This is a genomic window from Uliginosibacterium sp. TH139 (assembly GCF_002855595.1).
In the GTDB taxonomy this organism is placed as follows: Bacteria; Pseudomonadota; Gammaproteobacteria; order Burkholderiales; family Rhodocyclaceae; genus Uliginosibacterium; species Uliginosibacterium aquaticum.
Genome location: NZ_PKRR01000002.1, coordinates 1 through 56,769 on the forward strand (window position 1 = coordinate 1; position 56,769 = coordinate 56,769).

The window sequence follows — 56,769 nt, forward strand, 5'->3', positions numbered from 1 at the left end:
TCTTGAACTCTTCCGTGTACCGCTTGCTGCTCATAGACACCTCGACTTGGTCGCCAGTTTAAGGCTACGAAGTGTCTAGGAAGGCCGGGGCGATTCAAACATGTAGGCGACAACACCTTCAACCATCCGCTGGAAACTGAGGCAGGACGCGGATTTCGACGAGGCACGCGTGCCGGCTTTCACTTCCATCGTCATTCACGCGAACAAGCAGGTAGCGTCCAGGGGAAATTGTGTCCAACGGGAGTGTTTCAGACCGCCCAACGGGCTCCTTAGCGTGCAAAGAGCTTTCGGGCTTCCGGTCTAGTGTTGCCTGACGGGCAGGCTCACCCAGTGCAGTACAATCCAATCTGGCTCTTTTATCTGCAGCTCGCTCGGCTTCTTTCGTGCGCCTGCGTCGCTCACGCTGACATTCGGATTCTGAGCAATAGAGTTGTCCACGCGTTTGCGGGCAGGGTTTGAAGTATCGCCCGCAGGCCTTGCATTTCCGAGTATTCATACTGATTTCCGTGTGTGTAAGGACACGGAAATTCAGGACATACTTTGGCGCCAGGGGGGCTTTGTTGCACAAACCGCCTGCCCGACAGCGTGCAGCCGATAGACTTGCAGGATGAGCAAGCCGCGGAAGCCGATGTGCGCCGAGCATTCTTCGACGCGCGCATCCAGCGCGGTGAGCTGAGTGAGGACGCCCTAAATCATTTGGCGCAGGGATTCGGGCGCCAGGGAGCCATCCTCATCGGTGGAGAGCATCGTGCGCGCCCAATAGTAGGCGGTGCCGCAGGCTTACATGGCAATCCGAGTACCGGCGGGCAGGGTCTTGAGCAAGGCGAGCAACTCGACGCGATTGAAGACTGTTATCTTGCCGCCATGGTCATGTGCATCGCCTACACACACGGCAAACACTTGCTTTGCCAGATCAACAGAGACCGTCGTAGTATTCATATGGACTTCCCCTTTCGCCATTCAGATTGAGTTTCGCAACACCAATCTTGGCACTTTGATGCCGACGAGGCTTACGCCTCCGGCAACCGAGGGAAGTCCCTTTTTAGTCCGTCGAGAGGGACGTCCCAAAGCTGCGCTTTGGGTTACGGAACATCTGAGAAGTCAATTTAGTCCTCAATGAGAGGCCCAACCCATCATTCCACCGGACCTGTGCGGTTTTTTGCGCAGGTCCGGTGAATTCAAACTTTTGGCCTCAGAGCTATTGCGATGAACAATATCCGAGACTTGATAGCAACCGTTGGAGAGACCTATTTCAGGCTCCACATAAACCAGCGTCTTTACGTGAATTCGTTCGCGATTTTGGCGACCTATCTTTCCGCAAGGCCGCTGCTCGGATCGGAGAATGCAAAAGGACTCTTATTTATATTTCTCGCGTTCTGGGTCATAGCAATCACCCATGACCTTGTCTCGCTCTACAAGAAGGTCTACGAAACAGTACTGGGCAAAGCACTTTTAGTGATCCTCTTTAGCCTTTGCGCGAACTTTGCTATCGTCCTGTCGAGCCATGTCGTCAACGATATTATTGGTATCGACCCGTCGAAATTCCCTCACACAATCGCTTTTATTTCAATACTCACAATTCCGTTTTTTATCACAGCTGGGTTTGGCATTCTCAGCATATTATTGCTTGTCATCCTTCCGTTCTTCATGATGGTTCACTCGCTTCCCGACGAAAAGGCGAAGGCAGTGTTCTTTCCAGGGTTGGTTCCGAAGGAAACCATTCCCTACCCAAGAACTACGCGGCTTATTCAGTTGTTGAGCTTTGCTGTATTTTGTGGCGTGGTTTATTCCACATCACAAAAGAGTGTCAAGAGTTACGAAACCTTTCTTACCGAAACCGCTCGGTCCTTTATTTTTCAGTTCGAGATGTACCCCAAATCACCTTGCTCAGTTAGCAGCGGAAGTCGTATTGCATTTCTTGGCGATGGGAATATTCTCGTCGGTTCAATGAGCGGAGAGATCGTTATCTTTAGGGTTCAGGAGTGCAGCGGTGGCTCATAGATACTGCGGCCCACCCCTTCATTCTAGCGGACCTGTGCAAAAAACCGCGCAGGCTGCTCAATTCAAACTACAAAACTTCCCCTCCATTTCAAATAGTCCAATCGCATTTAAGAAAGGAGAATGGGGGGGGAGGGAAAAATGGATGGCAACCGAACGGCCATGGCTTGGGAGGTCGCGGACGAACAGGGTCTTCTGCTCATGGATGAAGGACTTGCGCGCAGAACCGCGGCCAGGGTACCAAAGCAACCGCCCAAGGGCATTCCGAGCATGAATAATTTTTGTTTTTGCGCTTTCGTTAGGCTGCGTCTACCGACACAGGCCACGACAATGCCGAAAGCATATCCCGTACTGGCATCCGCGTTGAATAACCAGTTAGGCAGCGCCTTTAGACCACGTTCTTAGGGATGCTTGGCTAGAGATTTGGCATACTCAAAGGTGAGTTGATGAAGTGTGTCAATCGAGCCCCCCGATAGAAACATAAGTACTCTGCCGCAAACATTGGTTCTAATGCTCGGGTGGCCATGTGCGGTAAGCACTGAAACGTTTAGCAGCGAGCAGAGAACCTTCATAGATGCAAGCTGCTGTGTTGTTGGGGACTTCGTAGATGCCCACTCGTCGTAGTGGCGGAAATTCGCTGCTGCGGCAGAGAAAATTTCTCCCAATGAATAGCCTCCGAAAGCCGGGAAAGTCTTGCGCCACTCATCTTCTGATGCATTGAGATCAAGCTTCAGCCCTACCAAAAGATTGTGTTGAATGACCGCAATTGCTCCTGCCAGCGTGGCTGAGACGAGCTGAGCCTCAACAATCGAATCGGTGGCTTCATGGTAATCAGTGGGATTTCTGCTTAGCGAAGGCCCTGATCCATTTTCTCTCGCAGAGGACAGGGTCTCCAGCGTTTATGAGGCTCGTTTCATTGGCCCAAACAGTTCATCAATGGCGGCCTCACTTTGACGCCAACGCTCGATGAATCTGAACATTCCGTTTGTGCGCGAATTGCCAAGCTGTAGATCACCGTCGCGGGTGATCGCGATGTCGCCTCCTTTGGTGACCTGTAATTCCAGCCCAGATTTCAGACTTTCGAGCCCGAAGCGTGTGAGTGTTTGATCGTAGTCTTGTGGAGGCATGTTGACTTTCGAACTTGCCGACGCAGTTGGTGACGCCTAACGCCGAGTTCAGCGGCAGTTTTTAAGTTGTGGTTTTATGGAATATTTTGCGCAGCAAAACCATAAAACCGCGACTTAAAAACTGTCCAATGAGAGCCGCGACTGGTGCTACAACGACTTATTATGTTCACATAATTCAAAAGCATCTTGAAACATAACGTGGAAGTAAGGGGCGGCCGGAGCGGAGCGCGGTAAACCACAAGCGAAGCGTGTGATTTACCGCCCGACTGTAGTGTTAGGCGTTTGCATTGCGATGCTGCCCGTTGATAACACTTAGTTTGACACCGTCTAGGTGCATTATCCTTTTGGAAAATTGTCGTGCCACACAGTTGAACTCAATATTTCCGCTTAGAGAAACCGAATTTTCTTCACGGAACTTCCATATTTGATTTGCTTGTCCATCTTGAATAGCGCCAGAGAAAAATAGGTTTGTACTTGCTCCGGAAGCTATTCGCTCTTTGTTGAGAATCGCACCCTCCAGTTGCACACCACCACATGAGAGCTGAAATCTTGCACGATCTAGCTCAAGCTCGAATGGGGAAAGGTTAATTGCTTGAAGGCAGAACTGGAATGTGGCCACCTCAGCAAGGTCAACACGAGCAGATTCATGGCGAGGAAAAAGATCGACGTAAACAAGTGATGCGAGACGTTCGCGTGTGAAGTACCCGCGTGCCAAGAAGCCAACAGCGCTTGGAATTTTGCGAAGCAACGGCCACAAACCTTGAATTGCAATGTGCTCAATGGGCATGCGGTACTTTCGAAATGCCTAACGTTCGAGTTCAGGGGACTGGCGCGGCTTTATGCGCCAGTCCCCTGCGACAAAGGGTTCGGCCTCATAGCAGACAAACCTGAATTCCAAGAAGCGGGGGCGGGCTGCATGTTGTGTTCAAAACTGTGAAATCTGGCTTTGTGCCTCCCACGACTACATTCCCAGCCCCAGACCATTATCTTTGGAGAGCGTTCTCTTGTTGCGACAGCGCCATTGCTCGGCACAGGAGCCAGGTTTGCCACCACCGTTGATACAACCTTCAAATCCTTTTGCATCGTCTTCATTGTCGAAGTCGTAGGCGACTCCACCATATTCAACGGTCTTCCCATTTCTTTTGGGATTCGTGTTTGTCATGCTTTTTCTCCGCTCAGAAAGTATAAAAACAACTGGCGCGTTCATAGCGCGAAATTTATGAGGCCAAACGTTTGAATTCACCGGCCTGCGCGGGTTTTTGCGCAGGTCCGGTGGAATGATGGGTTAGCCATCATTTTGAAAACCAGCGGTCTAAAAATTTCTTCTCGCTACCCTTAAACCACAGGTATGCGGCAGACCAGATGGAGCCATAAAACAGCGACCACGACAAGAACTCGGCCCAAGCGGAAAGCGATTTCTCCTTCGTGAGATCGTTGAATTCTTTGATCAGGGTGTGGAAGGGGGTGTTTAGTCCAACAACCAAGAAGTACATAATGGCCGCTGAACATCCTAGGCCCACAAAATAGTAGAAAAGCCTGATCCAATGCTTGATACCGGGCCGGGCTTTCGGGGGCATAGGTGCAGTCCGCTTAAACTCGCAATACGAAACTCTATCGGGTTCTCGGTCTTGAAAAAACCAAGGGCTAGCCTCGTACTTGGCTCGATCCCAATCGTGTTTTAATAACAGCGCAACGCGATCAACGAACTCGGCAATCTGGGATTCCGTGGTCTCTGCTGCGGCTAACCTGCTAGCGGCCTCCACTATGCCCTTATCTTCGGAGTCAAACGGGTTGAGATTCAGTGAAAGTTGGGCGCATAAGAGCTTCAACTTTTCGTTATCTTTGACTCTCCCCGCCTTGAGTATCTCATCGGCAAACTCTCGGATCGCCTGTCGCCACTTGGCTCGTTCCTGTGTGACGTTGGTAATTTGAATGTTGCGCTCATTTGTTCGAAGCGATACCAGAGCAGCGACAAGGCCAGCTACGACTGTTGATGATAAGAATGTGGTCAGGCCCAAAGCGGCTCCTAAAGACTGCTAACGTGTAAGTTAGCGGCCTGCGCGGTTTTTCGCGCAGGTCCGCTCGACTGAAAGGTTATGCGTCACCGAACGACTCCCATTCCGGGAAGTAGAGTGCGCCATGAACCAGAACTTCAGGAAACGGATTGTCAGTCATTTCACCGACCCAATACCTCTCGGCGAACTGAGCCCACTGCGCTGGGTGGGCATTCAGCCACGCGGTGTCGGCCTTGTGAGTGACTGCACCCACTAACAACCGGCATTCGCGCACAACCTTCCGTTCATTTTGGAACCACTCGCGAAGTGCTCGTTCGACAAGTGCGTAGTCATCGAAAACGTACAGACTCTTTAGCCGCGGTGGACATGTGGGGTACCTAGCGCTTCGTATTTCCTCAAACATCCGTTCCTTTGGGTCGCTGAGCCTAGAATAGGCGTATGGGGTCTGCGCATTTTCAAGATGAGGCTCCGCCTCAATACAGGCAGAGACAGAAAGTAGAGCACCCTTTCCAATACGAACATTGTGATTGAAGAGCGATGACGCGCCGATGAGATGCCAATGGGGCGCCTCATCAATCGCACGAGGGCCCCAGCAGGTTTCAACGATAGAGGTCACAGCGCGACTCCGGACGCATAACGAATGAAAGGGACTTCCCCGTCCCGAGGCTGCGGCGGAAGCCGCAGGCAGCGCGAGCTGCCTATGATGGAGTTTCCACACTTCGTCATTCACTCAGTCAAAAAGGGGAAGTCCATGAGCATTATTACCGTCGGGATCGATCTCGCCAAGAACGTATTTGCCGTGCATGGCGTGGGTGAGACTGAATCGCCCCTGATAGTGTAGAGACCGCGCAGCAAGCTCCGCCTCTACTCAGAACCTGGAGAGCCAAGCCCCAGAAGACCCACCTGAGAGAAAACAGCTGCATCCATCTCGGCAAGGGTCACTGGATTGGGGGGCTTTCGTAGAAGACCTTTGAGGTCCGTGACCGAGTTGGTGACTGCCAGCAGCTCATAGCAGCCTGATCCCACGCGAACAAACATCACGCGGTCACCCGGGCCGAGGCCAAGTGACTGACGAACAGAAAGGGGAATGGTTACTCGACCTCCCTCCAATACCGTCGTGCTTGCCATACAGCCTCCGATTCTCGATTTTTGCATCATGAATCAACGTAGCAGATTTGGTGTGACGGCGAGACCTATAAACGGATGGCGCATTCTGTTTTCGAAAATTTTGCCCTCATGAGAATGCTAGCACCCCAGGCATTCATCTCCGGTACAGCCTTGTTTCATGAGGCAGTTCTGTACTACTTGAGCTCACTCACAACGGCGCCGAGCGAATGCTTCTATGTGGCTTTTTAGTCGGTGAACTATCCTTGGAACAAGCCTGCAGCGCACATAGTTTTTGATTACCTCACTTCGAGATCAAATTTAATTACCACTCAGTTTTAAGTCAGAGGCCAAGAGACCTCAGATTTTGTTTTCAAAGCTTTTTTTGATGAAAAAAAATTAGGTTTAAAACCAGGTAGATTTTTCGTAGAAAACCTCAGGTTTCAATTACGAATTTCCAACGGAATGCCGGCCTGATCACCCACCGCCAGCGCCACCAGCACACCGCGCCCGGCAGCGTCGGGCAGCGCCCGTTCAAAGCGGCTGCGGATCTGCTCGCGCCAGCGATCTACCCGGGCCATCAGGCCGCCTCCGCTGTCCTCGAGGCGCTGATTGCCCGGCCCGCTGCGCACATAACCGGTCGCGCCAATGCCTTGCTCGAACAGCCAGCCCTCGTAATCAAAGCCATGCGGGTTGAGACTGGCGTGGGGCTGGCGCAAGCGCAGCGCGAGCTGCCAGGTTTCGCCTGTATGCACTGCTGGTGGCATCTGTCGCAGCTCACCCCTTCCCTGCGCATACCAGCTCAGCATCAAGGTGGCAGGGACTCCAGCAGGAGCCTGCTGGGTTTCCAGGCGAAAACGCAGACCACGCTCAAAGACCTGAGGCAAGCCCGCGATACGCCCGCGCAGCAGCAGGTCCTGTCCCTCCAGATGTTCGGCGAGTCTATCCGCCAGACGCAACTCGGCACGCCAGTTAGCGTACGCAAACCCGAACAAGGCCATCGCCAGCCACAGGGTCGCCACGCGCAGGGGCTTGCGCGGCAGGATCATTGCCACACCCACCAGTGCGGCGGCGCAACCCATGCAGAACGGCCAGGGCTGCAGGTTTGCCTGCAACTGGCAGGATGCGATTCCTAGGGCGAAGAACACGATCAAAAGACGCATGCGGGGATTATTACCAGCCCCCGCCGGGCCTCCGGCTGAACTTACCCGCATTGCCAGCGGTCAATCCCCCCATCGGCTCCGCCATAATGACTCCATGCGCAAATTCATCCGCCATCGCCTGCCCCATCCCGACAGCCTGCGCGAACATCGCATCTTCGGCCTGCTCGGCAATACCCTGCTCCATCCCCGTCTGTGGCACCTGAACCGCCGCTCTGCGGCCGGCGGGATTGCCGTAGGCCTCTTCTGCGGAATGATTCCCGGCCCGCTGCAAATGCTAGGCGCTGGCATCCTGTGCATGTTTTTCCGGGTGAACCTGCCGCTGGCGCTGGTCGGTACTTTTTTCTCCAATCCACTCACCATCGTGCCGCTGTATCTCGCGGCTTTCATGATCGGCCGCTTCGTGACCGGCAGTCATGCCCATTTCACGCATCCGCCGGAGGTGGACTGGAATAGCCTCGCGGAGATGATGTCTGCCTGGGCGCAATGGATCATGAAACTGGGCGAGCCCCTGCTCGTCGGCCTGCCCTTGCTCGCCCTGTTGCTAGCGGCAGCAGGCTACTTCTCGGTGAAATACGGCTGGGAAATCTGGCTGCGCCACAGCTGGCATAAACGCTGCAAGACGCGCCGCTGCAGCACCAAAGCGCAATTGGGTGCTGATTGACAAAAATTAATACCAACTTTCATCCGATGACTATCCTGATGACATCCCCCATCCTCACGGAGATGCCATCTTGCACCGCCCTCTCTGCCGCCTTGCCCTTCTGCTGCTCGCCCTGAGCAGCCTCCAGGCCCATGCCGGGCGCCCCCTGGGCACCGACGATGCCGCGACCGTTGGGGACAAGCAATGCCAGCTCGAAGCCTGGTACGAGAGAACGCAAGACACCCGCGCCTGGGTCGCTTCACCGGCTTGCGGGCTAGGCGAATTCGAGCTGGGGCTGGAGGCCTCGGAAACAAAACTGCCCGAGGCCCAGAAAGAGAGTGCGCAAAGCCTGGCTCTGAAGTGGGCGCCGGAGGTGCTGAAGTTCGGTCCAGTCGGCTTCGGGGCCAAGCTGTGGACTGGCCGCGCCCGCGTTTATCCGGCCGCCGAAGAAGCCTGGGAAGGCTATCGCCCGGTCGAAAATGGCGCCCTGCTGCTGGCAAGCTGGGAGATCACGAACGGCCTCAACCTGCATGCCAATCTGGGCAACGCGCGGGATCGCGTCGAACAGCAGAATGCCCGCCTGGCCAATCTCGCGCTGGCGTGGGACGCGCATGAACGCGTGATGCTGTTTGCCGAAGCCCAGTACCAGCAACGCGCCGGCACCACACAGGCTACTGGCCTGCGCCTGTGGGCCATCCCAGAAAAATTTGGCATCGACCTCACCGCAGCCCGTGTGGCTGGCGTGAGGGATTCCACCACCTTCAGCATCGGCTTTGGCTGGTACGGCCTGTTCGGCAACTGAGCGACACACAGCGAATAATCTGATTGGTAATCGGCTTGAGAAAGAGCTAGAAACAATTCTCATTCCCTGACTTTGGGCACGAGAAGAATGTATGGAGACGCTGCCCGAAGATTGCGCGTGAGGTCAGTGCAATCCCTTGGCTCTACCCGCTTTTGTGCCAGGGCAGTCGCGCCTGTCGCCCTGAAGCTCCGGCACAGCCCTAGCATTTCACGGCAGATAGCCCGGCCTTGGCGGCCTCTTCCATCAGGGAAGTAATGATGAACGATGCCGCCCTCCCCCTTCCCGGTGACGAGTCTTTCCGGCGGGCCGTCGAGTGGGCGCCCACCGCCATGGTCATGGTGAATGAAGAAGGCCGGATCGTGCTGGCCAACGCCCAGGCCGAGCGGGTATTCAGCTACAGCCGCGACGAACTACTGGGCCAGCCCATCGAAATGCTGGTGCCGGCGCGCTTTGCGGGCCAGCACCCGGGCTTTCGCCAGGCCTTCTCCAGCAATCCCCATCCACGCCCAATGGGCAGCGGCCGCGAGCTTTTCGCACGGCGCCACGATGGCAGCGAATTCCCGGTCGAGATCGGCCTTACTCCGATAGACGCCGGCAACGGTTTCATGGTGCTGGCGGCGATCGTCGACATCACCGAACGCAAACGCCTGGAAGAGCGCTTTCGCCGCGTCGTGGAATATGCGCCCAGCGCCATGGTGATGGTGGATCGCAAGGGTTGCATCGTTCTGGTGAATGCCCAGACCGAGCAGCTCTTCGGTTTTCCACGCAGCGCAGTGATCGGCCAGCCGATCGAGATGCTGGTCCCCGAGCGCCTGCATGGCGAGCACGTGGGTTACCGCAACGGTTTTCTCAAGGAATCCCAGCCCCGTCCGATGGGTGTCGGCCGCGACCTCTTCGCGCGGCGGGCCGACGGCACGGAGTTTCCAGTTGAGATCGGCCTCAACCCGATCGAAACCGAAGAAGGGCGGATGGTTCTGGCTTCCATCGTGGATATCACCGAACGCCGCCGGGTACAGCAAACCCTGGAAAAGGCGCTGGAAGAAAAAACCGTGCTGCTCAACGAGGTACACCACCGCGTCAAGAACAACCTGCAAGTCATCGCCAGCCTGCTCAACCTGCAGGCCACCCACACCCAGGAACCACGCCTGCGCGCCATTCTCAGCGAGAGCCAAAGCCGCGTACGGGCGATGGCGCTGACCCATCAGCTGCTCTATGAACGCAAGGATTACTCGCGCGTGGATCTGGGCGAATACCTTGAACGCCTCGCCCAATTGTTGCTCAGCAGCTACCGCGAAGAGAGTGCACACATCAGCCTGCGCCGGGCCCTGCCCTCGGGGCCGCAATTTCTCGACCTCGACCGCGCCATTCCCTGCGGCCTGATCGTCAACGAACTGGTGACCAACGCCTTCAAACATGCCTTTCCGGAGGGGCGTTCCGGCGAAATCGGCCTCGAACTGCATCTGAACGCCAAGGAGCTGGAACTGATTGTGACCGACAACGGTGTCGGTTTTCCGCCCGACTTTGATCTGAACGGCATCCAGTCACTGGGGCTGCAACTGGTGCCCCTGCTGGTCGAGCAGCTCAAGGGCCGCTGCAGCTTCGGGACCGGACCGGGGGCACGCTTCAGCCTACGCTTCCCTCTCGATCCGCTCGATTCCGTCATGGAGACTTCGCCATGAACAGCCAAACACCCATCAACCTGATGCTGGTCGAGGATGAGCGCATCGTCGCCTTCGACCTCAAGAACCAGCTCCAGTCCTTCGGCTACCGGGTCGGTGCCATGGTCGGCAGCGGCGAGCAGGCTCTGGCCTGCATCGCCAAGGTCGCCCCCGATCTGGTGTTGATGGATATCCACCTTGAAGGCGCCATGGACGGCGTAATGGCCGCTACCGAAATCCAGCAGCGCCATCAGATCCCGGTCATCTACCTGACTGCCTTTGCCGAGGACGACACGCTGCAGCGCGCACTGGCCAGCCGGCCCTTCGGCTACCTCGTCAAGCCCTGGGATGTGCGCGAGCTGCACGCCTCCATCCAGATGGCGCTGGCCAGGCGCGAAATCGAGCTGGCGGTGGAGAACAGCGAACTGCGCCTCAAGCTGGCGCTGGACGCAGCCTCGCTAGCCGTCTTCGAATGGCTGCCGCAGAGCAACCGTCTTCACGGTGACGGCCATCTGAGCGCGCTCTTCGGCGATACCCGGATGCCGCTCGACGAATCCTGGGAAGCCTTCATCGCCCGGGTGCACGACGACGATCGAGCGCGGGTCACAGAAGCCCTGGGCCAGGCCCGCTGCTGCGGCGAAACTGTGCACATCGAATTCCGTACCCTGCGCACCAACGGTGGTCCGCATGTCCTGGAGGCCAACGTCAGGGCCTACTCCGGCCCCTGCAGCGAAGGCCGGGTAGTGGGCATCCTGCAGGATGTCACCCAGCGCCGCCAGTCGGAAGACAGTCTGCGTCGTTCCAGCGTCGTCTTTCATACCGCCGCCGAAGCCATCGTCATCGCCAGTGCCGAGCGCCAAGTGGTCGCGGTCAACGCGGCCTTCACGCGCATCACCGGCTACAGCGAGGCCGAAGCGCTGGGTTTCGACACCGACTTGCTGCTCGGCGTGCAACGCGGCGGGCACGACAGTGCGGCCTTCTTCGCCACCCTGGCTGCCGGCCCGGACAGCTACTGGCAGGGTGAGGTGCTGTGTCAGCGGCGCAGCGGCGAGCGCTTCCCTGCCTGGCAAAGCCTGAGCGTGGTGCGCGACCCGCTCAATCAGGTCAGCAACTTCGTCATCGCCTTCTCCGACGTCAGCGAAATACATGTCGTCGAGGAGCGTCTCAATCATCTCGCTCACCATGACCCTCTGACCGGCCTGCCCAATCGCCTACTCTTCGACGATCGCCTGGGTCAGGCCATCGAACTGGCCCGCCGTCAGAAACACTCCTGCCTGCTGCTGTTCCTGGATCTGGACAGCTTCAAGGTCGTCAACGACACCCTGGGCCACAGCGTCGGTGACGAATTGCTGCGTGTCATCGCCGGACGGTTGCGCGACACCCTGCGCGGCACCGACACCGTGGCCCGCCTCGGAGGCGACGAATTTGTGATTCTGGCCAGCGGTGCCAGTGAAAAATACGCGGCAGAGCTGGCCCGCAAGATCCTCAACACGGTGCGCCTGCCGGTCAGCCTGAGCTGCCAGAAAATCACCGTCTCCGCCAGCATCGGTATCGCTGTATACCCCGCGAACGGCAACAACCAGCACCTGCTCATGCGCGCGGCCGACATCGCGATGTACTCGGCCAAATCGGCAGGGCGCAACCGCTACTGTTTCTACTCACAGGAGATGGCGGCACACACCAACGAGCGCCTGCTACTGGAACAGGGTCTGCGCTACGCCATCGAGGAAAAGCAGCTCAGCGTGCTTTACCAGCCCCAGGTCAAGCTGGCCAGCGGGCAGATTTTCGGCGTTGAGGCCTTGTTGCGCTGGCAGCACCCGGAACTAGGCATGGTGCCGCCGGATCGCTTCATTCCCATCGCGGAGGAAAGCGGCGTGATCGACAGCCTCGGGCGCTGGGTCCTGGAGCGCGCCTGTCGTGATATCGCGGGGCTCAGGAATGCAACGGGCGAGCAGTTACGCCTGGCGGTCAACGTATCGGCGCGCGAGTTTCGCCGCGAAGACTTCATCCACACCCTGAGCGAGACCCTGGCCCAGACGGGTTTCCCCGCCGAGGCGCTGGAGATCGAGATCACCGAGAGTACGCTGCAGGTCATCGAGCGCAGCATCGAGATTCTCGGCGCGCTCAAACGCCTGGGTATTGCCGTCAGCATTGATGACTTCGGCACCGGCTACTCGTCGCTGAGCATCCTGCGCGACCTGCCGATTGACCGCATCAAGATCGACCGCTCCTTCATCACCCACCTGCCGGAAAAGAAGGATGGCGTTGCCATCGTCAAGGCCATGGTGGCACTCGCCGGCTCGCTGCATATGGCAATCATTGCCGAAGGCATCGAAAGCCCTGAGCAGGCCGCCATTCTCCGGCAACTCGGCTGCGACGGCGGCCAGGGCTATCTGTTCAGTCGCCCGGTGGCACATCCGGCACTGACTCTGCTGCTCGCCGACGCCCCCGACCTACATTGAGCCGGGCACGCGCCATCAGCCCTCCAGCACTCCGTCACGCAGGTTCAATACCCTGCCGGCACGCCTGGCCAGCTCCGGATCGTGGGTCACGATCACCAGGGCGGTGCCCAAACGTTCGTTCAGGTCCAGCATCAGGTCGAAGACCGTCGCGGCGGTCTGGCGATCCAGGTTGCCGGTCGGCTCGTCGGCCAGCAGCACGCGCGGCTCGGTTACCAGCGCGCGCGCAATCGCAGCCCGTTGACGTTCACCACCGGAGAGCTCGCCCGGCGTATGCGTCAGGCGATGGCCGAGGCCGACAGACTCCAGCATCTTCGCCGCGCGCCCATGCGCCTCCGGCGTGGGCAGGCCACGGATCACCAGTGGCATAGCCACGTTTTCCAGCGCCGTGAATTCCGGCAGCAGATGGTGAAACTGGTAGACGAAGCCCATCGCCTGATTGCGCATGCGGCCACGCTCGGCCTCGTTCATCGAGGTCAGCGGACGGCCCAGCAGCTCCACCGAGCCGGCGCTGGGGGTATCCAGCCCGCCCAAGAGATGCAGCAAGGTGCTCTTGCCGGAGCCCGAGGCTCCGATGATGGACAGCGTCTCCCCCTTGCCCACGGTGAGGCTCACGCCACTCAGCACATGCACGGCCGCATCACCGCTGCCATAAGCCTTGGACAGGCCACGGGCCTGTAACACACATTCGTTCATCGCAACTTCACTCATAGCGCAGCGCCTCCGCCGGATTGATGCGCGAAGCTCGCCAGCTCGGATAGAGCGTGGCCACCACGGTCAGCACAAAGGCCACCCCGAGCACGCCGAGCACGTCACCCCACAGCAATTGCGAGGGCAGATCCGAGATGTAGTAGACGTCCTTGGCAAGGAACTGCATGTGGAAGGTGCGTTCGATCCACGGCACGATGGTGCTGATGTTCTTGGCCAGCAGCACACCGCCGAGGGTGCCGACCCCCAGACCGATCAGGCCCATGGTGGCCCCCTGGATCACGAAGATCGTCATCACCTCGGCCGGGCTGGCGCCCAGGGTGCGCAAAATCGCAATATCGGCCTTCTTGTCCTGCACTGCCATGACCAGCGCGGAGACGATGTTGAAAGCGGCCACCGCCACGATCAGCGACAGGATGATGAACATCACCGTTTTTTCCATCTGCACGGCACGGAAGAAATTCGCATGACTCTGGGTCCAGTCGCTCACGAAGGCATCCTGCGGCAGTTGCCCGCCCAGCTCGCTCGCCACCTGACGCGCCTTGAACAGATCGGCCAGGCGCAGACGTACGCCGCTCACCGCGTCCCCCATCTGGTACAGCGTCTGTGCATCCTTCATGTGGATCAGGGCCAGACCCGAGTCGTACTCATACATGCCCGCCTCGAACACGCCCACCACGCGGAACTGCTTCACGCGCGGCAGCACAGCGGCCGGCGTCACCAGCCCCTGCGGGGCAATCAGGGTCACCTTGTCGCCCTGCCGCACACCCAGCGCGAGCGACAGCTCACGCCCCAGAATCACGCCGAACTCGCCTGGCTTCAGGTCGCCCAGCTCGCCCGAGCGCATGAAGCGGGCGAAGTCGGCCACGGTATCCTCCAGTGCCGGATCGATGCCACGAATCACGCTACCGCGCACGGCCTGATCCATCGAGAACATCGCCTGCTGCTGCACAAAGGGCGCTGCCGCGAGTACATCCTTGCGCTCGAGCGCCTTGGCGCTGTAGGTGCGCCAGTTCTGCAGACTGCCATCGAAGGACAGGATCTGCGCATGCGCCGCCACGCCGAGGATGCGGTTGCGCAGCTCTTCCTGAAAGCCGTTCATGACCGATAGCACCACGATCAGGGCCATCACGCCCAGCGCAATACCTGCCATCGAGGCAAAGGAAATGAAGGAAATGAAGCCGCCGCCCGAGGCATTGCGACGCTTGGCGCGCACATAGCGCAGCCCGACAAGGAGAGGAAATTTCATGGCGCGGCAATGCTACACTGCCCTGGCCTCTGGCGCACCCCGCGCCCTTTTTAGCGCCCTTCTTTAGCGCCCTATTCGGCCTTGAAAATCCTGTGAGTTTTCATCCCAGCATGGGCACCCGCCCCAAGCACAGCGAGCCCGCCCGCGCCACGCTTGTTCTGCCCGGCCTCGTCTGGCCCGGCAGCGGCATCACGGCCTCCCTTCAACAACTTGATCTGCCGGCGCTGGCCACCCTGCTCGGGCGCGGCGACACCCGCGAGCAGGCGGCGGAACCCTGGTCACAGTGGCTCCCTGCTCAGTTCGGCGCCAGCGAACTGCCCTGGGCGGCGCTGCGTTTGGCCGGCGAAGACACGCACCCCACGACCGCCGCAACGCACGTACTCTGCGCCGATCCGGTCTCGCTCAGCTTCGCCTCCGACGCCCTGCTTCTGCGCGGTCCGCGCGAACTGGCCCTGCAGCCCTTAGAGGTCAGCGCGCTGATCGATACGCTGAACACCGAATTCGCCGATCTGGGCCACTGGCATGCCGCCAGCCCGGAGCGCTTCTACCTGCTCGCCAAGGCGCCGGTCGGCGCCCGCTTCCATCCGCTAGCCGAAGTGCTCGGCCGCCCGGTTGCCTTCTTCCCATCCGAAGGCGAGGACGCGAGACGCTGGAACCGGCTCGCCAACGAGATACAGGTCTGCCTGCACAATCACCCCGTGAGTCAGGCCCGTAGTGAGCGCGGCCAGCTCGCACCGAATGCCCTGTGGTTCTGGGGCCAGGCCGACACCGCCCTGCCCGCCCTGCAGGCGCCCACCACGCATCTGTGTAGCTCGGACCCGCTGCTGCGCGGCCTTGCCCGCCGGGCCGCCTGCCAGTTCATCGACAGCCCCGCGCGCATCTGCGCCGGACTGCCCGGCCAGAGCTGGCTGCACGACGGCCGTTTGCAGGAGGCCGCGCAGATGGGCGACTTCAATGCCTGGCTGGGTGGCTTGCAGGAAATCGAACGCCGGCTTCTGCAGCCCCTTCTCGCGGCCTGGCAAAGCGGGCGGATTCAGGAACTCCGTCTGCAGGCCCCGTCCGACAAATGTCTGCTCAGCGTCCGGCTGCCACGCCTCGCACGCTGGGCTTTCTGGCGCAAGCCACTCGCCGGCAGCGGACTAAGCGCGTGGCTGCAGGCCCCTACGGAGAACCGCCCCGCATGACCCGCCTGATCCAGCGCCAAGCCGATTCGCGCACCGCCCGCCAGTTGCAGGACGCCGGCCTGCACCCTCTGCTGGCTCGCCTCTACGCTGCGCGCGGCATCCATTCCGCCAGCGAACTGAAGATGGACCTTGCAGGCCTCTTGCCGCCTGAGGGGCTCAAGGGCATTGCGGACGCCGCGCGCTTGCTGGCGGATGCCATCGAAGCCCAGGCACGCATGGTAATCGTGGCGGACTACGACTGCGACGGCGCCACCGCCTGTGCGGTCGGCATCCGGGCGCTACGCCTGCTCGGCGCGAAAGACGTGCACTACTTCGTGCCGGATCGCGTGGTGCACGGCTACGGCCTCTCGCCCTCGGTCGTCGCCGACGTGGCGCGTCTCGAAGCCGATATCCTGATCACCGTGGACAACGGCATCGCCAGCGTGGAAGGGGTCGCTGCAGCGCAGGCGCTGGGCATGACGGTGCTGGTCACCGACCACCACCTGCCCGGCGACACGCTGCCCACAGCCGAAGTGATCGTCAATCCGAACCAGCCCGGCTGCACATTCGAGAGCAAGAACCTCGCAGGCGTCGGCGTGATGTTCTATACCGCGCTGGCTCTGCGCGCCGAACTGCGCCAGCGTGGCATATTCACCGACGCAAATCCGGCACCCAACCTCGCCAGCCTGCTCGATCTGGTGGCGCTGGGTACGGTAGCCGACGTCGTCAAGCTCGATCCCAACAATCGCCTGCTGGTGCGCCAGGGCATCAATCGCATGCGTTCGGACCGCATGTGCGCCGGCATCCGTGCCCTCTTCGCCATGGCCGGGCGCAACCCAGCGCGCGCAACCCCTTTCGACATGGGCTTCGCGCTGGGCCCACGCCTGAATGCCGCCGGGCGCTTGTCCGACATGAGTCTGGGCATCGAATGCCTGATCACCGACGACTATGCCCGTGCCTTCACCATCGCTCAGGAGTTGCAGAACCTGAATGTGGAGCGGCGCGAGATCGAGGCCGAGATGCGCGACGCCGCGCTCGCCACGCTGGATGCCACCCGGATTGATGAAGGACCGGCCATCGCGCTATTCGAGCCGGAATGGCATCAGGGCGTGATCGGCATCGTGGCCGGCCGCATCAAGGATCAGGCGCACCGCCCAACCATTGCCTTCGCCCGCGCCAGCGAGCGCGAGGATGATGGCGGCGAGATCAAGGGTTCGGGCCGCAGCATTCCGGCACTCCACCTGCGCGACGCTCTGGACCTGATCACCAAACGCCATCCGGACCTGATCCTGAAATTCGGTGGCCACGCCATGGCCGCCGGCCTGACGATCCGCGAGCGAGATTTCACGCGCTTCCGCCAGATCTTTGCCGACACCGTAGCCGAACTGGTACCGCCCAATGATCTGCAGCGCACGCTGGAGACCGACGGCGCGCTGGAGACCGGCTACATGAGCCTCGAAACCGCTCGCCTCATCGACGACGAGATCTGGGGTCAGGGCTTCGCCGCGCCACTCTTCGAGGACGTGTTCGAAGTCAAACGCCAGCGCCTGATGAAGGAACGGCACCTCAAGCTGGAGCTGGCCAAGCCCGGCGCAGTCTTTGAAGCAGTGCGCTTCAACTGCGCCGAAAATGTGCCCGCCCGCATCCGCGCCGCCTACCGCCTCTCCAGCAATGAATGGCAGGGCGTGCAGAGCCTGCAGCTGATGCTGGAATATTTCGAGCCAGCGTGACCCCCAATCTGCTCGCAGGCTGCGTTATGACGATAAAGTAGTTGCCATTCACTTAAGCAGTCTCTCCGAAGCGTGATGATCAGCTACCGCCAGGCATCCATTGCAGACATTCCTTCAATTTGCGCACTGGGCAACGAGGTCAACGAGATCCACCACCGCGTCTGGCCACAGATCTTTGCCCCCGCAGGCGAAGCGGCGCGCGACCAGGCCTTCTGGGCAAAGGGGATCGGCGCGCCGGAGGCCGAGACATTCGTCGCAGAGCGCGATGACCAGGTCATCGGCTTTGTCTCTGTCAGCATGTTCCAGGAGTCCGGCTCACTCATGCAGCCCATGCGCTACGGACGCATCGGCTCGGTCAGCGTAGCCAGTGAACATCGTGGTAAGGGAGTTGGCCGCGCACTGATGGCACGAGCGGAAGAATGGGCAGCAAAGCATGGCGCCATCGATATGCGCCTGCACGCATGGGCCTTCAATGAGCGGGCGATCGCGCTGTACGAAGAACAGGGTTATGCAATACGCTCGCATTTCCTCGGAAAGCCGTTGTGATCCAGACTTTCATCCTCACCCTGAAACCTAACTCCCAATGAGCATCTACGCCCTCAAGCCTAAGTTCCAGAACCTGCTCCGCCCGCTGACCCGCGCGCTTTTCAATGCCGGCGTCACGGCCAATCAGGTCACGCTTGCCGCCTGCGTGATTTCGGTGGCTCTGGGCCTGTGGCTCTTCATCGACCCGCGCCCGGCGCTGTTCGGCCTGATCCCGCTGTGGATGTTCCTGCGCATGGCCTTCAATGCCATCGACGGCATGCTGGCGCGCGAGTTCGGGCAAAAGTCGAAACTCGGCGCCTACCTCAACGAGCTCACCGACGTGATCTCGGACGCCTGCCTCTACCTGCCCTTCGCCGCCCTGCTGCACTTCCCGGCGCTGTGGGTCGGGGTGTTCATTGCGCTGTCGATCGTGGTCGAGATGAGCGGCGTGATCGGCCTCATGGTGGACGCCTCACGCCGTTATGACGGCCCCTTCGGCAAGAGCGACCGCGCCTTCGTGATCGGGGCGCTGGCGCTGGCCATCTGGCTGGGGTTGCCGGTGCAGGGCTGGCAGGCGCTGGTCTTTCCGCTCATGAGCCTGCTCTGCGCACTGACCATCGTGCAGCGCGTACGCAAGGGGCTGGCTGAAGCTGCTGCAGAGTGAAAAACGGCCCGACAGTGTCGGGCCGTTCGCTTGCAGCCTGCTCCCTCAGAACTTGAAGCTCGCGCCGAAGGCCGGCCCGCTGAAGCTCAGGTTCTGCACCAGCTTGTCGGAAGGCTGGTCGTAAGCGATGTGACGATAGGCGAAGTTGGCGCTCCCCCACTTGAAGCGGTAACCCAGCCCCAGCATGGCCTGCCAGGATTGCGCATCCGGCCCCACGCCGAAATCCAGGTAATACGGCACATGCCAGTTGCCGGCACCAAGCTGGATATCACCGCGCACGCCAGCAATGGCGTTCCACAGATCGACGCGCTCGGAAATGCTGCCATTGGCCGGGAAGCTGCTCGTGCCTGCCGGGCCGCTGACCGAAGCATTCAGCGCCCAATCTGCCGTTGCCTTGAGGCCAAAGTAGCGCACACCCCCTAGCACTTCGAAAGTATCGGCCCTGTTACGCGCCACCACCTTGCTACCGGCCAGTGTCCATTCGAGCCCCTTGAATGTCGTATTGCTGCCGGCATCCAGGCTGCTGGAATAGCGGTTGTGGGCACCATCGGCATTGAAATCGATACTCTTCACATGGCTCTTTTCGCCGGCAAAGCTCAGATAGACCACGTCTGAAATGATGGACCAATCACCCTTGCGAGCTTCGCCATTGAGCATCACGAGCATCTGCAGATTGCTGAGCCAGTCGTTCGGGCCGACCTCGCTCTCCGGCGCACTGCCGCCGGCAGGCGCCGAAAAACGGAAGGTGGTATTGATGGTTGGCAGCCACAGGTAAGGCTGCACGGAATACTGCCAATCCTCTGCCTGGGCTGCACCACACATGCCGCCGGCAAGACAAAGAACTGAAACAGCGGTCAGACGCTGCAAGACCGATGTACACATGTCGTCATCCTTTTAACGAAAAAACCAGCTCGATCATCGGGCGAGCTCCGGCGCTGCGCAAGCCGGCATTGCGGGCACACAAGCCCCTGGATTACGCCCCCTGCACCGACGAGAAAATGGTGAGACAGAAAATCCACTCAAGACGAGTGGGTATTGCGGAAAACCACTAGAAATTTATTCCGCATAGAATGACTCTCAGCCCTATCAGGTTTTCTCACTCCCTACGGAGCACACATGAGTCGTCAGGTCATTGAAAGCAGCTTCACCACCAGCGACGGATCCTCGCTCTTTTATCGTCACTGGCCCGCACAAAGCGCCACGCCACGCGGCGTGATCGTGCTGTTCCACCGCGGGCATGAGCATTCGGGCCGCATGGCCCATGTCGTGGATGAACTGCAGCTGCCGGACTTTGCCTTCTATGCCTGGGATGCCCGCGGCCATGGCCGCAACGCAGGCCCGCGCGGCTTTTCGCCGAGTTTCGGCCGTTCGGTTCGTGATGTGGATGAGTTCGTGCGCTTTGCCGCGGCACAGCACGGCCTGCCGCTTTCGGATGTCGGCGTCATTGCGCAGAGTGTGGGCGCCGTCACGGTCAGCGCCTGGGTGCATGATCACGCGCCGCAGATCCGCTGCATGTCGCTCGCCTCACCGGCATTCAAGGTCAAGCTTTACGTCCCCTTCGCGCGTGCTGGCCTCACGCTGATGCACAAGCTGTTCGGCAACTTCTACGTCAATTCCTACGTCAAGGCGCATTACCTGACGCACGATCCGGCGCGCATCAGCTCCTTCAACGCGGACCCGCTGATCACCCGGCCGATCTCGGTCAACATCCTGCTCGCGCTCTACGAAGCGGCCGAGCGCGTGGTACAGGATGCCGGCGCGATTCAGGTGCCGACCCAGCTGCTGATCTCCGGCGCAGACTGGGTGGTGCATCACGCCCCCCAGCACGAATTCTTCGAGCGTCTGGGCAGCGCTGTGAAAGAAAAACACGTCCTTGAGGGCTTCTATCACGACACGCTCGGCGAAGTGGATCGCCACCTTGCCATTGCCAAGCTACGCAGCTTCCTGCTTGAGCGCTTCGAGGCCGAAGCACTCAAGCCGCAACTGCTCGACGCCCACCAGCGCGGCTACAGCTTTGACGAATACACCCAACTCGCGCGGCCACTGCCCCTGCTGAGTCCGAAGCGCTGGGCCTTTGCGCTCTCTCGCCTGTCCATGAGCAGCATCGGCCGACTCTCCTCGGGCGTGCGCCTGGGTTTTGCCACCGGCTTCGATTCGGGCAGCACGCTGGACTACGTTTATCGCAATGAAGCACGCGGCCAGGGCCTGGTTGGGCGCCTGATCGACCGCAACTATCTGGACGCAATCGGCTGGCGCGGCATCCGCCAGCGCAAACTGCACGTCGAGCAACTGCTGCAGCTAGCCATCTCGAAGCTGCGCGCGGAAGGCCGCCCGGTACAGGTGCTGGACATCGCTGCCGGCCACGGGCGCTACATCCTCGAAGGCATCGAAAAGCTGGACCAGAAGCCGGATGGCATTCTGCTGCGCGACTTTTCCGAGTTGAACGTCGAGAAGGGCAACAAGCTCATCGTCGAGAAGGGCTTGCAGGGCATTGCACGCTTCGTGCAGGGCGATGCCTTCAACCGCGCTTCGCTCACCACCGTATCGCCCCGCCCCACGATCGGCGTGGTCTCGGGCCTCTACGAACTCTTTCCGGACAACGCACTGCTGCGCGAATCACTCGCCGGTATGGCGGATGCCGTAGAGCCCGGCGGCTACCTGATCTACACCGGTCAGCCCTGGCACCCGCAGCTGGAGTTCATTGCACGCGTGCTGTCCAGCCATCGCGATGGCAAGCCCTGGGTGATGCGCCGCCGCGTGCAGGCCGAAATGGACCAGCTCGTCGAAGCCGCCGGCTTCACCAAGCTGCACACGCTGGCCGATGAGTGGGGCATCTTCACGGTGTCGATTGCGCGGCGCAATCTGGCCTAGGTTAGGCTTCAGCCGCACACCCAACCCGCAGGGCCGGCAGAAGTCGGCCCTGCGGTTCATCCTGACGCCCCCTGCGCAAAACCCAAAATGTCTGAAAACCTCGTCATGAAACCCAGACGCCCCTGGACTCAGGCCCTTGCCTGGGGCGCCTTTCTCGGCGTGCTGTTCTTTGGCAGCTACAGCGCAGCCAATCACTTCACCGCCCAGCGCAGCGACGTAGGCGTCTACGTATTCGGCTGGGAGCAACACATCCCCTTTGTTGCCTGGACCATCCTGCCCTACTGGAGCATCGATTTTCTGTACGGCATTGCGTTGTTTGCCGCACGCAGCCGCGACGAACTTTTCCGTCTGGCCAAACGCCTGCTGGCTGCGCAAGTCCTCTGCATTACCGGCTTCCTGATATGGCCGCTGCATTTCTCGTTCAGCCGCCCCGAAACTCATGGTTGGGCCGGCGCAATGTTCGATGCACTCACAGGCTTCGACCTGCCCTACAACCAGGCGCCTTCACTGCATATCTGCCTGCTCGTCGTGCTGTGGCGCTTCTATGCCGACCTCGCAGGACATCGCTCGATCCGCTGGCTGCTCCACGTCTGGTTCGCGCTGATTGGCGTGTCGGTTCTTACCACCTGGCAGCACCATTTCATCGATGTATTGACCGGCTTCTGGGCCGGTGCGCTGTGCCTGCTGCTGGTGCCGGATGGCGACACACCATGGCGTTGGCGCGGGCTGGAAGCACAACGCTCACGCCTTGCGCTGTACTACGGGGCCGGTGCGCTGACAGCCGCCGGCCTGGGCGCCCTGCTCTTCCCCGCCGCCCTCGCCTGGCTGCTGTACTGGACGGCTGCGGCCCTTGCCGGTGTCGCCGCGCTTTATCTGTTTGGCGAAGGCGCCCACTTCGGCAAGCAGGGCACGCGCATGCCCTGGCGCAGCTGGATGTTCTTCACCCCTTACTTGCTGGGTGCGCGGCTCAACGTATGGCTATGGACACGCAAACTTCCAGCCGGCGCTGAAGTCATCGATGGCGTTTTCCTCGGCCGTCAGCCGGACGCCGCCACACTCATCCACTACAACATCGATCAGGTCATCGACCTCGCCGCCGAACTGCCACTGCCCGTGCCGGGATCGGCTGCATACAGCCTCCCGCTGCTCGACCTCCTGCCCCCCAACGGCAAGCAGCTGGCCTCGGCAGCGGACGCCATAGAACATGCTCGCCATCAAGGGCAGCGCGTGTGGGTCTGCTGTGCGCTGGGTTTCTCGCGCAGTGCCGCCAGCGTGGCCGCCTGGCTGGTGCGCCATCGCGCGCACACGCCGGAAGAGGCTGTGATGGCAATCCGGCGCGCACGACCCCATGTGCGCCTGCAGGCGCAGAGCATTGCGGCAGGCCTCTCGTCTGCAAAACATCCTTGATTACAAAACAGGGCCCGACACGCATGACCCCGGACCGCACACTCGCCACCCTCAGCGCCGCCTTTCTGCGCAGTACCCAGCCGCTGCAAGTCTTCGGCGGCATCCTGTGTGCAGTCGCGGCTGGCGGCCTGCTGCTCGCAACGCGGCAGGCGGCAGCACCTGCACTGTGGCTGTTCGGCACGGCCCTGTTGCTGGGTCTGGCACTGGCCTGGTACGCCTTGCGCATCCGTTTCGACGTAGCCGCCTTCGAGCTGATCGCCGCACATGAGCAGGAGGCCAGGGCCCTGCCGGATTTCGACGCCGCGCTGAGCCAGCTGGGCTTACGCCAGGGCACGGATGTACGCGATCTGGCCCAGCGCGCAGCAGCCACGCGGAAGCTGGTCGTACGACTGGCTGCGGTAGTATGCGCACAACTATTTCTCGTGCTGGCCGCCAGCGGCTTCCTGTATGTGGCTTGATCGTTTCGCCGGACTTTTCCTGATTGCGCTGGCCCGCCTGCTCACCGGTGCCTATGCCAACTGGCTGGGCTGTAAACCCGAAGCGCAGCAGCGTCTGTACTTCGCCAACCACTCCAGCCATCTCGATTTCCTGCTGCTGTGGGCCATGCTGCCACCCTCGATCCGTTACCGCACCCGGCCGGTAGCGGGTGCGGACTACTGGGACGCCTCGCCGCTGCGGCGATACCTGATCCATCGCGTGTTCCGCGGCGTGCTGGTCGAACGCAAACCGAAGCCCGGCATCAGTCCGCTCGCGCCGCTGCAAGCCGCACTCGACGCCGGCGACTCGCTGATTTTCTTCCCCGAAGGCACGCGCTCACTCGATGGTGAGATGCAGGCCTTCAAGGGTGGCCTCTACCATCTGGCACGGGACAACCCCCACGTGGAGCTGGTGCCGGTGCGCATGGAAAACCTCAATCGCGTGATGCCCAAGGGCAATCTGCTGCCGGTGCCACTGGTCTGCGTGCTGAGTTTCGGTACGCCGCTGGCACTGGGTGCGGAAGAGGCCAAGGCGGATTTTCTCGTGCGAGCGCGCGAAGCCGTGCTGGCGATGATGCCGAAACATTGATCCGGGGGCAGGAGTGGCCGGAGGCCGCTCCTGCATGAACCTTCACGGCCGATGGCCGCTCTCACCGAAAACAACCATGAGCCTGACCACTTCCCTGCAAAGCATTCCTAACCAGGTCCCCGAAGCCGCACGCGAAGCCACTTTTCATCTCTTCCTCGGCATCGGCGCGGTGCTGCTCATTGCCAGCCTCATTGGCTGGCTGCTGCGCTGGAAGCTGGGACGCGACAACGGCGTGGTTGCCAATCTGGTGGCGCGCACCAATGCCTGGTGGGTGATGGTGGCCGTGATCGGCATCGCGCTGCTCGGCGGGCATACCGGTGTGGTCCTACTCTTCGGGCTGATTTCCTTCTTCGCCCTGCGCGAATTCATCACCCTCACGAATACCCGGCGCGGTGACCACTACGCCCTGCTGGCCTGCTTCTTCGTGTTCCTGCCGCTCCAATATGTGTTCGTATGGCAGAACTGGTACGGCATGTTCTCGATCCTGATTCCGGTTTATGCCTTCCTGCTGATGCCTTGCCTGGCCTGCCTCGGGCAGGACACCACGAACTTCCTCGCACGCGCCACCCAGACGCAATGGGGCCTGATGATCTGCGTGTATGCCATCTCGCATGTGCCGGCCCTGCTGGCGCTGAACATCGCCGGTTACGAGGAACGCAACCTGTTGCTGGTGGTGTTCCTGATCATCGTCGTGCAGTCCTCCGACGTGCTGCAGTACGTGTGGGGCAAGCTCTTCGGCCGGCGCAAGATCGCCCCGAACCTCTCACCGTCCAAGACCGTCGCCGGCTTCCTCGGCGGGCTGGGTAGCGCTACCGCGCTGGGCGCTGCGCTGTTCTGGATCACGCCCTTCACGCCCTGGCAGGCGGCCGGCATGGCGCTAGCCATCACCCTGATGGGCTTCTTCGGCGGGCTGGTGATGAGCGCCATCAAGCGCGATCGCGGCGTGAAAGACTGGGGCCACATGATCGAAGGCCACGGCGGCATGCTAGATCGGCTGGACTCGGTGTGCTTCTCTGCGCCGGTCTTCTTCCACCTCGTGCGCTACTTTTTCACATAGTCACTCCTCAGGCCTGAAGACATTCCTGCCGTAAAGGCGGGAATGGAGCGCTTCGCAAGATTTTCCGCCGACACCCTGACCCTGGCCGAGCTGATGGCCGCGCTGAGCCATGCGCTGGACATCACCGAAGGTCAGCCACGCGGCCATTGCGTGCGCGTGTGCTGGATCGGCATGCACATCGGCCACGCCTTGGGGCTGGACAATGCCCAGCTGCGCTCGCTCTACTACACCCTGCTGCTCAAGGATCTGGGCTGTAGCAGCAACGCGGCACGGATCTGCGCCCTCTATCTCACCGACGATCTGGCCTTCAAACGCGACTTCAAGTTGGCGGGCACCCGCAGCGCCCAGATCATCGGCTTCGTGCTACGCCACACCGGCCTCCACGCCTCCCTCAGCGAGCGCTTCCGCTCCCTCTTTCATCTGTTTCAGAACGGCGAGGAAATCGGCCGCGAGCTGTTCGAAACCCGCTGTCAGCGTGGCGCCGAAATCGCCCGCAAGCTGCGCTTCGATGAAACCGTGGCCGACGGCATCCTGCACCTCGATGAGCACTGGAACGGCGGCGGCAAGCCGCTAGGCATCGCCGGTCCTGCGATCTCGCTGCTGGCTCGCATCGCCTTGCTGGCCCAGGTGGCTGACGTGTTCTTCACGGCCAACGGACCCGCGGCCGCGCAGCAGGAGGTGCGAACGCGCAGCGGTAGCTGGTTTGATCCGCAACTTGTGCGAGCTTTCGAGTCCGTCACCCAGTCAGTGGAGTTCTGGCAGACCCTCGCCTCGGACAACATCGACCGGGCCGTGTTCGCGCTGGAGCCGGCAAGGGATTCGGTCGTGCTGGATGACGACTATCTCGACGACATCGCCGCCGGCTTCGGTCAGGTGGTCGACTCGAAAAGCCCCTACACCGCCGGCCACAGCGAGCGTGTGGCGCTCTACACCGACATGCTCGCCGAAGAGCTGGGCCTCACGGCGGAGCGCCGCCGCTGGCTCAAACGCGCCGCCCTGCTGCACGATCTGGGCAAGCTGGGCGTTTCCAACAGCGTGCTCGATAAGCCCGGCAAGCTGGATGAGGCCGAATGGCGCGCAGTGCAGATGCATGCCGCCTACACCGAGCAGATCCTCAGCCGCATCGGTGCCTTCCGCGAGCTGGCCAGCGTGGCCGGCGCCCACCATGAGCGGCTCGATGGCAAGGGCTACCCGCAGGGCCTCACGGCAGAAAAGATTTCGCTGGAGACCCGCATCATCACCACGGCCGACATCTTCGATGCGATCACCGCCGAGCGACCCTATCGCGGCGCCATTCCGATCGACAAGGCACTCGACATGATGGCCGAAAGCGTCGGCAGCGCAATCGACGCAGACTGCTTCGCGGCGCTGCGCAAGGTGACCGCCCAATTCGCTCCAAGGGTTTAGTAGGAGTGGCCGCAATCAGCCCGCAAAGTGGCTGAAATACCAGCCATAGAAGCCCAGCCAGCCCGCCGCCCACAGCCCCATCCGCCCGCCTAGCGACAGGCCCGGCAAAGCCCGGCAGATCAGCCGCACCAATCCGGCGACGGCCAGAAAGCGCAACAGACGGGCCGGAATGCTGATCGCGAAGAAAAGCAGTGGATTGAGCGCCAGTGCGCCAGCCATCGCTGCATAGATTTTGTAAGGCGTGCCGGTGAGCGGGCCGATGCAAAGCGCGAGGAGCCCATCCTCGCGCAACTGCCGCGTCACAGCTTCGCACATCGCCAGATCAATCGCCGGAATCTCGCGCAGCACGCCCAGCACCGTGATCGGTGAAAACCGGCCCCAAAAATACATCAACACCCCACCGAGCAAGGCGCCAGCCAACGCCCACAGGCACGCATGCACCACCCGACGCATCGACTGCTTGAGGGCCAGGCCGGAGAGCAACACATCCGGCACAATGAAAAACAGCGTGGCCTCCGCCAATCCCCAGGCAAAGGCCTCCAAGCCGACCCGCTCAGGCAACAAGCGCACGCCGGCCTCCCAGATTGATCACCGCGACCGCACCCAGAATCAGCAATACGGCCAACGCTTCAGCCCAGCCGGGTTGCTCACCGAGAAACAGCGCGCCGGAAGTCACACCCACCAGCGGCGTCAGCAACGAGGAAAGCGAGGACACCGCCACTGGCACCATCAACACCAATCGATTCCAGGCCCAGTAACACAGCATGAAAGTCACCAGCGCGCTGAAAGCCAGCGCAGCCAGTGCCCCCGCACCGGGTAGCTGTGGCGGAATGCCATCCACCCAGACCGCTGCCGGCAGCATCGGCAGGCTGCCCAGCAGCAGTTGCCAGCCGGTCAGCGACATGGTTTCGAGCGGCAAGGCCCAACGCTTCATCAGCACCATGCCGCACGCCCAGCACAGCGCTGCACTCACCATCAGGATCGCCCCCAGCGGCGCCCGCATCAGCTCCAGCACATCCTGCCCCATCAACACCGCCACGCCGGCCCCGCCCAGCAGCAAGGCCACGCAGCGCCGAGGATCGAGGCGATCGTTCAGCAGCCAGACAGAGAGCGGTACGCACCACAGCGGCATAGTGTAGGCCAGCAGCGCCGCCCGGCCCGAGGGCAGGTAGAGCACGCCATAGGTAGACAACACGTTCCAGCTCAGCACGTTGAAAAAGGCCAGCATGCCCAGCTTGGGCCAATGCGCACGCGCCACCGCCACCGAAGCACCACTGGCGCGGACCAGCAGCAAGGTCAGCATGCCGGCCGCGAAAGCTGATACGCCACGAAAAGACAAGGGCGGGATTTCGGCCAGGGCGTACTTGATCACGGTCCAGGAAAAACCCCAGCCGAAGATGCAAATCAGCAGCATCAGCCAGGCGTTGCGGGAAAGCCGGACAGGCGAAGACATGCGGGAGCGGGAAGCGGAAAGCAGCACCAGGCGGCGGGAAGCCGACCATACCGGAATTCCGGCATGCCGGGCAGGCGGCCTCTGTATAATCCGCGCCTTGTCTGAAAGCCGCATGCCATGACCGAACTCAAGCAAGAACTCGCCCGCCGCCGCACTTTTGCGATCATTTCCCACCCTGACGCGGGTAAAACCACGCTGACCGAAAAACTCCTGTGGTTCGGCGGCGCCATTCAGGTGGCCGGTGAAGTGCGCGCCCGCAAGGCCGCCCGCCATGCCACCTCCGACTGGATGGAGCTCGAAAAGCAGCGCGGCATCTCGGTCACCTCCTCGGTGATGCAGTTCCCCTACCGCGACGCGATCATCAACCTGCTCGACACCCCGGGCCACGAAGACTTCTCGGAAGACACCTACCGCACGCTCACCGCCGTGGACTCGGCCGTGATGGTGATCGACTCGGTGAACGGCGTGGAATCGCAGACCATCAAGCTGCTCAACGTGTGCCGCCTGCGCGACACCCCGATCCTCACCTTCATCAACAAGCTCGACCGCGAAGGCCGCGAGCCGATCGAGCTGCTCGACGAAATCGAATCCGTGCTGGGCATGCAGTGCGCGCCGATGACCTGGCCGATCGGCATGGGCAAGCGCTTCCGCGGCGTGTATCACCTCTATAACGACAGCATCGCCTTCTTCGACCCGCATGCCGAAAAAGGCACTTCCGAAATCATCCAGGGCCTGGACAACCCGCGTCTGGACGAAGTGATTGGCGATCAGGCCGACGAGTTGCGAATTGAAGTGGAACTGGTGCGTGGCGCCTCCCACACTTTCGATCGCGAAGCCTACCTGGCCGGCAAACAGACGCCGGTCTTCTTCGGCTCCGGCGTCAACAACTTCGGCGTTCAATCGGTGCTGGACGCCATTGTCGATCTTTCGCCGCGCCCGCTCGCCCGTGCCACCGAACACCGCGTCGTGGCACCGGACGAAGCCAAGTTCTCGGGCTTCGTGTTCAAGATCCAGGCCAACATGGATCCCAAGCACCGCGACCGCATCGCCTTCCTGCGCGTGTGCTCGGGCAAGTTCGAGCGCGGCATGAAGATCAAGCAGGTCTCGCAAGGCAAGAGCATGGCGATCAACAACGCCATCACCTTCATGGCGCAGGATCGCAACACCACCGACGTGGCCTATTCGGGTGACATCATCGGCATCCCCAACCACGGCACGATCCGCCTCGGCGACACCTTCACCGAGGGGGAAGACCTCAAATTCACCGGCATTCCCTCCTTCGCGCCGGATCTCTTCCGCCGCGCCCAGATCAAGAACCCGCTCAAGATGAAGCAGTTGCAGAAAGGCCTGCAGCAACTCGCAGAAGAAGGCCAGACCCAGCTCTTCAAGCCGCTCGCTTCCAACGACCTGATCCTCGGCGCGGTCGGCATGCTGCAGTTCGAGGTCGTGGCGCACCGTCTGGAACACGAATACGGCGTGGAGTGCGTGTTCGAAGGCTGTAACTGGGCCACCGCCCGCTGGCTGCGTGGCAAGGACGACGACATCAAGGCCCTGCTCGACAAGGCGCCGGCCAACATGGCCCTCGATGGAGCGGGCGACTATGTGTATCTGGCGCCGAACCGCGTCAACCTGCAGATGGCACAGGAACGGCACCCGAATGTGAAGTTCCTGGAAACCCGCGAAATCTACTGACCTCTGCAGGAGCGATCGCTGGCCGCTCCTGCAAAACACGGCATTGGCGCAGCCCCCTGAGTCCGGCTGCGTCCGTCAAATACTTCAAGGAAGCGCTCATGACAAACCGACTGGGAATCGCCTCCGATCACGCAGGTCTGGAGTTGAAAAAAGTCCTCGTGGCAGAGCTCGAGAAACGCAGCCTGTCCGTCCGCGAGTTTGGCACCACCACAAACGATTCCTGTGACTATCCCGACTTCGCCCACGCGGTAGGGAGAGCCATTGAAAACGACGAGATCGACCAGGCCATCCTGATCTGCGGTACGGGCGTCGGGATGTCTATCGCGGCCAACCGCCACCCGGCCGTCCGCGCGGTGGTGTGCAGTGAGCCCCTGAGTGCGCGCATGTCACGCCAGCACAACGACGCCAACACCCTGTGTCTCGGCGCACGAGTCATCGGTGCAGGCACAGCGATTGATATCCTTGAAGCATTTCTCGAAGCCGACTTCGAAGGCGGGCGGCACGCAAGCCGTGTTGCAAAAATCAACCTTGCCTGACCGTGCAACGTGGAAGCGGCCGAGCCGATCCATCCGGGCGATCTGAACGCCCGTTTTCTGCGCGATGTGCTGAGCAATCGCCACAACCGCGCAATTCTCGACCGATGGAATGCGCTGGCCCTGCCCGATGCCTGGCTCGTAGCCGGCTGTCTTTTCCAGACAGTGTGGAATCTGCAGGCCGGACACGTGCCGGAGTCCAACATCAAGGACTACGACCTTTTCTACTTCGACCCATCAGATCTCAGCGAAACAGGCGAACTTAGGGTTCAGGCCCATGCGGACGAAGTGCTGGGCGTGCTGGGTATCACGATCGAAGTTGCCAACCAGGCACGCGTCCACCTCTGGTACGAATCCCACTTCGGCCAGCCCTATGCCCCGTTGCGGAGCTCGCGCGAAGGCATCGATCGCTTTCTGATGCCCTCCACCTGCGTCGGCATCCGGCCCGGGGAAGTCTACGCGCCCAACGGCCTGCAACGCCTCTACGATGGCATTCTCAGTCCCAACCCGCTAACCCCCTACCCGGAGCTCTTCGAGCGTAAAGCAGCCTCCTATCGCTCACGCTGGCCAGGGCTTCGCATCCGCCCTCATCCAGCGCCCTGCTAAACAAACCTTGGATCTCAAATCATCATGCCCTGGTTCATCCTGATCATTGCCGGCCTCATGGAAGTGGGTTGGGCTGTCGGCCTCAAGTACACTGAGGGCTTCAGCCGCCTGTGGCCTTCGGTCGGCACTGTCGCCGCCATGATCGGCAGCGTGGTGCTGCTGGGCGTGGCCATGCGCTCGCTTCCACTGGGCACGGCCTACGCGGTATGGACCGGCATCGGCGCCATCGGCACTGCGCTCTTCGGCATCTTCGTGCTCGGAGAGTCGGCGGCCACGCTGCGTCTGGTGAGCCTTGCGCTGATCTTTGCCGGCATCGTCGGGCTCAAGCTCGCCCACTGATTCTCGCCCTGAAGTCTGCCCGTCATCTTCGCCTCACACGGGCTGACTACCCTTGGCCAACCCACAGTCAGGCAGGAACATGAGAGATGAGCCACACCACAGACGACGCCGTTGAGTTGCTGAAGCACAGCCATGCCGGTCGCGATCCCGAGCGGCTGGCACTCAAGTACGCGCTGCTGCGCCGCGACCCGTTTGCCTTCCTGCGCGGCACAAGCGCCCTCTTCCATGCCCGCATGCCCAACGACAAGCTGCTCTACAAGGCTCCACTGGCCTGGACTTGCGGCGATCTGCATCTGGAGAACTTCGGCAGTTACAAGGGCGACAACCGGCTGGTGTATTTCGACCTCAACGATTTCGACGAGGCCACCCTCGCGCCTGCCAGCTGGGCACTGACGCGCTTCGTGAGCAGCGTGCTGGTGGCAGCGCCGGCACTGGATTTCGACCGCGACGAAGCCCTGGCCCACGCCGGCGCCTTTATCGAAGCGTACGCCAGCGCCCTCAGCGCTGGCCGTGCACGCTGGCTGGAACGCGATACTGCCGATGGCCTGATCCGCGATCATCTGGAAGCGCTGCGCTGCCGCAGCCGCAAGGATCTGCTCGATCGCCGCTGCAGCCGCCGTGGCAAGCGCCGCAGCCTGAAGATCGATGGCAAGAAAGCCCTCCCTGCGAGCGACAAACAACAGCACAAAGTGCGCGAACTGATGACCCACTTTGCCAGCGAACAAGCCGAGCCGGAATTCTTCGAGGTGCTGGATGTGGCCCGCCGGGTGAGCGGCAACGCCAGTCTCGGGCTGGAGCGCTACGTGATCCTGGTCCGCGGCGAGGGCGGGCCAGACAATCACGCTCTGCTGGACCTGAAAGAAGCCCCCATCTCCACGCTCACGCCCCATTTACGCACGCCCGAACCGCGCTGGGCCTCGGAAGCGCACCGGGTGATCGGTGTGCAGCAGATGATGCAGGCCATCCCGGTGGCTTTCCTGCATCCGCTGGAGTTGGGTCGGCGCAGCGCGGTGCTGCGCGAACTGCAGCCCGCCGAGGATCGCATCGATCTGCGCGAAGCGGCCGGCAAGAACCGCAGCTTCCGCGAGATGCTGGGGCAGATGGGCGAGCTTGTGGCCTGGGCGCAGCTACGCAGCAGCGGCCGCAAAGGCTCGGCAATAGCCGACGAGCTGATCGAGTTCGGCAGCAAGCACAAATGGCGCAGCCGCCTGCTGGCACTGGCCGAACACTGCGCCGAGCAGGTCGAAGCGGATTGGCAGCGTTACTGCGTGGCGTATGACGACGACGCTTTCAAGCCCTGATCTAGACGGATCAACGAAAAACCCGCTGCAACATCACCACCAGCCCGACCGGCAGGATGGCCAGTAAGGTCAAACCAAACACCTGCTGGCTCGCCTGCAACATGGGCGTGCCTGCGGCCTGATCGACGAACACGCCAGCCAGCATTTCCAACAAACCGGAAGGCTCTGGTGAATGCTCCAGCCGGTGCAGCAGCAGAGTGGTGAGCGCGATGCTCGATGACAGGCCCAGCTGGCGCACGATGTTTTTTACCTGATAGCCATGCGAGAACACCTTCGCCTCCAGCCCGGAGAAGGTGCCGAAAGCCACTGGCCCGAGGAACCAGGGAATAGCCAGATAAATGGCCAGGGTGGCCGGCAATAGCTCGACCCAGCCTCGCGGCAGCTCCATCATCGCCAGCAGCAGGCAACCCGTGGCATACAACGCAAGGCCGCCGAGCATGTAGCAACGATGCCAGGGCCAGCGCCGCGCCAGGGCAACATGGGTCAGCGCCATGGCAACCGTGCCGGCCAGCCCGCAGCTGGAGATCAGCGCCGTGGCCAACAACGAGAGCCCCAGCACGCCGTGCAGCAGGATCGGCAGCATCAGCCCGGCCACTCCGATCAGGAAGTAACCGAAAAAATACATCGCCAGCCCGAACAGATAGCGCAGTTGAAAGAGCCCACGGTAGTTGATCAGCGGCCGATCCTTGCGCCACTGGCGCCAGGCAAACACGCTCAGCATCGCGATCGATACCAGCGCCGTCACCAGCACGCGGGTCAGCGGGCTGCCTGCGAGGCTCAGCGACTGGATCGCATATTGCAGGCAGAACACGCCCAGGCACAGCCACAACAACCAGCCCCAGTGCTCCTCCGAACGCAGCTCGGGCGGCGTCACCGTGCGCGCCAACTGCCCCCGTGCCAGCCAGGCCACGATAAGCACCTGCGGCAGTCCGAAGGCAAAGATCGCGCGCCAGCCGCCCAGCGCCATCAGGCTGGCCGAGAGCAAGGGGGCCAGCGCCGAGCCGCCGAGCAGGCTGGCGATGAAGACCAGCAAGCCGGCAAAGCGCGATTCGGCGGGCATCTCATTGATAGCCAGGCGCCCGGCAGTGAAGAAAGTCGCCCCACCGAGGCCTTGCAACAGTCGCCCGGCGGCAAACAGACTCAGGCCGGAGGCGCTGGCGCACAGCAGTGAGCCAGCGCCGAAGACGGCCAGTGACAACATCACGAAACGCGCATAGCCCAGCCGCTCGACCATCCACTGATGTTTGTAGAGCATGAAGATCGCCGCCATGCCATAGAGCGTGTAGGCGAAGGCAAAATCAGCCGCCGAAAGCTGCAGGCCGGCCATGATCTGGCTAGCCGAAAACATCACCATGCCGTTTTCGATAAATTCGACGCTGGTGACCGCCGCCAGTGCCAGAAGGCGTGGGCGCAGAGACGACGGACCGAATGCGGCAGGAGCTGGCATGAAGTGAAAATCCAGGTAAAAAACCAGTTTAAACATCACCACACAATCGTAGAAATCGATTGGTCTGATCTACAGTATCGACATGAACGATATTGACCACAGCCTCTTCAGGCGACTGGACCTCAACCTGCTCGTCGCTTTCGATGCATTGGTGAGCGAAGCCAGCGTCACGCGCGCCGCCGCCCGGCTGTGTATCGGCCAGCCCGCCATGAGTCATGCCCTGGCCCGTCTGCGTGAGCTTTTCAACGATGACATCCTCTACCGCGAAGGCAGCGCCATGCTGCCAACCAGCCGTGCCCGCAGCCTGGCGCCGGCGGTGCGCGAACTCCTGCTTTCGGCCCGCAGCCTGGCGCTGGGAGAGGCCAGCTTCGATCCAGCCCAGATCAACGAGCAGTTCCAGATCGCCCTCAACGATCCCCTCGAAGCCCTGTTGCTACCGGCGCTGATGGCACGGCTGCGCGCCCGAGCCCCTGGCCTGCAGCTCTCGGTGCGGCCGATTCCCGCCTCACATCAGCTCGAAGAACTCGATGCCGGCACCATCCGCCTGGCGGTCGGCCACTTTCCCCGCGTGCGCACCGTGCATGAGCAGACGGCGCTGTATGAAACCGGTTTCTGCTGCGTCTTCAACCCGGCCCTGATCACGCTGAAGGATCAGCCCAGCCTCGCCGATCTCACCGGCCTGCCCCACATCCACACCAGCTATACCGGCGACGGCCCCGGCATGATCGACCGTGCCCTGCACCGGCGCGGCCTGCGCCGCCAGGTCGTGGCGCATGCCGCCACCCCGCTTTCGATCCCGTTCGTGGTCAAGCAGAGCCCGCTGGTGGCGGTGCTTCCCGAGCTGGTCACACGCCTTCTCACGACCCATCGCGATCTGACTATCCTGCCACTGCATGAGGAAGACCTGCGCCTGCCGATCTCGGTGGTGATTCACCGCCGTGACACCTCTGACCCGCTGACCGGCTTCATGCGCGAGACCCTGCTGAAAATCGCTCACAGCGTCCTCACGCCAGCCAGCTGAGCGGCGCGCTCAACCGGCTCCAGCCCTTCCGGACAGAATGGAGCAACCAGCCCTGGCGGCTAAGCTCGCGGCATCGCCCGGGAGCCTTTCAATGCGCTATCTGCCCTGCCTGATGCTCAGTCTGCTACTGAGCCTTTTCTCGCTCCACACGCTTGCTGCGCCGGAAATTCTGCTGGCCGAGCTCTATCGGGACGGGATCGACCCTGGCGCTTATCTGGTCAGCGAAAAGCTCGATGGCGTTCGCGCCATCTGGGATGGCCAGCGCCTGAGCTTTCGCAGCGGCCATCCGGTGAATGCGCCGGACTGGTTCATCCAGGCGCTTCCCGCCACCCCGCTCGATGGCGAACTGTGGGCCGGCCGCGGCACATTCGAGCGCCTCTCGGGCATCGTGCGCAAGATGCAGCCGGTAGATGCCGAATGGCGCGAGCTGCGCTACATGATTTTTGAACTACCGGACGCACCGGGCGATTTCAGCGCCCGCGCCGACGCCATCCGGCGCCTGACTGCTGCGGCAGGCATCCCCTGGCTGCAAGCAGTCGAGCAATTCCGCGTGGCGGATGCCGCCGCACTCCGGCAACGCATGGCAGCCGTTCTCAAGGCGGGTGGCGAGGGCCTGATGCTGCACCGGGCCGACGCGCCCTATGTCACCGGGCGCAGTGATGTGCTACTGAAGCTCAAGCCCTGGCAAGACGCCGAAGCCAGAGTCGTCGGATATGTACCGGGCCGGGGCAAGCACCGCGGGCGTCTCGGCGCCCTGCTGGTGGAAGCGCCGGATGGCCGACGTTTCAGCCTCGGCAGCGGCTTCAGTGATGCCCAACGGGAGGCGCCCCCCGCGCCGGGCGCCCTGGTTACTTATCGCTATCAGAGCCTGACGGCTCAGGGCCAGCCCCGTCACCCAGTGTTCCTTCGTCAGCGCGCGGCTGCAGGGGAATCCGCAGAGTAAATAGCGAGCCTCGCCCTGGCTCGGACACCAGACTCACCCGGCCGCCCAACAGGCCGGCCAATTTGCGCACCAGCGACAGGCCCAGGCCGCTGCCTCCCTTGTCGCGCTGAACCTTGCTGCCTACCCCACCAAAACGATCAAAGATCGCCTCCTGATCCTCGGCCGCGATGCCGCAGCCGGTGTCCCGCACCTGAAAGACCAGGTCTGTACCTTCCGCCTCCAGTTGCACGCTGACCTGACCATGGTCGGTGTACTTGATGGCGTTGTTGATCAGGTTGTTGAGAATCTGGCGCAGGCGCAGCGCATCCGATTCGAGTACCGGCAGCGGCCCCTGGCGCGCCATATCAAGCAGGAGTTCGAGGCCCTTGCCTGCGGCATGGGCCCGATGGCCGCGCACCACGTCGGCCACGAAGGCCGGCAGATCGATCGGCTCGGCATGTACCGTCATCTTGCCCGATTCGATCTTGGCCAGATCAAGCAGATCATTCACTACGCCCAGCAGATGCTTGCCGGAGTTGCGGATGGTGAGCGCCTGGTCGCGCTGCTCCACATCTTTCAGATCCATCGCCAGCAAATCAGCAAAGCCAAGGATGCCATTGAGCGGAGTGCGCAACTCGTGCGACACGCTGGCGAGAAAATCACTCTTCATCCGGCTGGCGTCTTCCGCACGCTGGCGCGCCTCCTCCGAGCGCAGGAAGGAATCATCCACCGTCTCGGCCATGCTGTTGAGGGCACGGGCCAGATCCCCCATCTCATCTCGCGAGCGCACATCGAAGCGCTGCTTGCGATCACCCGAAGCAAAGCGGCGGATGCCTTCCACCAACGCACCGATGTGGCCGGCCAGAAAACTCGCCATCCAGAAGGCGATCCCGATCACCAACAGCACCATCACGAAGGTGGAGCTGGCCAGCTCCACCGTCATGCGCTGCATGCTGTTTTCCACCATCTGCAGCATGTCTTGCCGCTCCTTGCGGAAGGCCTCGTTCTTCTGCTCGATGGTGAGGCCGATCTGGCGCGCCGAATCGGTCGCGGCGCGGTGGAAGTCGTCCACATTGGCGCCGATGGTGATGAAGCCGAAACCGCGCGGCGAATCGGCGTACTGACCGGTGTAATAGGGAATCGCCGCCGCCGTGGTGAGCTTCTGCAAGCCGGTGAAGAAGATCTCAAAGGAGCCCGAGCCGCCCTGCTCGGTAAGCTGGTTCCAGCCCGCACATTGCGGCGAGAAGTTCAGATAGCGACAGTCCAGGCCCAGCATTCCCGCAGTGAGCATGGCCGCTGCCGGCCTGCGCTTGAGGCTCTGATCACGGAAGGGTTTGATGCCGGCCGAAAACTCCGCCCAAGGCTGGCCCGAGGCCTTCCACTCCCCGTACAGCTCTTCGTCCAGCCAGGGTGGCACCTGCTCACCGCTGGCCGGATCGTAGCCAACGATCATGTAGTCGCGCGGGTGAGCAATGGCGCGGCTCTTGTGATCCCACATGAAGGCGTAGTTGCCACCGATGGCATCGATGATCGGGGTATAGCGCGCCTCGGTCGGCAGGATGCGTTCGGTGAACTGGCGCAGGTGATCGTGATCGAGCGCCAGGCTCACATAGCCCGTGATGCGGCCACTGCGCACGACCGGCATGGCCCAGCGCACGATGCCGCGAAAACGCTGGCCAAGCGGGTTCTCGGTTCCGGCATAGGCCGATTTCTGCGGCTCGAAGGCGATCCCGGCCTTCTCTGCGGCCTGCGGCGTGTAGGGCCCGATCACATGGCTGCCCACATAGGCGCCGATCACTTCGGAAACATAGATCTCGCCCGGACGCAGGCGGCGCAGCTCGGGCCAGAAAGTTTCGGCACGCACGAAGGTGTTTTCACGCCGGCTCACATTGCGCAAGCCCGGCCGCATCACCTCACCATCCACGATGCGCAGCTTCTCCTGCCCGTCCAGGCCAATGAAGCTCATCTCCAGGTAGAGCGGCCGTTCACTGCGCTCGCCGCGGTATTCCGGCGGACGCGCGTGGAAGGACTTGGCATTGTCCGGCAGGGCCTCGCCGGCACGGGCGATGCTGGCCGGATCCGGCGAATGCGGCACAGCCGGCTCCCAGCCACTGCCATCGGCTTTCAGCTTCCACTCGCCATGGCGGTAATAGTCGCGCGTGCGATGCCTGAGGAAATTCCGGTAGCCGGCCTCATTCGGCTCCAGCAGGGCAGCAGCCTGCAGATCCCGATCGCGCTCGTGCAGGAAGGCGGCCACGGCCAGGGCCGTGTCAGTGGTGAGGCGCTCGATTGCCTCACGTGAGCGGTCGTCCAGCGCCACGATGGCGTCCTGGGTAGCTTTATCGCCCACTTCGCGGATCGAGCCGGCCATGTTGTCGGCCATCACGGCGGCGCGCTGCCCCAGCGCGTGCCCCAGGCGATGCGCCGCCGACCAGGCCAGTGCAGCCAGCAGTACCAGCGGCAACACCTTGATCGCCACAAAGATCAGCACCAGCTTGGCGCGCAGGCGCAGGGCAGGAATCTTGATCATTTCCAGAGGCCTCCGGCCGCCCATACGGACGTGGGGCCCAGCATAGCGCGAGCGGCCGGGCAAACGCAGGCAAAGGGGTATAATCCGCGCCCTTAACGAATGCAATTGTCACGGAAAGCCAACAATGGAAGCAGAACGCCTCAACGCCGTCGCCAACAAGATGTCCGAGCTCAAGAGCCGGGCAGATGAGCTGCGGAGGTATCTTTGACTACGACAACAAGTCGGAAAAACTGATCGAAGTCAGCAAGCAGCTCGAAGATCCGGCGATCTGGAATGATCCCAAGCGCGCCCAGGACCTTGGCCGCGAGAAAAAAGAACTCGAAGGCGTGGTGATGGTGCTCGACGGCGTGGCCGCGAGCCTCGTCGACTGTGCCGATCTGTATGAACTAGCCGTGGGCGAGGACGACGAAGACACCTTCGTGGCCGTTGAAGCTGACGTGGCCGACGTGGAAAAACGCGTCTCTGGCCTCGAATTCCGCCGCATGTTCAACAACCCGATGGACCCGAACCCGGCCTTCATCGAAATACAGTCTGGCGCCGGTGGTACCGAGTCGCAGGACTGGGCCCAGATGCTCGAGCGCATGTACCTGCGCTATTGCGAGCGCAAGGGTTTCAATGTCGAGCTGATGGAAGAATCCGAAGGCGAAGTGGCCGGCATCAAGAGCGCGACGATCAAGATCACCGGCGAATACGCCTACGGCCTGCTGCGCACCGAAACCGGCGTGCATCGCCTGGTGCGCAAGAGCCCGTTTGACTCGAACGCGCGCCGCCATACGAGCTTCGTGTCGGTCTTCGTGTACCCGGAAGTGGATGATTCGATCGAGATCGAGATCAACCCTGCCGACGTGCGTACCGACACCTACCGCGCCTCGGGCGCCGGTGGTCAGCACATCAACAAGACCGACTCCGCCGTGCGTCTGACCCACGTGCCGACCAACACCGTGGTGCAGTGCCAGAACGACCGTTCGCAGCACAAGAACAAGGACGAAGCCTGGAAGATGCTGCGCGCCCGCCTGTATGAGCTGGAGCTGCGCAAGCGTCAGGCTGAGCAGCAGAAACTGGAAGACACCAAGAGCGACATCGGCTGGGGCCACCAGATCCGCTCCTATGTGCTGGACCAGAGCCGTATCAAGGATCTGCGCACCAACTACGAAGTTGGCAACACCCAGGGCGTGCTCGATGGCGACCTGGATGGCTTCATCGAGGCCAGCCTCAAGCAGGGCGTGTAAGACCTGCTGCGCTCAACCCCGGAAGCCGGCCTGCCGGCTTCCGTCTCCCCGGCCCACGCATGATCGAACAGTCCGCCCCGATTTCAGACTTCGACCTCGCCGGCTTCCTCACGCCCGGCGTCGAGCCCGACGACGTCCCGGCGCTGTGGTCGCTGGTGCGCTCGCGCGAGCTGATCAACACCTTCATCACCCTGTTCCGTGGTGGCGAGGAAGAGGTGTTCATCCGCCTGCACGTGCTGCGCGAGATCAGCGCCCGAGCTGATCACCCGCGCTGGGAGCCGGACGAGCTGCGCCGCCACTTCGCCTACATCGATCCGATCAAGCTCGAAACCGTGCTCGGCCGCCTGCGTGGCAACGGTCTGTTGGTGTATGGCGAAGACGGCAGCTACCAGTTTTCCGACAGTGGCCGTAACGCCGTGGCCGCGATGGCCATGCTGCTCAGATTCGGCGACAACGAAGATTCCGAGCTGGGCTTCCTCACCACCCAGCTCGCCGGTATGCAGGCCACCGGCACGATCACACCGGAAGTGCTGCAGCACCTCCTGGCCAAGCTCAATGCGCTGACCGCTTCCTTTGAAGACGCCATCGCCTCAGGCTCCGAATTCCGCATTCTGGACGCCCGCTCGCGCCTCACTGGCAATGTGCGCTGGCTGGAAAAAGGCACCACCATCCTGCGTGGTCTGCTCTCCGAGGACGAAATCAGCCCCGAGACCAGCCGTGTCGCGCATGCCATCGGTCTGGCCCAAAGCCGCCTGGCCAGGGTCGATGCGGCCTTCCAGCGGGCCCTCAACAAGATCGAATCACAGCGCGTCACGCTCGGCGCCTCCGGCGTGTCGTCCTCGGATGCAGCCGCCTGGCTGCGCAGCCTGGATGTGCGCCGCATCGCCGCGCTGGCCGATGGCGCGCTCGGCGCCGGCCCGCAGATGCAGTTCATCGCCGGCGGCCATGAGCTGCTCGACCGCGCCGAAAGCTCGCTCTCCGAAGAAGTCCGCCAGATGGAGGCCGACGCCACTTTGCCGCCGGCCGAAGATGCACCGCAGGACGAAGTCGCCCCGTCCGAAGACTTGGGCCTTCTGATCAAGCTCTCCGACAAGCTCGCCGGCATCCCGGCAGCAGCACCGGCCAGCAAGCTCATTCTCGGCGGTGGCTTCGGCCCGGCCAGCTATCGCCTCTCGCTGCTCTCGCTGCTGGGCAACGAGGAGGCCGGCGCCTCCGGTCCGGTGGCCGATCTCACACAGATGCCCTACGACCTGCAGCTTGAAGACTGGCTGGTCGAAGTCATGGAAGACGAAATTTCGCACATGTCCGCCGGCAATGTCGTGCGGCGTGATGCCACAGTCGTGGAACCCAAGCCATGAACATCGAAATCACCGAACTCACCGCCCGCCTGCTGGCCCACCGCTGGCTACCGCGCGCCGATACCCAGGTGCGCCGCGCCCTCGTCGATGAAGCCTTCCGCCTCGAGCTGGAAACCAACCTCGCGGCAGTGGGCTTGCAACTGCTCGACAACCCCTTCGCCGAACATGTTGCCGTAGGTCTCAAGGATGAAGTCATGGACGCCGTATTTGGCGGCCGCGATTATCAAGCCAGCACCATGGGCCTTACCCGCGACGAGATCGCGCTGCTGATCGTGATCTGGGCGCTGATCATCCTCCCCAAGCGCGAGCGCCAACTCGGCCGCCGCCAACTCGGTGACGACGGTCAGAACGACATGTTTGGCCAGGAAAAACCCATCGAGCATGGCGACACCGTCTCCGGCGCGATCTCAGAAGCCTCACTACTGGCCGACTTTGGCGCCCAGCTCGGCGGCCGCACCAAGATCCGCAACTTCGCGCTGGGCAAGCTCGCCCGCCTGGGCTTCATCGTGCGCAGCAACGGCTATCTGCATGAAGGCCCGCTGCTCGACGTACTGCTGGACTACCGCGTGCTGGCCGACCGCATCATCAACGGCACCCTGGCCGACGTGCTGGCCGCCGCCGGCCGCGCGCTGCCGGCTGGAATGGGCGAAGACGAAGAAGAACTGTTCGACGACATCAACGCGATCGACGACGAAGTCGAAGCCCGCCGCTAACAACGGACCATAGATACGACATGTTCCACATCCGCGATATCGAACTCGTTCACTGGGATTTCTGGCGCCGCTTCACGCTGCCCCTGGATGCCCACATCATCACCATCGTCGGCCCCAACGGCTCGGGCAAAACCACCCTGCTGGACGCGATGCGCACACTCTTCGCGCTCAAGTGTTCGGGCAAGCGCGATTTCCGCCGCTATGTACGCCGCTCGAACCACGGCTTTGCGTGGATCCGCGCCACGGTCTCGAACCAGCCCGGCAACACCGGCAAGCGCCCTTTCTTCCCCTGCCTCAAGGACCAGGTCACGCTGGCCTGCCGCGTCAAGCGTGCTGGCGGTGACTGGAGCCGCGAGTACTGCATCGAAGACGGCAACGTCACCGTCGAGCAGCTCGAAGAAACCGCCCAATTCGTGGGCCTGCGCGATTACCAGTCGCGCCTGGCCTACGCCGGCCTGACACCGGCCATCGCCAAGGTGCTGTCGCTCGAGCAGGGCGACACCGACAAGCTCTGCGAATACTCGCCACGCGCCCTGCTCGATCTGGTGTTCGACGTGTTCGGCGACAAGGAAGTGCTGGACAACTATCAGGCCGCCCGCGAAGAGCAGAAAACCGCCCAGCGCGAGCTGGAAGCGCTGGCGCTGGACCTGGAAAAGCTCAAGGCCCAGGCCGAAGCCCGCCGCATCGAAGCGGATCGCTTCCTCGAAGGCCGTGAATTGCAAGCCGAGGCCACCGCACTGGAGGCTGAGGCCATTCCACGTCTGGAAATCGCCGAATTGCAGGGAGAGATCGCCAGCTGGCGCGAGAAGCTCAAACGCGCCCGCCATGAAGTGATTACCGCCATCGAAACCCGTGCTGCCTCGGAAGAACGCGTCGCCGCGCTAGCCGGAGAAAAGGCCCAGGCCGAAGCCTGGCTCACCGATGCCAGCAAGCGTCAGAAAGAGATCGACAGTCAGTGGCTCACCGCCCGTGATGCCCTGCGCGACGTGGAGAAGAAGCTCGCCGAACGCGATGCTTTGAGAGAGCGCGTGGCCAAGGAGCATGGCGCCGCCGCGCTGGACTCCGAAGACGCGGCCGCCAACGCCTACAACGAATGGCAAGGCGTGCGCACCAAGGTGCGCGAGCTTACCGCCCGCTTCGAAGACGTCACCGCCCGCCTGCGTGAAGCCCAGGGTAAGGGTGGTACACCGCACGACAGCGAAGTGCAGCGCTTCCGCAGTGCCCTGAATGAAGCCAGCATCGAACACAAGCTGCTTGCCGAGATCACCGAGGTGACGGATGCCAGCTGGCAAGGCGCCATCGAAGCCATCCTGCGCCCCTACCGCTCGCTGATCCTGCTTGAAAACGAAGGTGATCGCCATGAAGCCTGGGCACTGGGTGAGCGTGAGCGCTTCCGCCACTTTGTGGTGTCAGACCGCGCTCCCTGCCCTGACGCAAACCCCGGCAGCCTGCTCGAAGTCGTGCGTTTTGCCGGCGAGCCGCCGAAGTGGCTCTCCGAACTCCTGAACCGAATCCGCCGCGTCGATAATGCCCAGGCTGCGGCCAAGCTGCCGCGCGAGCAGGACTGGATCACCCGCGAGGGCTATCACCGCGAGCGCCGCGGCGCCCGCCACCTGGGTGTGCCGCACGACTTCTGGTTCGGTGAACTGGCCCGCACGGCCCGCCTCGAAGCCCTGCAGCAGGAAGTTGGCGAGCTCGACAAGCAACTCGCCTGGGCGCGCAAGAAGCAGGATACGGCTGAGGCGGCCATGCAAACCGCGCGCGAAAAGCTGCTCGGCATGCAGGCCGCCGAGCTGATGCTGGCCCGCGCCGCGGAATTCGAAGCCGCCGAACAGGACAAGGCCAGTCTGCAGGCCGCCCAGCAGCAGGCCGAAGCCACGCTCAACGAGGCCCGTAGCAAAGTCGACCAGTGCAAGGAGCGCCTCTCCGGCATCGCCATCGAAACCGACCGCCGCTCGCGTGATCTGGCTTCCGCCCGCGAGGTGCTGGCCCGAATGGCCACCGAATCACGTCCTCAACGCCTGGAGCAGGCCGCTCGCCTCCTGAAATTGCGCAGCAAGCGTCGCGGCATGCCGGCCGACTGGCTCTCACCCGCCGCCCAGGAAGAGCTTGCCGAGCACTATGGTGGCCTTTCGGGCGCACGCAACGAACTCTCGCGCCTCAAGCGCCGGCTCGTCGACGGCGAATGGCCTAGTGACGAAAACGTGCTGGTCATCAAGGAAAAACTCGGCCTGGAGCTCCATCAGCGCGAGGGCGACTACGGCCAGCGCATGGCCTACTCCGAGCGCACCAAGCAGATGGTGGACGAAGCCCGCGCCGCCTACATCGCGCGCCTGCGCGCCACGGTGCGCCAGTACGGCAAGAACCTTCGCGCGCTGGGCGATCTGGCCGGCATCAACGTCGAATGCCCGGTACCGGTGCTGGATAACGACGACAGCACGCTAGCTGCCGCTGGCCTCGAAGTGGCTTTCGACTTCGACCAGAAAGGCGCCCAGACGCTCAATGATGGTGAGGCTTCAGGCGGCCAGCAGGTGATGAAATCCCTGATTCTGCTGATCGGTCTATTGATGGACGATGCCCGCCCCGGCGGCTTCGTGTTCATCGACGAGCCCTTCGCCCACCTCGACGTGGCCAACATCGATCGCGTCGGTGCTTTCCTTCGCGCTACCCGCGCCCAGTATCTGATCACCACCCCGGTGACCCACAACGCCAATGTCTTCCAACCGGCCCAGCTCACCCTGGTCACCCGCAAGAAGAAACCAGCGGACGCCTGGGCCCCGCCGATCGGGGTTTTACGCCGCCAGATCGACTAAAACAGTTTTTTTGCGATCTACCCGGGGGTACGGGATCAAGCCCGGGACCTTCGCGTCGTAAATGACACGAAGCCCTGCTCGTTTCCGGACCCCCGCTGATGCGAACCGAAGTTGCCCTGCTGCGTCTGCTGAAGAAGCTCCAGTCCCTCGAAGCCTCGCGGGATCGCCTTGCCATTGCCGAATCACTGGTAGTGGCTACGCTGGAGATCCTCGATGCACGCTTCGCCCTGCTCCACGTTTTCCGTGCCACGCCCAGCGGCTATCTCACGGCCCCTCTGGCTTGGGCTGTCGCCGGCGGTGAATCGGCCACAACCAATTTCGATCACCTCGACGTTGACGAAACCCACCTCGCAGCCGAACCCCTGCTCGAAGAATGCGCGCTCGCCCCCTCGGGCGTTACGACCCATAAGGAAGAAGGCGGCTTCGTGCTGGGTTTTGCCGTCGGTCCGCAAGGCTGCCCGGTCGCCGTGGCAGAAGTCCATTGCAATGAGCGCCCGGTCGACGAATTGTGTGCCTGTGTGCATGAATTGCTGGCGATCTACGCGGAACACGTCGGACTGCTCGACTACGCCGAGCTCGACACTCTCACCCGCCTGAACAACCGCAAGACCTTCGACGAGAACTTCGATCGTTTCATAGACCTGGCCCAGCAAGCGGCCCATCGCCGTGAAGAGCATCAGGCCAGTGAGCATGAAGAAGACCGTCACTGCTGGCTGGCCGTCGTGGATATCGACAAGTTCAAGCGTATCAACGACAGTTTTGGCCACCTTTTTGGTGATGAAGTGCTAATTCGCGTGGCCGATCTGCTGCGCAAGAGCTTTCGCGGCAGTGACAAGTTGTTCCGCTTCGGTGGCGAAGAATTCGTGATCCTGCTGCGCCATGTCTCGGCGACCAACACCGCCCACATCCTCGAGCGCTTCCGCGAAACCGTGGAAAAGCATGAATTTCCGCAGGTCGGCCAGGTCACCTGTTCGGTCGGCTACGCACGCATTGACCCCACCCTCTCGCCGGCAGAAATCCTTGGCCACGCCGACGACGCGCTGTACTACGGCAAGGAAAACGGGCGCAATCAGGTGCAACAGTTCGAAGAATTGCTCAAGCTCGGCGTACTCAAACAAGCCCCTGCCCCCATGCTGGATCTGCAGGCGGATATCGACGAGCTGTTCAAATAGCCGTCTCCAAGGCTGCACGCGACTGGCGAGGTGCCCCCTGATCGGTCAAAATAGCGGACTTTCGCCAGCACGCCGCCGGCATCACCTTGCCCAAGACACCGATCATGTCCGAACAGACCACCCCGCCCGTCGAACAACCCGCGCAGGACGAGAACCACATCATCGCCGAGCGCCGCGCCAAACTTGCTGCCTGGCGCGAGACGGGCAAAGCCTATCCGAACGACTTCCGTCGCGAAAACCTCGCCGACAAGCTGCATGCCGGCTACGGCGAAAAGAGCCCGGAAGAGCTCGAGGCCACCCCGGTATCGGTCACGGTCGCTGGCCGCATCATGCTCAAGCGCGTGATGGGCAAAGCCAGCTTCATCACCATCCAGGACATGTCCGGCCGCATCCAGCTCTACGTCACCCGTGATGGCGTGGGCGAAGAAGTCTATGCCGCCTTCAAGGCCTGGGACATTGGCGACATCGTCGGCACCACCGGCAGTCTGTTCAAGACCAAGACCGGCGAGCTCTCGGTCAAGTCCAAAACCATCCGCTTGCTCTCCAAGTGTCTGCGCCCGCTGCCGGACAAGTTCCACGGCATGTCGAATCTGGAAATGCGCTACCGTCAGCGCCATCTTGATCTGATCACCAACGACGATTCGCGCGCCACCTTCATCGCCCGCAGCAAGCTGATCTCCGCGATCCGCCGCTACATGGACAATCACGGCTTCCTCGAAGTCGAGACCCCGATGATGCATCCGATCCCTGGCGGCGCTTCGGCCAAGCCCTTCATCACCCACCACAACGCGCTGGATCAGCAGATGTTCCTGCGTATCGCGCCGGAGCTCTACCTGAAGCGTCTCGTGGTCGGCGGCATGGAGAAGGTGTACGAGATCAACCGCAACTTCCGCAATGAAGGTCTCAGCCCGCGCCACAATCCCGAATTCACGATGATCGAGTTCTACGAAGCGTATGCGGACTACCGCACGCTGATGGACTTCGTCGAGGGCCTCCTGCGCCATGCCGCGCGCGAAGCACTGGGCACCGAGCAGTTCCAGTATCAGGGCCGCGACCTTGATCTGGGCAAGCCCTTCGACCGCCTCACCGTGATTCAGGCCGTGACGAAGTACTGCCCGGAATTCACCGAAGCCCAGCTCACCGACGAAGCCTGGCTGCGCGAAGAGCTGGCCAAGCGCAAGGCGCTGCCCAAGGGCAACGTCGGCATCGGCGCACTGCAACTCGCGTTCTTCGAAGAAACCGCCGAGTCGCTGCTGTGGAACCCCACCTTCATCATCGACTACCCGGTGGAAGTCTCCCCGCTAGCCCGCGCCTCGGACGCCAACCCCGGCATCACCGAGCGCTTCGAACTCTTCATCGTCGGCCGCGAAATCGCCAACGCCTTCTCCGAGCTGAACGACCCGGAAGATCAGGCCGAGCGTTTCCTCTCCCAAGCAAAGGCCAAGGATGCAGGCGACGAAGAAGCCATGTACTACGACGCAGACTACATCCGCACGCTGGAAAGTGGCCTGCCGCCCACCGGCGGCTGTGGCATCGGCATCGACCGTCTGGTCATGCTGCTGACCGACAGCCCGGCGATCCGGGATGTCATTCTCTTCCCGCAGATGCGTACGGAGTAGACACACGCACACTCAGCAGACAAACCGGGCTCGCGGCAACACGAGCCCGGTTTGTCCATTCAGCTCTCGAATCCTCGTCCAAACGTACAACCACCATGACCGTCTCATTGAACAGCCCGATGCCTGAACTCGCCGACCGTATCGAACGCGAAGGCATCGTCCAGGGCAACGAAATCCTCAAGATCGACCACTTCCTGAACCACCGCATCGAACCGGGCTTCATGCAGCGCATGGCCCGTGAAATTGCCGTCCGTCTGCGCCAGTTCAAGCCAGACATGATCCTCACCGCCGAAGCCAGCGGTATCGCGCCAGGCCTGATGGTTGCCCTCGAACTGGATGTGCCGATGGTCTATGGCAAGAAATACCATCCGGATGTCGAGATCCCATCTATCTCGCGTGTGATCCCATCCCCCACCAAGGGCGGGCAAGTCAAAATGGTCGTCAGCCAGAAATACCTCACGCCGGGTCTGCGCGTTGCCATCGTTGATGACTTTCTCTCCAACGGCCGCACCGCCACCGCCCTGGTAGAAATCACCAAGGAAGCCAACTGCACGCCAGTCGCCGCCGCCTTCCTAGTTGCCAAGAGCTTCAAGCAAGGCCACAAGATGCTCGAAGCCGCCGGCGTCCCCGTTGTCACCCTGGCTCAGGTTGACGCACTGGTCGATGGCAAGGCGATTCTCCACAAAGGCTGAAAGCTGCCGTAAAAGCTAGACAAACGCGCCAAGCCCTATATAATGCGCGGCTCGCGGAGAGGTGGCAGAGTGGTCGAATGTACCTGACTCGAAATCAGGCGTAGGTGTAAGCCTACCGTGGGTTCGAATCCCACCCTCTCCGCCACTGATGCAAATAAAAAAGCGCCTCCTGAGGCGCTTTTTTATTTTCCCGTCACGAATTGCCAAAGCCTTGCACGCAACGCAAAAACTCAGCGGCTGACGCCGTGGCAGCGAGGAAAAGACGGGGAGTGTTGGAAAAACCTGGAAAACCTGAGGGGCTTGCTGTGGTGCCGGGAAAGGGACTCGAACCCTTACACCTTGCGGCGGCGGATTTTGAATCCGCTGCGTCTACCGATTCCGCCATCCCGGCACGGGAGGAGGCGCGGATTATGGCTCAAGCCTCGCTGTAACTCAAGCCGAATCATGCTCACGCTCGACGATTTTGATTATTTTCTGCCCCCGGAACTGATCGCGCAAACAGCGCTGCCCGATCGCTCAGCTTCGCGTCTGCTGGTCGCAGGCCCTGACAGCCTTGAAGATCGTGTATTCCGCGACCTTCCCGGATTGCTGCGCGCCCACGATCTGCTTGTTCTTAATGACAGCCGTGTACTGCATGCACGCCTCTTCGGCCACAAGGAAAGTGGTGGTCAGGTTGAGGTGATGGTGGAGCGCCCGATTGGAGATCACGAAGTGCTGGCCATGATTCGGGCCAGCAAATCCCCCAAACCGGGCGGACGCATCCGGCTGATGGAGGCCTTTGACGTTGAAGTAATTGGCCGCGCCGGCGCAAATCAGGAGTTTTTCCAGCTACGTTTTCCGACCGACGCTTCGGCCGTCGATTACATCGAGCGCTACGGCAAGTTGCCACTCCCGCCCTATATCGAGCACAGCGCCGATTCGGGCGATGAAACCCGTTACCAGACAGTGTATTCGCGTGAGCTGGGCAGCGTGGCTGCCCCCACGGCAGGCCTGCATTTCGATGACGAGCTGTTTGCGGCACTGGATGCCAAGAGCGTGCGTCGCGCCTTTGTGACCCTGCACGTCGGCGCCGGCACCTTCCAGCCGGTGCGCGAGCACGACCTCTCAAAGCATCAGATGCATCGCGAGTACTACAGCATTCCGCAGGACACGGTGGATGCGATAGCCACCACGCGGGCAGCCGGAGGACGGGTGATCTGCGTGGGAACAACCGCGCTGCGCGCGCTGGAGTCTGCCGCGCAACACGGAGAAGTGAGAGCTGGCAGCGACGAAACCGGCATTTTCATCATGCCCGGCTACGAGTTCCGCGTAGCGGATGCACTGATCACGAACTTCCACCTACCCAAATCGACCCTGCTGATGCTGGTTTCGGCGCTGGCGGGCGTCGATACGATCCGCCAGGCTTATGCTCATGCCATCGCAAACCGTTACCGCTTCTTCAGCTATGGTGACGCGATGTTCCTGAACCGGGCGCGCTGAGCGCGCCCGGAAAAGGTTGGGCTCAGGATTTTCCGGCAGCGTCCGCAGCCGGGCTTTCGAAGCCACCACCCAGTGCAAGATAGGCATTCGTGCGCTGCATCAGGAATTCGCTCTGCATGCGCAGCAGGGCAGACTGCGCCGCATAGGTGGCCAGTTGCTGCTGCTGCAGGGCGCGCATATCACCCGAGCCGACCTTCACCCGCACACCGGCCAAATCCAGCGCACGCTGGTTTTCGGCCGCACTGCGCGTGAGGATGGCCGTGCGCTTGCGGGCGGAGATCTCGGCAGAGAGTGCGTTCTCGACTTCAGCGAAGGCTCTCGCGCCCACCTTGGCATATTCAGCCACGGCCTGTTTCTGCTCGGCACTGCGGACTTCTACCTGCCCTTGCAGCGCCCCGCCAGTGAAGATCGGTGCGAGCAGGCTCGCGCCCAGCCCCCAAACCGGATTGTCGCGCTCCTTGAGCAGGAACACATCACTGGAAATGGCGTTGACGTTCGCCGTTAATGAGAGACGCGGCAAGCGGGCTGCCTTGGCCTCATCCACACGCGCAAACGCTGCCGCCACACGCCGCTGTGCGGCAATCACGTCCGGGCGCCGCTCCAGCAACTCGGAGGGCAAACCGGCCGGAATGTCGCCTGCCACCTGTGGAAGCTGGGCGGGCAACTTCAGCGACTGCCCGGGATAACGCCCCAACGCAACTTCCAGCGCACGCACGGCCTGGGTCTCAGCCAGCGCTAGTTGCTGCACGGCATCCAAATAGCCCTGCAACGCGACCTGAGCCTGAGCCACTTCCAGACCATCACCTCGCCCAATGCGTTGGCGCTCCTCGGCATATTTCAGCAGATGGGCAGAAGATTCCTGCATTTTCCGGGCAAGCTGCTTCTGCTGCCCAGCTTCGATCGCCTGCAGATAGCTCTTAGTCACCAGCGCGACTAGCGATTGGCGCGCGTACTCCGCATCCGACACAGCCGAAGCATACTGTTGCGACGCAAATTCACGCCCACCACGCACCCGCCCCCACAGATCCAGCTCCCAGCTAGCAAACAAGCCCACCACACTTATGCCGGAACCGTCGCCACCAGACTGAGCCAAGCCATCCTTCGCGATAAAATTCACCTGCGGAAGCAAGGAGGAGCCAGCCACCCTGGCATACGCAGCCGCCTGCTCGACACGGCTGGCTACAACCTTGAGGTCAGGATTGTTGAGCAAGGCCTCGGCAACCAATGCCGATAGTTGCGGATCCTGGTACTGATCCAGCCAGCCCGGCACCACCGCACCGATTGCTGCGGCCTGCCACTGCCCCGGCAGCGGCGCCGCCGGCAGGGCCTGCCGATACAGCTCGTCTGCCGCAGGCGGAGTCGTCAGGGCGCAAGCGCCCAAGGCGGATGCCAGCGCCAGCAACAGGGCTGGCCGCATGAATGAAGTCTTGTGCATCAGGCTCTCCCGCTCAGTGCAGCTTCAACACCAGGTAGTTCGTATAGGCGCTAACGCGAATGAACACCTTGCGCAAAATGTGGATAGCCGCCACCGAATCCGTGTACACCGCCGCCTGACCCGCTGCACCGGCGGCCATGAAGAGATCCTTGTCTTTCTCGGCCACGTCGAACTTCACCGCAAAACGTCCCGGTGGAGCCGTCAGCACACCGGTCATTGGCATGGTCCCGCTGGGAGGCATCTGACCCTGGCCCTGGGCCCAGATAATGGAATCGACCTTGGCCTTGATGACCTTGCCCGGCGTCGTATAGAGCACGAACTCGGCTTCGTTGCCCGGCTTGATCTGATGTAACTCGTTCTGGCCGTACAGGGCCACCACCTGCCCGCTCGTTTCCACCAGACTCATAACCGCGTTAAAAGGCATGGCCGCCACAAAGGCGCCCGGACGCAGCTGGAGGTTAACGACATAGCCATCAACCGGCGCGCGCACCGTGGTCTGATCCAGCTCCCACTTGGCGTTATCGAGCTGGGAGCGGATGGCGGCCACTTCGGCATAATCATTGCCCACTCTGGCCGACAGTTTCTGCTCGACCTGGGTCTGGCTGGCCAGGGCCTGCACTTCGGCACTGCGTGCCTGAGCTTCGGCACTGCGCGCCGCATCCAGATTGGCTTCCGCCTCTTTCAGATCCGTCTCGGCCTTCTCCAGATCGAAACGATTACCGGCACCCGTCGCAACAAGTTCCTTGTTCTGCTCCACCCGCTTGCGGGCCAACTCGAGCTTGGCCTGCACTTCACGCACCCGCGAACTGGCCGCCTGAATGCCACCCTGGGCTTCACTGACCTTACCCTTGGCGCCCTTGAGTTGCTCAACCAGCTGGCGCTGATTGCCTTCGGCATTCGCCAGCTGCGCTTCGAAGCCACGCACGGCCTGCTGGTAAGGCGTCGGATCGATGCGGAACAGCACATCCCCCTTCTTGACCGGGCGGTTGCCCTCCTCGACCGGAACCTCGATCACGCGACCACGCACCTGGGCCACGATGGGGACGGTGTATTTGAATACCCGCACATCTGAAGAAGACGGCGCCACTACGTTCAGGGTCAGGATCATCACGGTCAGCGCAATCACCGGAATGGTCACCACAATCACCTGCGAAGTCAGATTCCAAGGTAGCCATTTCTTCTTGATGAAGACAAACCAGACGATGGCGGAATAAATACCGAGTAGCAGGATATCCATCTCAGTTCGCCCCCCCTTGAGTCTGATTCAGGCGCGTTTCCAGCGCCGCAATGCGTTGCATGAGAGCAGCCACGTCAGCCTTCTCGGCGGCAGAGACTTGTGCCAGCCCCTTCTCGGTGGCTGCGAGACGCTCCTTGTCATGGAACTCGTCGCTTTTATCCGTTCCATAAGCGGCCTTGTGCAACACCGGCTTGGTGTAGGCCCACAACCAGGCCAGAGGCCAGAGCAGACCACCGAACACCAGCGACAGCAGGCACAGGGTGGTAATGGCCGGCGTCTGCGGGTGATGCTTTTTGTGAGCAATTTTTTCAGGCAGGACATGCACGATCCAGAACAGACCGATGACCACTGGTGGCACGATGAGCAGCACCACCACGGCCATGAAGTCGGCCACGGCATCGAGTGCTTCCCCATGCAGGAAGCTGGCTTCAGCAGCCAGCGGCAGGGCACCGATCAACAACAAGGGCAGGCAACGCAACAAGCGCTGCAGCGACGAGGTTTTCATGAGCAACTCTCCGGTCATGGTCAAACAGAACGGTATCCGAACGGATACTAATTCAACACTCGCATGCTCCCGACCTAGTGTCGCTGCGCCGCAACACCGGCTTAGAGCGCCCCGCAGGCGAGATCCTGTATCCTTGCGAACCTGTTTCAAGTCTTGGCGACATGCCTGTCGCCCACGCCCAGCCATGCATTTCCAGCTTCTCTCCACTTCAGGCCAAGCCCGCCGCGGCCGCCTGCAACTCGCGCACGGCATCGTCGAAACGCCGGTGTTCATGCCCGTAGGTACCTATGGCACCGTCAAGGCCATGAGCCCGCACGAGTTGCTGGAAATCGGCGCCCAGATCTGCCTGGGGAATACCTTTCACCTGTGGCTACGCCCGGGAATGGAAGTTTTCAAGCAGTTCGGTGGTCTGCATGGCTTCATGGGTTGGGACAAACCCATCCTCACCGATTCGGGCGGCTTCCAGGTGTTCTCCCTCGGAGCTCTGCGCAAGATCACTGAGGAGGGCGTGAAGTTTTCCTCGCCGATCAATGGCGACAAGCTCTTCCTCACCCCCGAGATCTCGATGCAGATCCAGCACGGCCTGAACAGCGACATCGTGATGATCTTCGACGAGTGCACGCCCTATCCCGCCAGCGTGGATGAGGCCGCCAAATCGATGCGCATGTCGGCGCGCTGGGCACGCCGGTCGCGTGACGAACACGACAAACTCGGGAACCGCAACGCCCTTTTTGGCATCGTCCAGGGGGGGATGTACGAAGATCTGCGCGACGAATCTCTGGCAGGCCTGCAGCAGATCGGCTTTGACGGTTACGCCATCGGCGGGCTGTCAGTTGGCGAGCCGAAAGAAGATTTTTACCGCGTACTGGCCCACACCGGCCCGCGCTTGCCGGCGGACAAGCCGCACTACCTGATGGGCGTCGGCACGCCAGAAGATCTCGTATATGGCGTGTCACAGGGCATCGACATGTTCGACTGCGTGATGCCTACCCGCAATGCCCGCAACGGCTGGTTGTTCACGCGCTGGGGAGATCTCAAGATCCGCAACGCCAAGCACAAGCAGGACACCCGCCCGATCGACGAGAGCTGTGAGTGCTACACCTGCCGCCATTTCTCGCGCGCCTATCTGCACCATCTGGATCGCGCCCAGGAAATGCTCGGGCCGCGCCTGATGACCATCCACAACCTGCATTACTACCAGCATCTGATGCGTGAAATCCGTGCTGCCATCGAAGCCGATGACTACGCCGGATTCCAGCTGCGTTTTGCTGCGGAGCGGCAGCGCGGCGCCTGATTTCGCTCAGGCCGACCTGCCCGCAAGGGCTGTTATACTCGGCCGCCTCAAAGACCCCATTTACGGAGCCTGACCATGATTTCCGACGCTTTCGCACAGACTGCTGCCTCTTCCGACCCCACCGGCGGATGGATGGGCCTGCTGCCCATGATCCTGATGTTCGTGGTGCTGTACTTCCTGATGATCCGCCCGCAGCAGAAGCGCGCCAAGGAACACAAGTCGCTGCTCGACGCACTGGCTGCAGGCGACGAAGTAATCACCAGCGGCGGTATTGCCGGCAAGGTTGCCAGCGTGGGCGAGAACTTCGTCAAGATCGAAATCGCCAGCGGCGTGGAAATCTCGGTGCAGAAACCGGCCGTGGCCACCGTGCTGCCCAAGGGCACGCTGAAGGGCGCGTAATGCATTGACGGGGGCGCCAGCCCCCGTTTGCATGCAGCCCTTGCGCTACGCCGCGTCCCGCTTCGCGTTCTGTTTCGCGTCACTTCCTACCCAGTCATTCACCATGAACCGTTATCCGCTCTGGAAGAACCTGTTGATCGGCCTTGTGCTGGTCCTCGGCCTGCTCTACACCCTGCCGAACTTCTTCGGTGAAGTACCGGCCGTTCAGGTTTCGGCTGCCCGCTCGACCACCAAGGTCGATAGCAATATCGAACGCCAGGTGCTTGCGGCACTATCCGCCGCCAGCATTGAACCCACGGGCCTGATTCGCGATCCGGCGGGGCTGCGTGTGCGCCTGGCCAACGAAGACATCCAGCTCAAGGCGCGTGATGTGATCGAACACGCTCTGAACCCGGATGCCCAGAACCCCGGTTTCGTGGTGGCGCTGAACCTGTTGTCGGCCAGCCCGCAATGGCTCACCTCTATGGGTGCGCTGCCGATGTATTTGGGTCTCGATCTGCGCGGTGGCGTGCACTTCCTGCTCCAGGTGGACATGAAGGGCGCAGTAACCAAGCAGCTTGACGCCACGGCTGGCGACCTGCGCAGCCTGCTGCGCGAGAAGAACCTGCGCCATGGCGGCATCAACCGCGAAGGCGAAACCCTTGTCGTACGCCTGCGCAGCGAGGACGACCGCAAGAAAGCCAGCGACTACATCCGTGACGCGCGCGGCACCGATTTCCAGCTGGTTGAACGCACGGATGGCAGCGAATTCCTGATCATCGGCAGCCTGACCGAAAAGGGTCGCCGCACCATCCAGGAAGACGCCATCAAGCAGAACATGGTGACTCTGCACAACCGGGTCAATGAACTCGGCGTGGCCGAACCGGTCATCCAGCAACAGGGGGCGGACCGCATCGTGGTGCAGCTGCCTGGCGTGCAGGACGTCGCCAAGGCCAAGGATCTGATTGGCCGTACCGCCACCCTTCAGGTGCGCCTGGTAGCGGAGGACGCCAATCCGATGAGCCCGCCAGCCGGCACCGATGTTTTCCCGGAAACTCGGGGCACCGAAAGCTACCCGGTAGTCGTGAAGAAACAGGTCGTGCTGACCGGCGACCGTTTTGTCGGCGCTCAGGCCTCGTTCGACTCGCAGAACCAGCAGCCGGTCGTTTCGGTGCGCCTGGATGCAGCCGGTGGCCGCGTGATGCGCGATACCACCCGTGAGAACCTCAAGAAACGCATGGCGATCATCCTGTTTGAAAAAGGCAAGGGAGAAGCCATTTCGGTCGCGACCATCCAGGGTGAATTCGGTAACCAGTTCCAGATCAGCGGCGCCTTCAGCACCGAAGAATCCAACCGTCTCTCGATCCTGATCCGTTCCGGCTCGCTGGCTGCGCCGATGGACATCATCGAAGAACGCACCATCGGCCCGAGCCTTGGCGCAGAGAACATCAAGAAAGGTTTCGAGTCGACACTGTGGGGCTTCGTTGCCATCGCCGTGTTCATGTGCGTGTATTACATGCTCTTCGGCCTGATCTCGACGCTGGCCCTGGGCGCCAACGTGCTGCTGCTGATTGCGCTGCTGTCCTTGTTCCAGGCTACCCTGACCCTGCCCGGGATTGCAGCTATCGCTCTGACGCTCGGGATGGCCATTGACGCCAACGTGCTGATCAACGAACGCATCCGCGAGGAGCTGCGCAATGGCGCCAGCCCGCAAGCAGCCATCTCGGCCGGTTACGAGCACGCCTTCGACACGATTCTTGACTCCAACGTGACGACGCTGATCGCCGGTATCGCGCTGCTGGCCTTCGGCTCCGGCCCGGTCAAGGGCTTCGCGGTGGTGCACTGCCTGGGCATCCTCACTTCGATGTTCAGCGCCGTGATGGTTTCGCGCATGATCACCAACTTCGTCTACGGCAGCCGCCGCAAGCTTGAAAAGCTCGCCATCGGCCAAGTCTGGCGTGCCACTGCTGAATAAGCGCCAGGAGAGAAAACATGGAACTGTTCCGCATCAAAAATGACCTCCCCTTCATGCGTCACGCGCTGGTGTTCAACGCGATTTCGCTGATCACCTTCGTACTGGCCGTGTTCTTCATCTTTCACAGGGGTCTGCACCTGTCGGTGGAGTTCACCGGTGGCACCGTGATGGAAGTCACTTACGCCGAAGCACCGCAGCTCGATCCGCTGCGCAA

The 56,769-nt window shown here is 61.8% G+C and carries 51 protein-coding genes and 2 tRNA genes (1 of these 53 only partly in view); 35 read left to right on the forward strand and 18 right to left on the reverse strand.

All coding sequences use genetic code 11. The features are described 5' to 3' along the window. Positions 1-780: 780 nt before the first annotated feature. On the reverse strand, positions 781-939 hold the full coding sequence (locus C0V76_RS19850) for a hypothetical protein (RefSeq protein ID WP_158239135.1): 159 nt from the start codon (positions 937-939) through the stop codon (positions 781-783). 267 nt (positions 940-1,206) lie between these two features. Between C0V76_RS19850 and C0V76_RS03720 the strand changes: the two genes are divergently transcribed. After that, on the forward strand, positions 1,207-2,001 hold the full coding sequence (locus C0V76_RS03720; protein WP_101941051.1) for a hypothetical protein: 795 nt from the start codon (positions 1,207-1,209) through the stop codon (positions 1,999-2,001). A gap of 896 nt (positions 2,002-2,897) precedes the next feature. Here the strand turns inward: C0V76_RS03720 and C0V76_RS03725 are convergent. The 6 genes from C0V76_RS03725 to C0V76_RS03745 form a co-directional block, all read right to left on the reverse strand. Beyond that, complete coding sequence (locus C0V76_RS03725; RefSeq protein WP_101941052.1) at positions 2,898-3,125, reverse strand: hypothetical protein; 228 nt, start codon at positions 3,123-3,125, stop codon at positions 2,898-2,900. Between the two features lie 274 nt (positions 3,126-3,399). Further along, positions 3,400-3,912, reverse strand: a complete 513-nt coding sequence (locus C0V76_RS19500; RefSeq protein WP_143707343.1) for a hypothetical protein — start codon at positions 3,910-3,912, stop codon at positions 3,400-3,402. Positions 3,913-4,086: 174 nt separating this feature from the next. Continuing rightward, the gene (locus tag C0V76_RS19505) at positions 4,087-4,287 is read right to left on the reverse strand and encodes a hypothetical protein (RefSeq protein WP_143707344.1); all 201 of its coding nucleotides are present in this window, start codon (positions 4,285-4,287) and stop codon (positions 4,087-4,089) included. Positions 4,288-4,417: 130 nt separating this feature from the next. Continuing rightward, complete coding sequence (locus C0V76_RS03730) at positions 4,418-5,143, reverse strand: hypothetical protein (RefSeq protein WP_101941053.1); 726 nt, start codon at positions 5,141-5,143, stop codon at positions 4,418-4,420. An 861-nt stretch (positions 5,144-6,004) separates the two neighbouring features. Then, positions 6,005-6,298 carry an AbrB/MazE/SpoVT family DNA-binding domain-containing protein gene (locus C0V76_RS20425; RefSeq protein ID WP_101941055.1) on the reverse strand — a complete coding sequence of 98 codons (294 nt, stop codon included), beginning with the start codon at positions 6,296-6,298 and terminating at the stop codon, positions 6,005-6,007. Between the two features lie 389 nt (positions 6,299-6,687). Beyond that, on the reverse strand, positions 6,688-7,407 hold the full coding sequence (locus tag C0V76_RS03745) for a ComEC/Rec2 family competence protein (protein ID WP_158239137.1): 720 nt from the start codon (positions 7,405-7,407) through the stop codon (positions 6,688-6,690). A gap of 94 nt (positions 7,408-7,501) precedes the next feature. Between C0V76_RS03745 and C0V76_RS03750 the strand changes: the two genes are divergently transcribed. The 4 genes from C0V76_RS03750 to C0V76_RS03765 all read left to right on the forward strand — a co-directional run bounded on the left by C0V76_RS03750 (position 7,502) and on the right by C0V76_RS03765 (position 12,969). Further along, on the forward strand, positions 7,502-8,068 hold the full coding sequence (locus tag C0V76_RS03750; RefSeq protein WP_101941057.1) for a DUF2062 domain-containing protein: 567 nt from the start codon (positions 7,502-7,504) through the stop codon (positions 8,066-8,068). A 70-nt stretch (positions 8,069-8,138) separates the two neighbouring features. Beyond that, positions 8,139-8,849 carry a hypothetical protein gene (locus tag C0V76_RS03755; RefSeq protein WP_101941058.1) on the forward strand — a complete coding sequence of 237 codons (711 nt, stop codon included), beginning with the start codon at positions 8,139-8,141 and terminating at the stop codon, positions 8,847-8,849. A gap of 254 nt (positions 8,850-9,103) precedes the next feature. Then, the gene (locus C0V76_RS03760; RefSeq protein ID WP_254048186.1) at positions 9,104-10,528 is read left to right on the forward strand and encodes a sensor histidine kinase; all 1,425 of its coding nucleotides are present in this window, start codon (positions 9,104-9,106) and stop codon (positions 10,526-10,528) included. Then, a complete protein-coding gene (locus C0V76_RS03765; protein ID WP_101941059.1) occupies positions 10,525-12,969 on the forward strand; it encodes an EAL domain-containing protein in 2,445 nt (814 codons plus the stop codon). Before C0V76_RS03760 ends, C0V76_RS03765 begins: the two co-directional genes overlap by 4 nt. Before the next feature lie 15 nt (positions 12,970-12,984). Here C0V76_RS03765 and lolD read toward each other — a convergent pair whose 3' ends face one another. Together lolD and C0V76_RS03775 are read right to left on the reverse strand one after the other, a co-directional pair. Continuing rightward, complete coding sequence (gene lolD / locus C0V76_RS03770) at positions 12,985-13,677, reverse strand: lipoprotein-releasing ABC transporter ATP-binding protein LolD (RefSeq protein WP_216821649.1); 693 nt, start codon at positions 13,675-13,677, stop codon at positions 12,985-12,987. Then, the gene (locus C0V76_RS03775; RefSeq protein ID WP_101941060.1) at positions 13,670-14,923 is read right to left on the reverse strand and encodes a lipoprotein-releasing ABC transporter permease subunit; all 1,254 of its coding nucleotides are present in this window, start codon (positions 14,921-14,923) and stop codon (positions 13,670-13,672) included. Before C0V76_RS03775 ends, lolD begins: the two co-directional genes overlap by 8 nt. A gap of 92 nt (positions 14,924-15,015) precedes the next feature. On the opposite strand from C0V76_RS03775, the gene C0V76_RS03780 reads away from it, so the two are divergent. The 4 genes from C0V76_RS03780 (at position 15,016) to C0V76_RS03795 (ending at position 19,005) form a co-directional block, all read left to right on the forward strand. Next, positions 15,016-16,107: a hypothetical protein gene (locus C0V76_RS03780; RefSeq protein ID WP_143707345.1), complete on the forward strand. Its 1,092-nt coding sequence runs from the start codon at positions 15,016-15,018 to the stop codon at positions 16,105-16,107. Further along, positions 16,104-17,816, forward strand: a complete 1,713-nt coding sequence (gene recJ, locus C0V76_RS03785; protein ID WP_101941062.1) for a single-stranded-DNA-specific exonuclease RecJ — start codon at positions 16,104-16,106, stop codon at positions 17,814-17,816. Before C0V76_RS03780 ends, recJ begins: the two co-directional genes overlap by 4 nt. Positions 17,817-17,891: 75 nt before the next feature. Next, positions 17,892-18,362 (forward strand): GNAT family N-acetyltransferase, encoded by a 471-nt coding sequence (locus tag C0V76_RS03790; RefSeq protein WP_101941063.1) that lies wholly within the window; start codon positions 17,892-17,894, stop codon positions 18,360-18,362. 37 nt (positions 18,363-18,399) lie between these two features. Further along, entirely contained in the window at positions 18,400-19,005 is a 606-nt protein-coding gene (locus C0V76_RS03795) for a CDP-alcohol phosphatidyltransferase family protein (RefSeq protein ID WP_101941064.1), read from the forward strand. A gap of 45 nt (positions 19,006-19,050) precedes the next feature. On the opposite strand, the gene C0V76_RS03800 is transcribed toward C0V76_RS03795, so the two are convergent. After that, positions 19,051-19,887, reverse strand: coding sequence for a hypothetical protein (locus C0V76_RS03800; RefSeq protein WP_143707346.1), 837 nt, complete (start codon positions 19,885-19,887; stop codon positions 19,051-19,053). 234 nt (positions 19,888-20,121) lie between these two features. On the opposite strand from C0V76_RS03800, the gene C0V76_RS03805 reads away from it, so the two are divergent. The 6 genes from C0V76_RS03805 to C0V76_RS03830 all read left to right on the forward strand — a co-directional run bounded on the left by C0V76_RS03805 (position 20,122) and on the right by C0V76_RS03830 (position 26,812). Further along, positions 20,122-21,876, forward strand: a complete 1,755-nt coding sequence (locus C0V76_RS03805) for a bifunctional alpha/beta hydrolase/class I SAM-dependent methyltransferase (RefSeq protein ID WP_101941066.1) — start codon at positions 20,122-20,124, stop codon at positions 21,874-21,876. 105 nt (positions 21,877-21,981) lie between these two features. Further along, entirely contained in the window at positions 21,982-23,283 is a 1,302-nt protein-coding gene (locus C0V76_RS03810; protein WP_101941650.1) for a phosphatase PAP2/dual specificity phosphatase family protein, read from the forward strand. Next, on the forward strand, positions 23,280-23,741 hold the full coding sequence (locus C0V76_RS03815) for a hypothetical protein (RefSeq protein ID WP_143707347.1): 462 nt from the start codon (positions 23,280-23,282) through the stop codon (positions 23,739-23,741). The genes C0V76_RS03810 and C0V76_RS03815 overlap by 4 nt, the downstream gene beginning before the upstream one ends. Then, positions 23,731-24,348 carry a lysophospholipid acyltransferase family protein gene (locus tag C0V76_RS03820; RefSeq protein WP_101941068.1) on the forward strand — a complete coding sequence of 206 codons (618 nt, stop codon included), beginning with the start codon at positions 23,731-23,733 and terminating at the stop codon, positions 24,346-24,348. Before C0V76_RS03815 ends, C0V76_RS03820 begins: the two co-directional genes overlap by 11 nt. A gap of 76 nt (positions 24,349-24,424) precedes the next feature. After that, the gene (locus C0V76_RS03825; protein WP_101941069.1) at positions 24,425-25,405 is read left to right on the forward strand and encodes a phosphatidate cytidylyltransferase; all 981 of its coding nucleotides are present in this window, start codon (positions 24,425-24,427) and stop codon (positions 25,403-25,405) included. A gap of 42 nt (positions 25,406-25,447) precedes the next feature. After that, positions 25,448-26,812 carry an HD-GYP domain-containing protein gene (locus C0V76_RS03830; protein ID WP_101941070.1) on the forward strand — a complete coding sequence of 455 codons (1,365 nt, stop codon included), beginning with the start codon at positions 25,448-25,450 and terminating at the stop codon, positions 26,810-26,812. A gap of 15 nt (positions 26,813-26,827) precedes the next feature. Here C0V76_RS03830 and C0V76_RS03835 read toward each other — a convergent pair whose 3' ends face one another. Together C0V76_RS03835 and C0V76_RS03840 are read right to left on the reverse strand one after the other, a co-directional pair. Next, on the reverse strand, positions 26,828-27,382 hold the full coding sequence (locus C0V76_RS03835; protein WP_143707348.1) for a YqaA family protein: 555 nt from the start codon (positions 27,380-27,382) through the stop codon (positions 26,828-26,830). Then, positions 27,366-28,265 (reverse strand): DMT family transporter, encoded by a 900-nt coding sequence (locus C0V76_RS03840; RefSeq protein WP_101941651.1) that lies wholly within the window; start codon positions 28,263-28,265, stop codon positions 27,366-27,368. The genes C0V76_RS03835 and C0V76_RS03840 overlap by 17 nt, the downstream gene beginning before the upstream one ends. Before the next feature lie 117 nt (positions 28,266-28,382). Here C0V76_RS03840 and C0V76_RS03845 point away from each other — a divergent pair, with 117 nt between their 5' ends. The 5 genes from C0V76_RS03845 (at position 28,383) to C0V76_RS03865 (ending at position 32,736) form a co-directional block, all read left to right on the forward strand. Beyond that, complete coding sequence (locus C0V76_RS03845; protein WP_101941072.1) at positions 28,383-29,957, forward strand: peptide chain release factor 3; 1,575 nt, start codon at positions 28,383-28,385, stop codon at positions 29,955-29,957. A gap of 98 nt (positions 29,958-30,055) precedes the next feature. After that, positions 30,056-30,493: a ribose 5-phosphate isomerase B gene (gene rpiB, locus C0V76_RS03850; RefSeq protein ID WP_101941073.1), complete on the forward strand. Its 438-nt coding sequence runs from the start codon at positions 30,056-30,058 to the stop codon at positions 30,491-30,493. A 9-nt stretch (positions 30,494-30,502) separates the two neighbouring features. Then, positions 30,503-31,096 (forward strand): nucleotidyltransferase family protein, encoded by a 594-nt coding sequence (locus C0V76_RS03855; RefSeq protein ID WP_216821650.1) that lies wholly within the window; start codon positions 30,503-30,505, stop codon positions 31,094-31,096. A gap of 24 nt (positions 31,097-31,120) precedes the next feature. Continuing rightward, the gene (sugE, locus tag C0V76_RS03860) at positions 31,121-31,435 is read left to right on the forward strand and encodes a quaternary ammonium compound efflux SMR transporter SugE (protein ID WP_101941074.1); all 315 of its coding nucleotides are present in this window, start codon (positions 31,121-31,123) and stop codon (positions 31,433-31,435) included. Between the two features lie 86 nt (positions 31,436-31,521). Further along, positions 31,522-32,736 carry a DUF2252 domain-containing protein gene (locus C0V76_RS03865; RefSeq protein ID WP_101941075.1) on the forward strand — a complete coding sequence of 405 codons (1,215 nt, stop codon included), beginning with the start codon at positions 31,522-31,524 and terminating at the stop codon, positions 32,734-32,736. Positions 32,737-32,746: 10 nt separating this feature from the next. On the opposite strand, the gene C0V76_RS03870 is transcribed toward C0V76_RS03865, so the two are convergent. Next, positions 32,747-34,183 (reverse strand): MFS transporter, encoded by a 1,437-nt coding sequence (locus C0V76_RS03870; protein WP_158239138.1) that lies wholly within the window; start codon positions 34,181-34,183, stop codon positions 32,747-32,749. An 82-nt stretch (positions 34,184-34,265) separates the two neighbouring features. On the opposite strand from C0V76_RS03870, the gene C0V76_RS03875 reads away from it, so the two are divergent. Both C0V76_RS03875 and C0V76_RS03880 read left to right on the forward strand, forming a co-directional pair. Further along, entirely contained in the window at positions 34,266-35,204 is a 939-nt protein-coding gene (locus tag C0V76_RS03875; RefSeq protein ID WP_173893970.1) for a LysR family transcriptional regulator, read from the forward strand. Between the two features lie 91 nt (positions 35,205-35,295). Further along, positions 35,296-36,147, forward strand: coding sequence for a DNA ligase (locus tag C0V76_RS03880; protein ID WP_101941078.1), 852 nt, complete (start codon positions 35,296-35,298; stop codon positions 36,145-36,147). Here the strand turns inward: C0V76_RS03880 and C0V76_RS03885 are convergent. Further along, complete coding sequence (locus C0V76_RS03885) at positions 36,053-38,656, reverse strand: HAMP domain-containing sensor histidine kinase (protein WP_101941079.1); 2,604 nt, start codon at positions 38,654-38,656, stop codon at positions 36,053-36,055. The genes C0V76_RS03880 and C0V76_RS03885 overlap by 95 nt on opposite strands. Positions 38,657-38,780: 124 nt before the next feature. On the opposite strand from C0V76_RS03885, the gene prfB reads away from it, so the two are divergent. The 8 genes from prfB to C0V76_RS03930 all read left to right on the forward strand — a co-directional run bounded on the left by prfB (position 38,781) and on the right by C0V76_RS03930 (position 48,397). Then, positions 38,781-39,885, forward strand: a protein-coding gene (gene prfB, locus C0V76_RS03895) for a peptide chain release factor 2 (RefSeq protein ID WP_216821651.1) whose coding sequence is annotated in 2 segments (ribosomal slippage) — positions 38,781-38,861 and positions 38,863-39,885 — 1,104 coding nt in all. Because the reading frame shifts where the segments join, the coding sequence is not laid out codon by codon here. Positions 39,886-39,944: 59 nt separating this feature from the next. Then, positions 39,945-41,243 (forward strand): hypothetical protein, encoded by a 1,299-nt coding sequence (locus C0V76_RS03900; protein WP_173893971.1) that lies wholly within the window; start codon positions 39,945-39,947, stop codon positions 41,241-41,243. Next, positions 41,240-41,956, forward strand: a complete 717-nt coding sequence (locus C0V76_RS03905; protein WP_101941082.1) for a hypothetical protein — start codon at positions 41,240-41,242, stop codon at positions 41,954-41,956. The genes C0V76_RS03900 and C0V76_RS03905 overlap by 4 nt, the downstream gene beginning before the upstream one ends. Positions 41,957-41,976: 20 nt before the next feature. Then, complete coding sequence (locus C0V76_RS03910) at positions 41,977-44,769, forward strand: AAA family ATPase (protein ID WP_101941083.1); 2,793 nt, start codon at positions 41,977-41,979, stop codon at positions 44,767-44,769. A 98-nt stretch (positions 44,770-44,867) separates the two neighbouring features. Then, complete coding sequence (locus C0V76_RS03915; protein WP_101941084.1) at positions 44,868-45,941, forward strand: GGDEF domain-containing protein; 1,074 nt, start codon at positions 44,868-44,870, stop codon at positions 45,939-45,941. A gap of 104 nt (positions 45,942-46,045) precedes the next feature. Next, positions 46,046-47,560, forward strand: coding sequence for a lysine--tRNA ligase (gene lysS / locus C0V76_RS03920; protein WP_101941085.1), 1,515 nt, complete (start codon positions 46,046-46,048; stop codon positions 47,558-47,560). Positions 47,561-47,655: 95 nt separating this feature from the next. Further along, a complete protein-coding gene (locus tag C0V76_RS03925) occupies positions 47,656-48,252 on the forward strand; it encodes a phosphoribosyltransferase family protein (RefSeq protein WP_101941086.1) in 597 nt (198 codons plus the stop codon). A 55-nt stretch (positions 48,253-48,307) separates the two neighbouring features. After that, positions 48,308-48,397 (forward strand) — tRNA-Ser (locus C0V76_RS03930). A 161-nt stretch (positions 48,398-48,558) separates the two neighbouring features. On the opposite strand, the gene C0V76_RS03935 is transcribed toward C0V76_RS03930, so the two are convergent. Further along, positions 48,559-48,643, reverse strand: a tRNA-Leu gene (locus C0V76_RS03935). Between the two features lie 50 nt (positions 48,644-48,693). On the opposite strand from C0V76_RS03935, the gene queA reads away from it, so the two are divergent. Beyond that, positions 48,694-49,731, forward strand: a complete 1,038-nt coding sequence (gene queA / locus C0V76_RS03940) for a tRNA preQ1(34) S-adenosylmethionine ribosyltransferase-isomerase QueA (RefSeq protein WP_101941654.1) — start codon at positions 48,694-48,696, stop codon at positions 49,729-49,731. Between the two features lie 22 nt (positions 49,732-49,753). On the opposite strand, the gene C0V76_RS03945 is transcribed toward queA, so the two are convergent. From C0V76_RS03945 to C0V76_RS03955, 3 genes are read right to left on the reverse strand one after another with little or no spacing between them, the layout of a single operon-like run. After that, positions 49,754-51,166: an efflux transporter outer membrane subunit gene (locus tag C0V76_RS03945; RefSeq protein WP_101941087.1), complete on the reverse strand. Its 1,413-nt coding sequence runs from the start codon at positions 51,164-51,166 to the stop codon at positions 49,754-49,756. 13 nt (positions 51,167-51,179) lie between these two features. Next, a complete protein-coding gene (locus tag C0V76_RS03950) occupies positions 51,180-52,403 on the reverse strand; it encodes an HlyD family secretion protein (RefSeq protein ID WP_101941088.1) in 1,224 nt (407 codons plus the stop codon). A gap of 1 nt (position 52,404) precedes the next feature. Continuing rightward, positions 52,405-52,908 (reverse strand): DUF3302 domain-containing protein, encoded by a 504-nt coding sequence (locus C0V76_RS03955; protein ID WP_216821652.1) that lies wholly within the window; start codon positions 52,906-52,908, stop codon positions 52,405-52,407. A 184-nt stretch (positions 52,909-53,092) separates the two neighbouring features. Between C0V76_RS03955 and tgt the strand changes: the two genes are divergently transcribed. From tgt to secF, 4 genes are all read left to right on the forward strand, one after another. After that, positions 53,093-54,202, forward strand: coding sequence for a tRNA guanosine(34) transglycosylase Tgt (gene tgt / locus C0V76_RS03960; RefSeq protein WP_101941089.1), 1,110 nt, complete (start codon positions 53,093-53,095; stop codon positions 54,200-54,202). Between the two features lie 75 nt (positions 54,203-54,277). Beyond that, the gene (yajC, locus tag C0V76_RS03965) at positions 54,278-54,601 is read left to right on the forward strand and encodes a preprotein translocase subunit YajC (protein WP_101941090.1); all 324 of its coding nucleotides are present in this window, start codon (positions 54,278-54,280) and stop codon (positions 54,599-54,601) included. A 103-nt stretch (positions 54,602-54,704) separates the two neighbouring features. After that, positions 54,705-56,555, forward strand: coding sequence for a protein translocase subunit SecD (gene secD, locus C0V76_RS03970; protein WP_101941091.1), 1,851 nt, complete (start codon positions 54,705-54,707; stop codon positions 56,553-56,555). A 17-nt stretch (positions 56,556-56,572) separates the two neighbouring features. Further along, positions 56,573-56,769 carry the start of a protein translocase subunit SecF gene (gene secF, locus C0V76_RS03975; RefSeq protein ID WP_101941092.1) on the forward strand. 742 nt of this gene lie beyond the right edge of the window, so only the first 197 of its 939 coding nucleotides appear in the window; the start codon lies at positions 56,573-56,575; the stop codon falls past the right edge of the window.

What these genes read in the sequence shown, in the direction of transcription:
- C0V76_RS19850 (WP_158239135.1), bottom strand. Translation starts at nt 939, where the DNA reads ATGAATACTACGACGGTCTCTGTTGATCTGGCAAAGCAAGTGTTTGCC.
- C0V76_RS03720 (WP_101941051.1), top strand. Translation starts at nt 1,207, where the DNA reads ATGAACAATATCCGAGACTTGATAGCAACCGTTGGAGAGACCTATTTC.
- C0V76_RS03725 (WP_101941052.1), bottom strand. Translation starts at nt 3,125, where the DNA reads ATGCCTCCACAAGACTACGATCAAACACTCACACGCTTCGGGCTCGAA.
- C0V76_RS19500 (WP_143707343.1), bottom strand. Translation starts at nt 3,912, where the DNA reads ATGCCCATTGAGCACATTGCAATTCAAGGTTTGTGGCCGTTGCTTCGC.
- C0V76_RS19505 (WP_143707344.1), bottom strand. Translation starts at nt 4,287, where the DNA reads ATGACAAACACGAATCCCAAAAGAAATGGGAAGACCGTTGAATATGGT.
- C0V76_RS20425 (WP_101941055.1), bottom strand. Translation starts at nt 6,298, where the DNA reads ATGATGCAAAAATCGAGAATCGGAGGCTGTATGGCAAGCACGACGGTA.
- C0V76_RS03745 (WP_158239137.1), bottom strand. Translation starts at nt 7,407, where the DNA reads ATGCGTCTTTTGATCGTGTTCTTCGCCCTAGGAATCGCATCCTGCCAG.
- C0V76_RS03750 (WP_101941057.1), top strand. Translation starts at nt 7,502, where the DNA reads ATGCGCAAATTCATCCGCCATCGCCTGCCCCATCCCGACAGCCTGCGC.
- C0V76_RS03760 (WP_254048186.1), top strand. Translation starts at nt 9,104, where the DNA reads ATGATGAACGATGCCGCCCTCCCCCTTCCCGGTGACGAGTCTTTCCGG.
- C0V76_RS03765 (WP_101941059.1), top strand. Translation starts at nt 10,525, where the DNA reads ATGAACAGCCAAACACCCATCAACCTGATGCTGGTCGAGGATGAGCGC.
- lolD (WP_216821649.1), bottom strand. Translation starts at nt 13,677, where the DNA reads ATGAGTGAAGTTGCGATGAACGAATGTGTGTTACAGGCCCGTGGCCTG.
- C0V76_RS03775 (WP_101941060.1), bottom strand. Translation starts at nt 14,923, where the DNA reads ATGAAATTTCCTCTCCTTGTCGGGCTGCGCTATGTGCGCGCCAAGCGT.
- recJ (WP_101941062.1), top strand. Translation starts at nt 16,104, where the DNA reads ATGACCCGCCTGATCCAGCGCCAAGCCGATTCGCGCACCGCCCGCCAG.
- C0V76_RS03790 (WP_101941063.1), top strand. Translation starts at nt 17,892, where the DNA reads ATGATCAGCTACCGCCAGGCATCCATTGCAGACATTCCTTCAATTTGC.
- C0V76_RS03795 (WP_101941064.1), top strand. Translation starts at nt 18,400, where the DNA reads ATGAGCATCTACGCCCTCAAGCCTAAGTTCCAGAACCTGCTCCGCCCG.
- C0V76_RS03800 (WP_143707346.1), bottom strand. Translation starts at nt 19,887, where the DNA reads ATGTGTACATCGGTCTTGCAGCGTCTGACCGCTGTTTCAGTTCTTTGT.
- C0V76_RS03805 (WP_101941066.1), top strand. Translation starts at nt 20,122, where the DNA reads ATGAGTCGTCAGGTCATTGAAAGCAGCTTCACCACCAGCGACGGATCC.
- C0V76_RS03810 (WP_101941650.1), top strand. Translation starts at nt 21,982, where the DNA reads ATGAAACCCAGACGCCCCTGGACTCAGGCCCTTGCCTGGGGCGCCTTT.
- C0V76_RS03820 (WP_101941068.1), top strand. Translation starts at nt 23,731, where the DNA reads ATGTGGCTTGATCGTTTCGCCGGACTTTTCCTGATTGCGCTGGCCCGC.
- C0V76_RS03825 (WP_101941069.1), top strand. Translation starts at nt 24,425, where the DNA reads ATGAGCCTGACCACTTCCCTGCAAAGCATTCCTAACCAGGTCCCCGAA.
- C0V76_RS03830 (WP_101941070.1), top strand. Translation starts at nt 25,448, where the DNA reads ATGGAGCGCTTCGCAAGATTTTCCGCCGACACCCTGACCCTGGCCGAG.
- C0V76_RS03840 (WP_101941651.1), bottom strand. Translation starts at nt 28,265, where the DNA reads ATGTCTTCGCCTGTCCGGCTTTCCCGCAACGCCTGGCTGATGCTGCTG.
- C0V76_RS03845 (WP_101941072.1), top strand. Translation starts at nt 28,383, where the DNA reads ATGACCGAACTCAAGCAAGAACTCGCCCGCCGCCGCACTTTTGCGATC.
- rpiB (WP_101941073.1), top strand. Translation starts at nt 30,056, where the DNA reads ATGACAAACCGACTGGGAATCGCCTCCGATCACGCAGGTCTGGAGTTG.
- sugE (WP_101941074.1), top strand. Translation starts at nt 31,121, where the DNA reads ATGCCCTGGTTCATCCTGATCATTGCCGGCCTCATGGAAGTGGGTTGG.
- C0V76_RS03865 (WP_101941075.1), top strand. Translation starts at nt 31,522, where the DNA reads ATGAGCCACACCACAGACGACGCCGTTGAGTTGCTGAAGCACAGCCAT.
- C0V76_RS03870 (WP_158239138.1), bottom strand. Translation starts at nt 34,183, where the DNA reads ATGCCAGCTCCTGCCGCATTCGGTCCGTCGTCTCTGCGCCCACGCCTT.
- C0V76_RS03875 (WP_173893970.1), top strand. Translation starts at nt 34,266, where the DNA reads ATGAACGATATTGACCACAGCCTCTTCAGGCGACTGGACCTCAACCTG.
- C0V76_RS03880 (WP_101941078.1), top strand. Translation starts at nt 35,296, where the DNA reads ATGCGCTATCTGCCCTGCCTGATGCTCAGTCTGCTACTGAGCCTTTTC.
- C0V76_RS03885 (WP_101941079.1), bottom strand. Translation starts at nt 38,656, where the DNA reads ATGATCAAGATTCCTGCCCTGCGCCTGCGCGCCAAGCTGGTGCTGATC.
- C0V76_RS03900 (WP_173893971.1), top strand. Translation starts at nt 39,945, where the DNA reads ATGATCGAACAGTCCGCCCCGATTTCAGACTTCGACCTCGCCGGCTTC.
- C0V76_RS03905 (WP_101941082.1), top strand. Translation starts at nt 41,240, where the DNA reads ATGAACATCGAAATCACCGAACTCACCGCCCGCCTGCTGGCCCACCGC.
- C0V76_RS03910 (WP_101941083.1), top strand. Translation starts at nt 41,977, where the DNA reads ATGTTCCACATCCGCGATATCGAACTCGTTCACTGGGATTTCTGGCGC.
- C0V76_RS03915 (WP_101941084.1), top strand. Translation starts at nt 44,868, where the DNA reads ATGCGAACCGAAGTTGCCCTGCTGCGTCTGCTGAAGAAGCTCCAGTCC.
- lysS (WP_101941085.1), top strand. Translation starts at nt 46,046, where the DNA reads ATGTCCGAACAGACCACCCCGCCCGTCGAACAACCCGCGCAGGACGAG.
- C0V76_RS03925 (WP_101941086.1), top strand. Translation starts at nt 47,656, where the DNA reads ATGACCGTCTCATTGAACAGCCCGATGCCTGAACTCGCCGACCGTATC.
- C0V76_RS03945 (WP_101941087.1), bottom strand. Translation starts at nt 51,166, where the DNA reads ATGCACAAGACTTCATTCATGCGGCCAGCCCTGTTGCTGGCGCTGGCA.
- C0V76_RS03950 (WP_101941088.1), bottom strand. Translation starts at nt 52,403, where the DNA reads ATGGATATCCTGCTACTCGGTATTTATTCCGCCATCGTCTGGTTTGTC.
- C0V76_RS03955 (WP_216821652.1), bottom strand. Translation starts at nt 52,908, where the DNA reads ATGAAAACCTCGTCGCTGCAGCGCTTGTTGCGTTGCCTGCCCTTGTTG.
- tgt (WP_101941089.1), top strand. Translation starts at nt 53,093, where the DNA reads ATGCATTTCCAGCTTCTCTCCACTTCAGGCCAAGCCCGCCGCGGCCGC.
- yajC (WP_101941090.1), top strand. Translation starts at nt 54,278, where the DNA reads ATGATTTCCGACGCTTTCGCACAGACTGCTGCCTCTTCCGACCCCACC.
- secD (WP_101941091.1), top strand. Translation starts at nt 54,705, where the DNA reads ATGAACCGTTATCCGCTCTGGAAGAACCTGTTGATCGGCCTTGTGCTG.